At 71.4% G+C, this 56,680-nt stretch carries 54 protein-coding genes and 2 riboswitches (2 of these 56 cut by a window edge); of the genes, 32 read left to right on the top strand and 22 right to left on the bottom strand.

Annotated features, from left to right (window positions below; translation table 11 throughout):
- Together ACFYW3_RS21430 and ACFYW3_RS21425 are read right to left on the bottom strand one after the other, a co-directional pair.
- Positions 1-1,037, bottom strand: partial view of a lipopolysaccharide biosynthesis protein gene (locus ACFYW3_RS21430; RefSeq protein WP_351750608.1) — the 5' portion only. 706 nt of this gene lie to the left of the window's left edge; the window shows 1,037 of its 1,743 coding nt (coding positions 1-1,037); the start codon lies at positions 1,035-1,037; its stop codon lies off the left edge, out of view.
- Positions 1,034-2,239, bottom strand: a complete 1,206-nt coding sequence (locus ACFYW3_RS21425) for a glycosyltransferase family 4 protein (RefSeq protein ID WP_351750626.1) — start codon at positions 2,237-2,239, stop codon at positions 1,034-1,036. Before ACFYW3_RS21425 ends, ACFYW3_RS21430 begins: the two co-directional genes overlap by 4 nt.
- A gap of 172 nt (positions 2,240-2,411) precedes the next feature.
- Between ACFYW3_RS21425 and ACFYW3_RS21420 the strand changes: the two genes are divergently transcribed.
- Positions 2,412-2,921 carry an adenylyltransferase/cytidyltransferase family protein gene (locus ACFYW3_RS21420; RefSeq protein ID WP_351750607.1) on the top strand — a complete coding sequence of 170 codons (510 nt, stop codon included), beginning with the start codon at positions 2,412-2,414 and terminating at the stop codon, positions 2,919-2,921.
- Here ACFYW3_RS21420 and ACFYW3_RS21415 read toward each other — a convergent pair.
- A complete protein-coding gene (locus ACFYW3_RS21415) occupies positions 2,902-3,624 on the bottom strand; it encodes a CDP-alcohol phosphatidyltransferase family protein (RefSeq protein WP_351750605.1) in 723 nt (240 codons plus the stop codon). The two genes, ACFYW3_RS21420 and ACFYW3_RS21415, sit on opposite strands and share 20 nt — an antisense overlap.
- Positions 3,625-3,666: 42 nt before the next feature.
- Positions 3,667-4,866 (bottom strand): MFS transporter, encoded by a 1,200-nt coding sequence (locus tag ACFYW3_RS21410; RefSeq protein ID WP_351750603.1) that lies wholly within the window; start codon positions 4,864-4,866, stop codon positions 3,667-3,669.
- Positions 4,867-4,938: 72 nt separating this feature from the next.
- On the opposite strand from ACFYW3_RS21410, the gene ACFYW3_RS21405 reads away from it, so the two are divergent.
- Entirely contained in the window at positions 4,939-5,433 is a 495-nt protein-coding gene (locus ACFYW3_RS21405; RefSeq protein ID WP_351750602.1) for a MarR family transcriptional regulator, read from the top strand.
- Positions 5,434-5,477: 44 nt separating this feature from the next.
- Here the strand turns inward: ACFYW3_RS21405 and glgX are convergent, their stop codons facing one another.
- Entirely contained in the window at positions 5,478-7,640 is a 2,163-nt protein-coding gene (gene glgX / locus ACFYW3_RS21400) for a glycogen debranching protein GlgX (RefSeq protein WP_389387015.1), read from the bottom strand.
- A gap of 339 nt (positions 7,641-7,979) precedes the next feature.
- On the opposite strand from glgX, the gene ACFYW3_RS21395 reads away from it, so the two are divergent.
- From ACFYW3_RS21395 to ACFYW3_RS21360, 8 genes are all read left to right on the top strand, one after another.
- Positions 7,980-9,200, top strand: coding sequence for an Ig-like domain-containing protein (locus tag ACFYW3_RS21395; protein WP_351750624.1), 1,221 nt, complete (start codon positions 7,980-7,982; stop codon positions 9,198-9,200).
- A gap of 136 nt (positions 9,201-9,336) precedes the next feature.
- Entirely contained in the window at positions 9,337-11,454 is a 2,118-nt protein-coding gene (locus ACFYW3_RS21390) for a choice-of-anchor A family protein (RefSeq protein WP_389386984.1), read from the top strand.
- Positions 11,455-11,588: 134 nt separating this feature from the next.
- On the top strand, positions 11,589-12,341 hold the full coding sequence (locus ACFYW3_RS21385; protein ID WP_351750597.1) for a L,D-transpeptidase: 753 nt from the start codon (positions 11,589-11,591) through the stop codon (positions 12,339-12,341).
- A 112-nt stretch (positions 12,342-12,453) separates the two neighbouring features.
- Complete coding sequence (locus ACFYW3_RS21380) at positions 12,454-13,695, top strand: Ig-like domain-containing protein (protein ID WP_389386983.1); 1,242 nt, start codon at positions 12,454-12,456, stop codon at positions 13,693-13,695.
- 85 nt (positions 13,696-13,780) lie between these two features.
- Positions 13,781-14,548: an enoyl-CoA hydratase/isomerase family protein gene (locus ACFYW3_RS21375; RefSeq protein WP_389386982.1), complete on the top strand. Its 768-nt coding sequence runs from the start codon at positions 13,781-13,783 to the stop codon at positions 14,546-14,548.
- Positions 14,549-14,811: 263 nt separating this feature from the next.
- Complete coding sequence (locus ACFYW3_RS21370; RefSeq protein WP_351750594.1) at positions 14,812-15,315, top strand: ATP-binding protein; 504 nt, start codon at positions 14,812-14,814, stop codon at positions 15,313-15,315.
- A gap of 398 nt (positions 15,316-15,713) precedes the next feature.
- Complete coding sequence (locus ACFYW3_RS21365) at positions 15,714-16,508, top strand: polysaccharide deacetylase family protein (RefSeq protein WP_351750592.1); 795 nt, start codon at positions 15,714-15,716, stop codon at positions 16,506-16,508.
- Positions 16,505-17,692 (top strand): YncE family protein, encoded by a 1,188-nt coding sequence (locus tag ACFYW3_RS21360; protein ID WP_351750590.1) that lies wholly within the window; start codon positions 16,505-16,507, stop codon positions 17,690-17,692. The genes ACFYW3_RS21365 and ACFYW3_RS21360 overlap by 4 nt, the downstream gene beginning before the upstream one ends.
- 261 nt (positions 17,693-17,953) lie before the next feature.
- On the opposite strand, the gene ACFYW3_RS21355 is transcribed toward ACFYW3_RS21360, so the two are convergent.
- Together ACFYW3_RS21355 and ACFYW3_RS21350 are read right to left on the bottom strand one after the other, a co-directional pair.
- Positions 17,954-19,198, bottom strand: a complete 1,245-nt coding sequence (locus tag ACFYW3_RS21355) for a cytochrome P450 (protein ID WP_351750588.1) — start codon at positions 19,196-19,198, stop codon at positions 17,954-17,956.
- Entirely contained in the window at positions 19,179-19,964 is a 786-nt protein-coding gene (locus ACFYW3_RS21350) for a tRNA-dependent cyclodipeptide synthase (RefSeq protein ID WP_351750587.1), read from the bottom strand. The genes ACFYW3_RS21355 and ACFYW3_RS21350 overlap by 20 nt, the downstream gene beginning before the upstream one ends.
- A 253-nt stretch (positions 19,965-20,217) precedes the next feature.
- Here ACFYW3_RS21350 and ACFYW3_RS21345 point away from each other — a divergent pair, with 253 nt between their 5' ends.
- Positions 20,218-20,430, top strand: a complete 213-nt coding sequence (locus ACFYW3_RS21345) for an EF-hand domain-containing protein (RefSeq protein WP_351750585.1) — start codon at positions 20,218-20,220, stop codon at positions 20,428-20,430.
- A 44-nt stretch (positions 20,431-20,474) separates the two neighbouring features.
- On the opposite strand, the gene ACFYW3_RS21340 is transcribed toward ACFYW3_RS21345, so the two are convergent.
- The 5 genes from ACFYW3_RS21340 to ACFYW3_RS21320 all read right to left on the bottom strand — a co-directional run bounded on the left by ACFYW3_RS21340 (position 20,475) and on the right by ACFYW3_RS21320 (position 23,775).
- Positions 20,475-21,059 carry a PadR family transcriptional regulator gene (locus tag ACFYW3_RS21340; protein WP_351750584.1) on the bottom strand — a complete coding sequence of 195 codons (585 nt, stop codon included), beginning with the start codon at positions 21,057-21,059 and terminating at the stop codon, positions 20,475-20,477.
- Between the two features lie 102 nt (positions 21,060-21,161).
- A complete protein-coding gene (locus ACFYW3_RS21335; RefSeq protein WP_351750583.1) occupies positions 21,162-21,983 on the bottom strand; it encodes an ATP-binding cassette domain-containing protein in 822 nt (273 codons plus the stop codon).
- Entirely contained in the window at positions 21,980-22,729 is a 750-nt protein-coding gene (gene cbiQ / locus ACFYW3_RS21330; protein ID WP_053677580.1) for a cobalt ECF transporter T component CbiQ, read from the bottom strand. The genes ACFYW3_RS21335 and cbiQ overlap by 4 nt, the downstream gene beginning before the upstream one ends.
- A 3-nt stretch (positions 22,730-22,732) precedes the next feature.
- Complete coding sequence (locus ACFYW3_RS21325; RefSeq protein WP_053677582.1) at positions 22,733-23,074, bottom strand: energy-coupling factor ABC transporter substrate-binding protein; 342 nt, start codon at positions 23,072-23,074, stop codon at positions 22,733-22,735.
- On the bottom strand, positions 23,071-23,775 hold the full coding sequence (locus tag ACFYW3_RS21320; RefSeq protein ID WP_351750581.1) for an energy-coupling factor ABC transporter permease: 705 nt from the start codon (positions 23,773-23,775) through the stop codon (positions 23,071-23,073). The genes ACFYW3_RS21325 and ACFYW3_RS21320 overlap by 4 nt, the downstream gene beginning before the upstream one ends.
- Before the next feature lie 28 nt (positions 23,776-23,803).
- A riboswitch (cobalamin riboswitch) is annotated at positions 23,804-24,001 on the bottom strand.
- A gap of 139 nt (positions 24,002-24,140) precedes the next feature.
- Here ACFYW3_RS21320 and ACFYW3_RS21315 point away from each other — a divergent pair.
- Entirely contained in the window at positions 24,141-24,854 is a 714-nt protein-coding gene (locus ACFYW3_RS21315) for a flavodoxin family protein (RefSeq protein ID WP_351750579.1), read from the top strand.
- A gap of 233 nt (positions 24,855-25,087) precedes the next feature.
- Here ACFYW3_RS21315 and ACFYW3_RS21310 read toward each other — a convergent pair whose 3' ends face one another.
- The 8 genes from ACFYW3_RS21310 to gcvT form a co-directional block, all read right to left on the bottom strand.
- Positions 25,088-25,591, bottom strand: a complete 504-nt coding sequence (locus ACFYW3_RS21310; RefSeq protein WP_351750577.1) for a hypothetical protein — start codon at positions 25,589-25,591, stop codon at positions 25,088-25,090.
- Between the two features lie 130 nt (positions 25,592-25,721).
- Entirely contained in the window at positions 25,722-26,129 is a 408-nt protein-coding gene (locus ACFYW3_RS21305; RefSeq protein ID WP_351750575.1) for an SsgA family sporulation/cell division regulator, read from the bottom strand.
- A gap of 372 nt (positions 26,130-26,501) precedes the next feature.
- Positions 26,502-26,894, bottom strand: coding sequence for a PIN domain-containing protein (locus ACFYW3_RS21300; protein ID WP_351750573.1), 393 nt, complete (start codon positions 26,892-26,894; stop codon positions 26,502-26,504).
- Complete coding sequence (locus ACFYW3_RS21295; RefSeq protein ID WP_073911286.1) at positions 26,891-27,163, bottom strand: hypothetical protein; 273 nt, start codon at positions 27,161-27,163, stop codon at positions 26,891-26,893. Before ACFYW3_RS21295 ends, ACFYW3_RS21300 begins: the two co-directional genes overlap by 4 nt.
- A gap of 250 nt (positions 27,164-27,413) precedes the next feature.
- On the bottom strand, positions 27,414-28,796 hold the full coding sequence (locus ACFYW3_RS21290) for an L-serine ammonia-lyase (protein WP_267800482.1): 1,383 nt from the start codon (positions 28,794-28,796) through the stop codon (positions 27,414-27,416).
- 471 nt (positions 28,797-29,267) lie between these two features.
- A complete protein-coding gene (glyA, locus tag ACFYW3_RS21285; RefSeq protein WP_351750570.1) occupies positions 29,268-30,539 on the bottom strand; it encodes a serine hydroxymethyltransferase in 1,272 nt (423 codons plus the stop codon).
- A 17-nt stretch (positions 30,540-30,556) separates the two neighbouring features.
- On the bottom strand, positions 30,557-30,940 hold the full coding sequence (gene gcvH / locus ACFYW3_RS21280; protein WP_351384807.1) for a glycine cleavage system protein GcvH: 384 nt from the start codon (positions 30,938-30,940) through the stop codon (positions 30,557-30,559).
- A 111-nt stretch (positions 30,941-31,051) separates the two neighbouring features.
- Positions 31,052-32,167, bottom strand: coding sequence for a glycine cleavage system aminomethyltransferase GcvT (gcvT, locus tag ACFYW3_RS21275; RefSeq protein ID WP_351750569.1), 1,116 nt, complete (start codon positions 32,165-32,167; stop codon positions 31,052-31,054).
- 182 nt (positions 32,168-32,349) lie between these two features.
- Positions 32,350-32,453, bottom strand: a riboswitch (glycine riboswitch).
- 220 nt (positions 32,454-32,673) lie between these two features.
- Between gcvT and ACFYW3_RS21270 the strand changes: the two genes are divergently transcribed.
- The 11 genes from ACFYW3_RS21270 to ACFYW3_RS21220 all read left to right on the top strand — a co-directional run bounded on the left by ACFYW3_RS21270 (position 32,674) and on the right by ACFYW3_RS21220 (position 45,026).
- A complete protein-coding gene (locus ACFYW3_RS21270) occupies positions 32,674-33,339 on the top strand; it encodes an AAA family ATPase (RefSeq protein WP_389386981.1) in 666 nt (221 codons plus the stop codon).
- 63 nt (positions 33,340-33,402) lie between these two features.
- Positions 33,403-34,155 carry an enhanced serine sensitivity protein SseB gene (locus ACFYW3_RS21265; RefSeq protein ID WP_389387014.1) on the top strand — a complete coding sequence of 251 codons (753 nt, stop codon included), beginning with the start codon at positions 33,403-33,405 and terminating at the stop codon, positions 34,153-34,155.
- 84 nt (positions 34,156-34,239) lie between these two features.
- On the top strand, positions 34,240-34,980 hold the full coding sequence (locus ACFYW3_RS21260; RefSeq protein WP_351750567.1) for an enhanced serine sensitivity protein SseB C-terminal domain-containing protein: 741 nt from the start codon (positions 34,240-34,242) through the stop codon (positions 34,978-34,980).
- Between the two features lie 647 nt (positions 34,981-35,627).
- On the top strand, positions 35,628-36,620 hold the full coding sequence (locus tag ACFYW3_RS21255) for an ABC transporter permease (RefSeq protein WP_053677608.1): 993 nt from the start codon (positions 35,628-35,630) through the stop codon (positions 36,618-36,620).
- Between the two features lie 94 nt (positions 36,621-36,714).
- Complete coding sequence (locus ACFYW3_RS21250; protein ID WP_351750618.1) at positions 36,715-38,421, top strand: ABC transporter substrate-binding protein; 1,707 nt, start codon at positions 36,715-36,717, stop codon at positions 38,419-38,421.
- Positions 38,422-38,599: 178 nt separating this feature from the next.
- Positions 38,600-39,601: an ABC transporter permease gene (locus ACFYW3_RS21245; RefSeq protein WP_053677612.1), complete on the top strand. Its 1,002-nt coding sequence runs from the start codon at positions 38,600-38,602 to the stop codon at positions 39,599-39,601.
- Positions 39,598-40,716, top strand: a complete 1,119-nt coding sequence (locus ACFYW3_RS21240; RefSeq protein ID WP_389386980.1) for an ABC transporter ATP-binding protein — start codon at positions 39,598-39,600, stop codon at positions 40,714-40,716. The genes ACFYW3_RS21245 and ACFYW3_RS21240 overlap by 4 nt, the downstream gene beginning before the upstream one ends.
- Positions 40,717-40,721: 5 nt before the next feature.
- A complete protein-coding gene (locus ACFYW3_RS21235; protein ID WP_351750566.1) occupies positions 40,722-41,825 on the top strand; it encodes a dipeptide ABC transporter ATP-binding protein in 1,104 nt (367 codons plus the stop codon).
- Between the two features lie 275 nt (positions 41,826-42,100).
- Positions 42,101-42,757, top strand: coding sequence for a trimeric intracellular cation channel family protein (locus ACFYW3_RS21230; protein ID WP_389386979.1), 657 nt, complete (start codon positions 42,101-42,103; stop codon positions 42,755-42,757).
- Positions 42,758-42,815: 58 nt separating this feature from the next.
- Positions 42,816-43,676: a thioesterase family protein gene (locus tag ACFYW3_RS21225; protein WP_351750564.1), complete on the top strand. Its 861-nt coding sequence runs from the start codon at positions 42,816-42,818 to the stop codon at positions 43,674-43,676.
- A 186-nt stretch (positions 43,677-43,862) separates the two neighbouring features.
- On the top strand, positions 43,863-45,026 hold the full coding sequence (locus tag ACFYW3_RS21220; protein ID WP_351750563.1) for a cysteine desulfurase family protein: 1,164 nt from the start codon (positions 43,863-43,865) through the stop codon (positions 45,024-45,026).
- Positions 45,027-45,118: 92 nt separating this feature from the next.
- Here ACFYW3_RS21220 and ACFYW3_RS21215 read toward each other — a convergent pair whose 3' ends face one another.
- Positions 45,119-45,820, bottom strand: a complete 702-nt coding sequence (locus ACFYW3_RS21215; protein ID WP_351750561.1) for an N-acetylmuramoyl-L-alanine amidase — start codon at positions 45,818-45,820, stop codon at positions 45,119-45,121.
- A 68-nt stretch (positions 45,821-45,888) separates the two neighbouring features.
- Here ACFYW3_RS21215 and mnmA point away from each other — a divergent pair, with 68 nt between their 5' ends.
- Positions 45,889-47,019 carry a tRNA 2-thiouridine(34) synthase MnmA gene (mnmA, locus tag ACFYW3_RS21210; protein ID WP_351750559.1) on the top strand — a complete coding sequence of 377 codons (1,131 nt, stop codon included), beginning with the start codon at positions 45,889-45,891 and terminating at the stop codon, positions 47,017-47,019.
- A gap of 16 nt (positions 47,020-47,035) precedes the next feature.
- Here the strand turns inward: mnmA and ACFYW3_RS21205 are convergent, their stop codons facing one another.
- Positions 47,036-47,959 carry an NADP-dependent oxidoreductase gene (locus ACFYW3_RS21205; RefSeq protein ID WP_351750557.1) on the bottom strand — a complete coding sequence of 308 codons (924 nt, stop codon included), beginning with the start codon at positions 47,957-47,959 and terminating at the stop codon, positions 47,036-47,038.
- 124 nt (positions 47,960-48,083) lie between these two features.
- On the opposite strand from ACFYW3_RS21205, the gene ACFYW3_RS21200 reads away from it, so the two are divergent.
- The 8 genes from ACFYW3_RS21200 to gatA form a co-directional block, all read left to right on the top strand.
- Positions 48,084-49,055: a helix-turn-helix domain-containing protein gene (locus tag ACFYW3_RS21200; RefSeq protein ID WP_329442247.1), complete on the top strand. Its 972-nt coding sequence runs from the start codon at positions 48,084-48,086 to the stop codon at positions 49,053-49,055.
- Between the two features lie 149 nt (positions 49,056-49,204).
- Positions 49,205-49,549, top strand: coding sequence for a DUF1330 domain-containing protein (locus ACFYW3_RS21195; protein WP_351750554.1), 345 nt, complete (start codon positions 49,205-49,207; stop codon positions 49,547-49,549).
- A 48-nt stretch (positions 49,550-49,597) separates the two neighbouring features.
- Complete coding sequence (locus ACFYW3_RS21190; RefSeq protein WP_351750552.1) at positions 49,598-50,287, top strand: SDR family oxidoreductase; 690 nt, start codon at positions 49,598-49,600, stop codon at positions 50,285-50,287.
- The gene (locus tag ACFYW3_RS21185; RefSeq protein ID WP_389386978.1) at positions 50,284-51,267 is read left to right on the top strand and encodes a methionine synthase; all 984 of its coding nucleotides are present in this window, start codon (positions 50,284-50,286) and stop codon (positions 51,265-51,267) included. The genes ACFYW3_RS21190 and ACFYW3_RS21185 overlap by 4 nt, the downstream gene beginning before the upstream one ends.
- Before the next feature lie 30 nt (positions 51,268-51,297).
- Positions 51,298-53,511, top strand: coding sequence for an NAD-dependent DNA ligase LigA (gene ligA, locus ACFYW3_RS21180; protein WP_351750549.1), 2,214 nt, complete (start codon positions 51,298-51,300; stop codon positions 53,509-53,511).
- 468 nt (positions 53,512-53,979) lie between these two features.
- Positions 53,980-56,109, top strand: coding sequence for a putative bifunctional diguanylate cyclase/phosphodiesterase (locus ACFYW3_RS21175; RefSeq protein ID WP_389387013.1), 2,130 nt, complete (start codon positions 53,980-53,982; stop codon positions 56,107-56,109).
- Between the two features lie 130 nt (positions 56,110-56,239).
- Complete coding sequence (gene gatC / locus ACFYW3_RS21170; RefSeq protein ID WP_007266718.1) at positions 56,240-56,536, top strand: Asp-tRNA(Asn)/Glu-tRNA(Gln) amidotransferase subunit GatC; 297 nt, start codon at positions 56,240-56,242, stop codon at positions 56,534-56,536.
- 5 nt (positions 56,537-56,541) lie between these two features.
- On the top strand, positions 56,542-56,680 hold the start of the coding sequence (gatA, locus tag ACFYW3_RS21165) for an Asp-tRNA(Asn)/Glu-tRNA(Gln) amidotransferase subunit GatA (protein WP_351750548.1). It continues 1,355 nt past the right edge of the window; 139 of the gene's 1,494 nt are visible here — the first part of the coding sequence; the start codon lies at positions 56,542-56,544; its stop codon lies off the right edge, out of view.

Raw genomic sequence — 56,680 nt, 5'->3', positions numbered from 1 at the left:
TCGCTGGAGCCGCGCGGGGCGACGACCAACAGGCGGCGCCGGTCGGCGAACCGGGCGTCGTAGGCGAGTCGGAACGCCACCGAGCGGAACTCCTCGGCCAGCCGCGGATCCTCCTCGCCGGCCGCGAGCAGCGGACCGCCGCCGGTCTTGTCCCGCGGCAGGGAGCCCAGTACGGGGGCGCGCAGGGCCCGGGCGACATCGCCCTCGGAGCGCGGAGCCGGGTCGAAGACGAGCCGGACCCAGGCGGCGAGCAGGCCGAGCGCGAGGCCCACGGCCGCGCCGATCGCCAGCGACATCGGGATGCCGGGGCCGTCGGGCTCGGACGGCGGGGTCGCGGGGCTGGTGACGCGCCCCGGGGTCATGTCGAGGGCTTCGAGCTTGGTGATGCTGTTGTTGTAGCGGCCGACCTCGCTCTGGAGGTCGGTCTTGCTGGAGGTGGCCGCGTCCCGGGTGGCGCCCGCCGGCATCCGGGAGATGTCCTTGGCCAGCTCGTCCAACTGCTTGGCGACCGGGTCGCGCTGGTCCTGGTAGCCCTTGACCATCTTGTCGCGGGTGACGTCGAGGGCCTCCTGCCGCTTGAGCAGGTAGGCGCCGGTCATCGCGTTGGCGCGCTTGGCGGCCTCCTGGGGGGAGGACGAGGTGTAGGTGAAGCGCAGCACCATCGTCTGCGGCGGGTTGGTGACCTGGAGACCCGAGCGCAGACCGGCGAGGCCGGACGCGTTGACGCCGAGCTTCTTCGCGGCCTCGTTGGCGATGGAGCTGGAGAGCGCGACCTGACGCTCGGAGCCGATGTTGATCGCCTTGTCGGGCGCGAGGCTCGGGTTGAACGGGTCGTCGGTGGGTGCGCGCAGCACGACGTCGGCGGTGGCGACGTACGTGTCGGCCGTGGATATGCCGAGGTAGACACCACCCAGCAGGCCGACGCCGACGCCCGCCAGGAGAAGTCGGCGGTAGCGCAGGAGCTGCTTGAACTGGTCCCGGAGGAGGTCGGGTTCGTCCTCTGCCGGAGCCGCTGCCGGGCGGTTCGTCTCGATCACGGCCGGGGACCCCCAAGTGCTTCGTCTATCAGTGCGTCGATGCGGGCGAGGCCCGCTTCCCTGCTCAGGTGGGCCGCCACGTGGGCGGGCCCGGCGGCCCCCAGCGCGTTCGCGCCTTCGGGATCCTCGGCCAGGGCCCGGACGGCCTTCAACAGGGCGTCGGGGTCCTCCGGCGGTACGAGCACCCCCGCGCCCGAGCGTTCCACTTCCTGGGCCGTTCCGCCCTGTGCCGCGACGGACGCGAGGACGGGCCGGCCCGCCTGGAAGTACGAGGTGAGCTTGGACGGCACGCTCATGTCCATCACGGCCGCGTGCTGCGTGACCGCGAGCACGTCCGCCGCCGCGAGGATATCCGGGAACTCGCCGTCAGCGGCAGGGGGGATGATGTCAAGGTTCGGCACATCGGCGGCGAGGTCGGCGAGAGTGGAGCGCTGGCTTCCGTCGCCCATGAGGACAAAGCGGACGTTCGGATCCAGCCGCGCGGCGCCGACGAGCACTTCCAGACCCTGCTTGAGGCCCATGTTCCCGGAGTGCAGAACCACCGTCTGACCAGGGGCCCAGCCCAGGTGCCGGCGGGTCTCGCCGCGCGGCTTCGTGGGGACCGACACGTGGGACCAGTTGGGCACCAGGCGGATCCTCTTCGGGTCCACGCCCATGCCGACGACCCGGTCCACGAACGTCTCGTGAATCACACCGACCAGGGTGGCGCGCTTGAGGGCGTACGCCTCGGCGCGACCGGCGACGGCGGCCGCCTTGTCGCCGCCGCTGATTCCGCTCTGCGCGGCGGCGGCGCCCATCAGGTCCTGGACCACCGGGACGTAGGGGACCTTCCACTTGGCCGCGAGTCGCGCGGCGAGGACCCCGCCGGCCAGGCTGGGCATCTGGGCCATGACCGCGTCCGGCTTCGGCATCCGCGGCGGGGCCGCGGCCCCGTGCAGCAGAATCGATCCCTCGAAGAGGGCCCGCTTGACGGCGGTCTGGCGCTGCGGAACGGTGTGCGCGCGCCGGTGCACGGTCACCCCGGCGCGCTGTTCCGTGCGCCGTAGCGCCCCCTTGTACTCCGGCTCGAGAGACCAGGCCGGGTAGTGCGGCATACCTGCCAGTACATGGGTCTCGTGGCCGAGATCCGCCCAGTGCTCGGCGATCTGGGTGGCGTACGGCCCGATCCCCGCGTGCTCAGGAGCGTAATTGGTGGAAACCAGCAGCAGGCGCCGGTGACCGGATCTGGACACTGAAGGTCCCCTTCTCCCCTGGATGATGCGCACGTCACCCTATTCGTTCACCGACGTGACGCGGTACGTGCACGCTATTGTCTGCTAATCCGCCACACCCGGGGGTGTGGCTCATGGGGGGTAACCGATGACGGAGCAGGACATGGCAGACCTTGGTGCGCCCGCGCGCAGGCCGTATCGAGTGGGCTATGCGCCGGGTGCGTACGATCTGTTCCATATCGGACATCTCAATATCCTTCGCCACGCCCGGAGTCAGTGCGACTACCTGGTCGCCGGCGTGGTGTCGGACGAGATGGCCGAACTCGCCAAGGGCCGCCGTCCGATGATCCCGCTGGTGGAGCGGCTGGAGATCGTCCGCAGCGTCAAGTACGTCGACGCCGCCTTCGTCGAGACGGTCCCGGACAAGGTGGAGACCTGGAAGCAGGTCCGCTTCGACGTCATCTTCAAGGGCGACGACTGGCGCGGCACCCCCAAGGGCGACCGGCTGGAGAAGGACTTCGCCGAGCACGGCGTCGACGTCGTCTACTTCCCCTACACGGTCCACACCTCCAGCACCCAGCTCCGTCGGGCCCTGGACGCCCTGTCGCAGCCGGCCGTTCCGCCCCAGGCCACCCACCTCGCCGGCGAGGGCATCACCGCGGAACGGCGCTGAGCTCCCGGTACCACTTCGCGAGGAACGCCAGCAGGAACAGCGCGGCGACCGCGCCCAGTCCCGCGTACGCCCAGCGGAACAGCTCCCCGCCGCCGAGCAGCAGGAACACCAGACAGAACACCCCGTAGTCCACGGGCAGCAACGCCACCGCGCGCACGGTCGACGGCGCGGCGGCGGCGCTCCCCGGCGCCGGCCTGGGCTTGAGCTTCTCGGTGAGCAGCCCGCCGAAGAAGGTGACGATCGCGGCGAACTGGAAGCCGAGCGGCACCAGCAACCAGCCGTCCCCGCCCGTCCCGTACGCGTCGGGGAAGCGGTAGAAGGCGATCAGCACACAGGTGTGCAGGGCCGTCAGCTTGGCGCAGTCCACGACGTGGTCCAGCCATTCGCCCGAGGCGCTGCCGCCCCCGCGCAGCCGCGCGAGCTGGCCGTCGGCGGAGTCGAAGGCGAAGCCGACCGCGAGCGCGGCCCACACGACGATCCCGAGCCCCCACGAGGGCGCGGCCAGCGCGACGACGGCGACGGCGGCGAAGCTGAAGGCGGCGCTGATCAGGGTGACCTGGTTCGGGGTGAGGCCGAGGGCGTACGACCCGGCGGCCAGGTACCGCCCGGCGGGACGGTTGACGTACCGGGAGTAGAGCGACACGCCCTTCGCCGACTTCTGCGCCCCGCGCAGCTCCCGCAACGCGGTCCCGAATCTCGCCATCCGGCCAAGCCCCTTTGAACGTGTGTACGTATGAAGGGCACATCATCGCAGGACCGGTGCGGCCTTCCGTCCGGGATGTGCCCGGACGTCCTGAAGCAGCAGTACGGACAGGTTCGCGGCGGCGGTGAGCACGGCCGCCACCAGCAGCGGGACCGTCGTCCCCGCGACCGCCGCGAGCGGAGCCGCCGTCGCGAGGCCCAACGGCCGGGCGCCGAAAGAGATCAGGGTGTCGAAGGAACCGACCCGCCCCAGGGTCTCCGGCGGGACACGGCGCTGGATCTCCGTCTCCCACAGGGGGCTCAGCAGCCCCACGCCGAACATGGCGACGAAGAGGGCCGCGGCCGTGACCGCGAGCGGCGACCGCAGGGCGAAGGCCGTCAACGGCAGGGCCTGGAGCGAGGACGCGACCGCCACCCAGACCAGCGGCCGTCCCACGCGCAGCCGACCGGCGAGCCAGACCCCGACGAGCATCCCGGCCGTGCCCAGTTGCGCGATGACCACCCAGGCGCCCTCGCCGCCCAGGCTCCGCACGGCGATCAGCGGGCCCAGGGTGAGCAGCAGGCCGGCCGCGAGGTGCCAGACGCCGTGGGCCACGACATTGGCCAGAAACCACGGGTGCCGCCGGGTCTCCGCCCAGCCCGCCCGCAGCTCCGTGAGGAAGTGGGCGCGCGCCTCGCTCCGGGCGGGCGGCGCGGTGCGCAGCCCGCCGAGGGTGAGCGCGGAGCAGACGAACAGGGCACTGGTGAGCAGGGAGGACCAGCCCGCGCCGACGAGCAGCACCATCGCGCCGGCGGCGGCGGGCCCGGCCATCAGGGCGAGGGCGTTGGCCACCCCCAGCCGGGCGTTGACCCGCAGTCGGCCCTCCTCGGGGACGACGGCCGCCACCAGCGTCCGGGCGGAGGGGTTGCCGAAGGCCACGGCGATCCCGGTCACGCCGGCCAGCGCCGCGAGCTCGGGGATCCGCACGGGGCCGGACAGCAGCAGCGCTCCGATGCCCAGTTGCGCGGCGGCGCGTGCGAGGTCGGCCACGAGCACCACCCGTCGGGCGGGGTGGCGGTCGGCCACCACGCCCGCGAGGGGCAGGAGGAGCAGCATCGGGAGCAGTTCGGCGGCGAGCACCAGGCCGAGGTCGCCGGCCGAACCGGTGCGCACCACCGCGAGGGTGAGGGTGGTGGGGATCAGGGCCGTGGCGAAGGCGGCGAAGGCGCGCCCGGTGAGCAGTCGCCAGATCGTCGGGGTCATGACACCGGACACTATTTCGCCAGCGAATGATTCGTCAACGAAATACTTCGTGCGGGTGCGATACTGCCGCCCATGGACACCGAGGACTCCGTCGACCGGCACATCGCCCGCTGGAGCGGCAAGGTCCCCTTCGACGTGCCCACCGAGGAGGTCATCACCCGCATCCAGCTCCTCGCCAAACACGTGAAGCACGGCAAGGAACGGGCGATGGCCGAGACCGGCCTGCAGGGGTTCGAGTTCGAGACCCTCCACCGGATCGCCTCCCGGGGCGCCCCCTGGCGGGCCCCCTCCTCCGAGCTGGCCGCCGAGATGCTGCTCTCCCCGGCCGGGATGACCGGCCGCCTGGACACCCTGGAGAAGTCCGGTCTGATCCGGCGCATCCGCGCCGCCGGGGACCGCCGCCGCGTCGACGTCGAGCTCACCGACGAGGGACACCGCCGCTGGACCGAGGCCATGCGCTGGCGCGGCATCGCCGAGGCACGGTTGATCGACCCGCTCGACGACGCCGAACGGGCCGCGCTCGCCGCCCTCCTCAAGCGGATGCTCCTCCACGCCGAAACGGGCTGACCCGGCCGCCGCCCCCGGCCACCACCACCCTCAACCCACCATCCTCAACCCACCACCCTCAGCAGCAGCACCGACCTCGCCGGAACCGACAGCGCCTCCCCGCCCCGGTGTCGGGTCGCGGGCGCCGTGCCCTGCTCCTCCCGCGAGGTGTCCAGCACCAGTTCGTACGTCGTCGCCCACGGCGCGCCCGGCAGCATCCACTCCACCGGCCGGTCCCCGGCGTGCAGCAGCGCCAGGAAACTGTCGTCCGTCACCTGGCGACCCCGCTCGTCGCGACCCGGGATGTCGCGCCCCGACAGGTACAGACCCAGCGCGGCGGCCGGCGCGTACCAGTCCCGCTCCGTCATCTCCTTGCCGCCGGGGGTGAACCAGGCCAGGTCCCGCAGCCCGTCCGCGCCCTGTGCCCGACCCGAGAAGAACGCCCGCCGGCGCAGCACGGGATGCTCGCGGCGCAGCGCCAGCACCCGTGTGGCCAGGGCGAACAGCTCCCGCCACACCGGGTCCTCCAGCAGCGACCAGTCCACCCAGCTCGTCTCGTTGTCCTGGCAGTACGCGTTGTTGTTGCCGCCCTGCGTGCGGCCGAACTCGTCGCCGGCCACCAGCATCGGCACGCCCGTCGACAGCAGCAGCGTGGTCAGCAGGTTCCGCAACTGCCGGCGCCGCAGCGCGCCGATCCGGGGGTCGTCGGACTCGCCCTCCGCCCCGCAGTTCCACGACCGGTTGTCGTTGGTGCCGTCCCGGCCGTCCTCGCCGTTGGCTCCGTTGTGCTTGCGCTCGTGGCTCACCAGGTCGCGCAGGGTGAACCCGTCGTGCGCGGTCACGAAGTTCACCGAGGCGTACGGCCGCCGCCCGCCCCACGCGTACAGGTCGCTGGACCCCGACAGCCGGTACCCGAGGTCCCGCACGTCGGGCAGCGCGCCCCGCCAGAAGTCCCGGACGGCGTCCCGGTAGCGGTCGTTCCACTCCGTCCACAGCGGCGGGAACGCGCCCACCTGGTAGCCGCCGGACCCGACGTCCCACGGTTCCGCGATCAGCTTGACCCGCCGCAGCACCGGATCCTGGGCGATCACCGCGAGGAACGGCGAGAGCATGTCCACGTCGTGCATCGAGCGGGCCAGCGCCGCCGCCAGGTCGAAGCGGAAGCCGTCCACGCCCATCTCCGTCACCCAGTACCGCAGCGAGTCGGTGATCAGCCGCAGCACGTGCGGGCGCCCGGCGTGCAGGGTGTTCCCGCAGCCCGTGTAGTCGGCGTACCGGCGCTGGTCGGACTGGAGCCGGTAGTAGCCCCGGTTGTCGATCCCGCGCAGGGACAGCGTCGGGCCCAGCTCGCCCGCCTCCGCCGTGTGGTTGTAGACCACGTCGAGGATGACCTCGATGCCGGCCGCGTGCAGCGCCTTCACCATCCGTTTGAACTCGCCGACCTGCTGTCCGGTCGTCCCGCTCGACGAGTAGCCCGCGTGCGGGGCGAAGTAGCCGATCGAGTTGTAGCCCCAGTAGTTGCGCAGGTTCCGGCGCAGCAGGTGGTCCTCGTGCGCGAACTGGTGCACCGGCAGCAGCTCCACCGCCGTCACCCCGAGCCGGGTCAGGTGCTCGATCGCGGCCGGATGGGCCAGGCCGGCGTAGGTGCCGCGCAGCTCCTCGGGAATGCCCGGATGGCGCATCGTGAAGCCGCGCACGTGCAACTCGTAGATCACCGAATCGGCCCAGGGGGTCTTGGGCCGGACGTCGTCCGCCCAGTCGTCGTCGTCGTGGACGACGACCCCCTTCGGCACGGACTGCGCCGAGTCCCGGTCGTCGCGCACGGTGTCCGCGATGTACTGCTGCGGCCAGTCCCGCACGTGGCCGTACACCTCGGGCGGCAGCCCGAAGTCGCCGTCCACGGCCCGCGCGTACGGGTCCAGGAGCAGCTTCGCCGGGTTGTACCGGGCGCCCGTCCAGGGGTCCCAGCGCCCGTGCACCCGGAATCCGTACCGCTGTCCGGGGCGCACGCCCGGCACGAAGCCGTGCCAGATCTCGTGCGTGAGCTCCGTCAGGGCGCACCGGGTCTCGGTGCCGGACCCGTCGAACAGGCACAGCTCCACCGCCTCCGCGCCCTGCGCCCACAGCGCGAAGTTGGTCCCCGCGACCCCGTCCGGCCCGGTCCGGAACCGCGCCCCCAGGGGGTGCGAGGACCCGGGCCACACCGCCGGCCCCGGGCGCGCGGACACCCGTGACGCGGGGCCGGGACGTGGTGTGACCTGGCCGTTCGTCCGGCCGTTCACCTGACCGTTCGACTGCCCGTCGAGGTGCGGTACGGGCGCGGTCCCGCCGCGCCGTACGTCACCCTCGACGGCTTCCACCGCCTCTTGCTCGGCTGCGCTCGACACTGCCCGCCTCCACGGCTCTCGGTACCTGCGGGGGTGGGGAGTGCGCGGTCCCGGCGTCCCGGCCGGATCCGCCCCCGTCTGGTCCTTCCCACTGTTCTGCCCGTACTGCCCCGCCCGGAACGTGGGCCGCCCCCACGTTTCCCCCGGAGGGGGCCGGTCGTTGGACAGTCCGTGACTCATCTGACGAGGCGGGCAGGGGCGGGCTTGGCCGCCGTGGCGGCATGGGCGGGCCTGCTGGGCGGGCTCACCGGCTGCACCAAGGACGGCGGATCCCCGGTCGAGATCCAACTGCCCGGCAAACCCCGGTCGCCGGACGAGGCCATCCGGATCAGCCCCGGGGACAACGCCAAGGGGGTCCCGGCCGACGGGCCGCTGGTCGTGAACGTCCCCGAAGGACGGCTGGAGCGGGTCGTCGTCACCAAGGTGGAGGACGCCCAACAGGAACAGGTCCCCGGCACCATCGCCGCCGACGGGCTCAGCTGGAGCCCCGACCCGGCGGCCGGACGGCTCTCGCTGGCCGCCAAGTACACCGTGGACGCGGTCGCCCTCGACGGGCACAACCGCCGCCAGGCCCGGCACACCACCTTCACCACCTACGTTCCCGAGGAGCGGTTCATCGGCTACTTCAAGCCCGAGAACCGCTCCACCGTGGGCACCGGCATGATCGTCTCCTTCAACTTCAACCGCGCCATCAAGCAGCGCGCCGAGGTGGAACGGGCCATCACCGTCACCTCCAGGCCCGCCGTGGAGGTCGTCGGCCACTGGTTCGGGGACGGCCGCCTCGACTTCCGGCCCAAGGAGTACTGGAAGCCGGGGACGGAGGTCACCGTGAAGATGAACCTGCGCGACGTCGAGGGCGCGCCCGGTTCGTACGGGATCCAGGACAAGACCGTCACCTTCACGGTCGGTCGCTCGCAGATCTCCACCGTGGACGCGGCCGCGCACACCATGGAGGTCCGCCGGGGCGGGGAGCTGGTGTCCACCGTCCCGATCACCGCGGGCGCCCCGAAGAACACCACCTACAACGGCAAGATGGTGGTGATGGAGATGTTCGACGTGACCCGGATGAACGGTCAGACCGTCGGCTTCGGCGGCGAGTACGACATCCCCGACGTGCCCCACGCCATGCGGCTCACCAACTCCGGCACCTTCCTGCACGGCAACTACTGGGCCAGCCCCGACACCTTCGGCAGCACCAACGTCAGCCACGGCTGCGTGGGCCTGCGCGACGACAAGGGCGGCGGTTCGGACACCCCGGCGGGCTGGTTCTTCGACCGGACCCTGGTCGGGGACGTGGTGGTCGTCGAGAACTCGCAGGACAAGACGGTCTCCCCCAGCAACGGGCTGGGCGGCTGGAACATGACCTGGGCCGACTGGATCGCCGGCTCGGCCGCCCGCTGAGCGGCCGCCCCCCGGTCGCACCAATCGAGTGATTGTCGGACCGGATGGCCGTAGTGGGATCGTGTCGCCGATCCGGCACACCGGAGCCTGCCGTCAGCCTGTCAGGGCCAACAGCGCAGGCAACGGACGGAGTGTCATGTCAGCAAGGAACTGGACCCTCGGCCTCGCGATCGGGGCCGTGCTCACCACCGGCGCCCCCGCGGCCCTCGCCGCGGGCCCCGGCGGCGAGCAGCCGGCACGGGTCCTGCGGGCCCCTCTGCCGGGCGGGCTCGGTCCCTGCGTCCCGGGCACCTGCCCGAACCCGTTCCCCCCGATCGGCACCGGCACCAGGCCCGTCGGCACCGACAACGCCGTGAACATCTTCGTCGGCGGCGACTTCCTCGTCCGCGAACGCGCCGCGGAGGCCGAGGGCCGGGTCGTGGTCCTCGGCACCTTCGACCAGGACAAGGTGGCCGGGGCGAGCTCCGCCTACAACATCGGGATCGTCGGCGCGGGCTCGCTGGTCCAGCCGCCGCTCGGCTCGAACTTCCTCACCACCGGCCGGAACGTGGACATCGCCGCCGGCGAACGACTGATCTCCGACGGCGGCGTGGTCCGCCACGCGGGCACCGCCCCCGGGGCCGGCACGGTCACCGGCACCCTGCGCGCCGACCCGAACGCCGTCGCCCCCTACGCCGGCCTGCGGGACGGCCTCACCGCCGCCGGCAGGTGCTACGCCCGGGTCGGCGCGGCCCCCCGCCCGGCGACCGGCACGGTGGTCGACCGGAACGGCACCTTCGTCTTCACCGGCGACGACAGCTCCCGGCTCCAGGTCTTCAACCTCGACACCGACCTGGTCGGCCGCAACGGCGGGGCCGTCGGCATCCGCTTCGCCCGGATCCCGGCGAACGCCACGGTCCTGGTCAACGTCCTCGGCACGACCCGGACGATCAACACCTACAGCGGCACCATCGTCGACGGCGCCGACACCTTCAACGCCCTGCGCACCCGACTGCTGTGGAACTTCCCGGACGCCACGACGGTCAACCTGAACGGCAGCGGCCAGTTCCAGGGCAGCGTGCTGATCGGCGAGCCACGTTCCCGGGCCACCGTCACCCTGCCCGGCATGAACGGTCGCTTCTTCACCACCGGCGACCTCACCCACACCGGCGTCCAGGGCGGAGGCGGCGGCCAGGAGTTCCACGCCTACCCCTTCGACGGTGACCTCCCCGACTGCGCCCCGCCGGTGACGACCGGCGCGGTGTCCGTGCTCAAGCGGGACGAGACGGGCCGCCCGCTCGCCGGCGCGCGCTTCGAGCTGTGGCGCGAGACCAACGACACGCCCGGCCTCCAGACCAACGGCGCGGAGGCCGACACCAGGGTCACCGAGTGCACCACGCCCGATAACGGTGTCTGCTCCCACACCACGGACCTCGGCCGGTACTACTGGCGCGAGACCGTCGCCCCCACCGGCTACCGCCCCGCCCCGAACCCGGTCTTCCCGCTGGTGCTGACCGCGGACGGCGCGAGCGCCGGCGTCCGCGTCACCGTCGACAACGAGCGGCTGCCGGTGCCCACCGTCAAGGTCGTGCTCTGGAAGTCCGACCTCGCCACCGGCGCCGCGCTGCCCGGCGGCCGCTTCGACCTGTGGCGCGAGAGCAACGGCCGCACGGGCCTGCAGACCGGCGGAACCGACCCGGACACCAGGCTCCCCGGCGAGTGCGTGACCGACGCCGACGGCAGCTGCACGGTGTACCTGCCCGCCGGCCCGACGTACTACTGGCGCGAGACCGCGGCACCCGACGGCTACAACCCGCCGGAGGACCCGGTGGTGGCCTTCACCCCGGACGCGGACGACGTGACGGAGGGAATCGTCGTCAACGTCCCCAACACCAGGGAGCCCGAGGAGGACCCCGGCACCCTGCGCCTGGTGAAGAAGGACGCCAAGACCGGGCGACCGCTGCGCGGCGCCGTGTTCGAGGTCTGGAAGGAGACCAACAACACCGAGGGGCTCCAGACCCGCGGCATCAACGCCGACCGCAGGGTCAAGCCGGGCTGCGCCACCGACCGCGAGGGGATCTGCGACTTCGACCGGCTCTCCGAGGGCTCGTACTACCTGGTCGAGACGGACGTCCCCGAGGGCTACGTCCTGCCGACGAACCGGGTCACCGGTCCGCTGAAGCTCGACGGGACGACCCCGAACCACCGACTCGTGGTCACCCTGCGCAACAAGCGGGACGACCACGGCAAGGACCCGAAGGGCCCGCGCGCCTGAACCCGGGCGACCCCGGCCCGGGTACGCCGGCGGAGTGACCTCCTCACCCCGCCGGCGCACCCGGGCGGCCGCACCGGGCGGGACCGGGTTGGCTGGGCGCCGAGTGCCCGACCGGCGGGCGCGAGGAGGTCCACATGCCCGCAGGGGACACCATCGGCGCGACGGGCCGCCCGGCCCGCGGGACGTCCGCGATACGCGGGGCGCTCGCCCTGGCCGCGGCCCTGACCCTGGGCGCCCTCGCCGCCCCGACCGCAGCCGCGGCCCCCGCGCGGCGCGCCCCGGAGCCCGAACCCGCCTGCACCGCCGGTACCGGCCCCTACCAGCGCGAGTTGGAGGCCGGACTGGGCCAAGCGGTCGACGGGGTGCAGTCCACCGCCGACTGCGTCGCCGTCCGCTCCTTCCAGCGGACCCACCGCGTCACCCCCGCCGACGGCTACGCCGGCCTCGTCACGCACCGCACGATGGTCGCCGCGAACGCGCGCCGGAACCCCAACGCCGACGGCTCCTGCCCGGTCCGTGAGCACCGGGTGACCTGTGTGGACCTGGAACGCCAACTCCTGTGGGTACAGCGCGGGGAGCGGATCGTCTTCGCGCCCGTGCCCGTCCGTACCGGCCGCGACGAGCAGGAGACCCGGCCCGGTTGGCACGAGGTGTACTGGCGCAGCGAGGACCACGAGTCCACGTTGTACGACAACGCGCCCATGCCGTACGCCCAGTTCTTCGACGGGGGTCAGGCCCTGCACGGCCGCCCCGGCGACCTCTACGCGCACGGCGGTTCGGCGGGCTGCGTCAACCTCTCGGTGCCCGACGCCGAACGCCTGTGGAACCTGCTGGCCGAGGGAGACGCGGTCTACGTCTGGGGTACCAAACCCGGTACGGACGACTGAGTACGCGACCGCCCCGTGGCTTGGGACCGAACGGTGACAAGACCGTATCTTTTCGTGTTCTTCCCGTGTGATTTCCTGTCGACAAGCGCGCGACTGTCCGTGCGCGGGGGACATGGGGAGAACACGAGTGAACCTGCAGCCGATTCGCGGTCGAGTCCGCACCGGCCTGCCGGCCCTCCTGCTGGGAGCGGCCCTGCTGCTCACCACCGCGTGCAGCGGTGGCGGCAACGGCGGGGGCAGTGGCGGAGACGACAACGCCGGGGGCGGCGCCGGGAAGACCGGCACCGAGGCGTCGAAGGCGGTCGTCAACGTCAAGCCCGACGACGGGGCCAAGGAGGTCGCCACCAGCGGCATCCTGAAGATATCCAGCACCGGTGGCAAGCTCACGACGGTGACGGTCGCCGACACCAAGGGCAACGCGGTGGCCGGCAAACTCACCGCGGACGGCGCGACCTGGGAGCCCGAGCGCCATCTGGCCTCGGCCACCGAGTACAAGGTGCACGCGGTGGCCAAGGACACGGCCGGCCGGGAGTCGGTCAAGGACACCACCTTCACCACCCTGACCCCGGAGAACACCTTCGTGGGCCACTACACCCCCGAGGACGGTTCCACGGTCGGCGTGGGCATGCCCGTCTCCATCAACTTCACCCGCGGCATCACCAACCCGGAGGCCGTCGAGAAGGCCGTCACGGTCACCGCCGAGCCCTCCGTCCCGATCGAGGGCCACTGGTTCGGCAACGACCGCCTCGACTTCCGCCCCGAGAAGTACTGGGCGGCGGGTACCAAGGTCACGGTGAAGCTCGCCCTCGACGGCGTCGAGGGCCGGGAGAACGTCTACGGCAAGCAGACCCGCACCTTCTCCTTCACCATCGGCCGCTCCCAGGTCTCCACGGTCGACGCGAGCGCGCACACCATGGAGGTCGTCCGTGACGGCCAGGTCCTGAAGAACCTCCCGATCACCGCGGGCGCCCCGTCGACGACCACCTACAACGGACAGATGGTCATCAGCGAGAAGTACAAGGTGACCCGGATGAACGGCGCCACCGTCGGCTTCGGCGGCGAGTACGACATCTCGGACGTGCCGCACGCGATGCGCCTGTCGAACTCGGGCACCTTCGTCCACGGCAACTACTGGGCCTCCTCCTCCACCTTCGGCTCGGAGAACGTCAGCCACGGTTGCGTCGGCCTGCGCGACGCGCGCGGCGCCGGCGACCCCGACCAGCCCGCCGCCTGGTTCTTCGACCAGTCGCTCATCGGTGACGTGGTCGTCGTGAAGAACTCCAAGGACAAGGAGATCGCCCCGGAGAACGGCCTCAACGGCTGGAACATGGACTGGGCGGAGTGGGTCAAGTAATCCCACCCCGTAGGTGATCGAGTGGCCCGGCGCTGTGACCCACGGCACCGGGCCACTCGCTGTTAACCGGTACTAACCTTCCCGCATGACCCTCTCTCTCGAAGTCTCCGAAGGCGTCGGCACCCTCCGCCTGGACCGGCCGCCCATGAACGCCCTGGACATCGCCACCCAGGACCGGCTGCGCGAGCTCGCGGTGGAAGCCGGCGACCGGGCCGACGTCCGCGCGGTCGTCATCTACGGCGGCGAGAAGGTGTTCGCCGCCGGCGCGGACATCAAGGAGATGCAGACCATGGACCACGCGGCGATGGTCGCCCGGTCCCGCGGTCTGCAGGACGCGTTCACGGCCGTGGCCCGGATCCCCAAGCCCGTCGTCGCGGCCATCACCGGCTACGCCCTGGGCGGCGGTTGTGAGCTCGCGCTCTGCGCCGACTACCGGATCGCCGCCGACAACGCGAAGCTCGGGCAGCCCGAGATCCTGCTGGGCCTGATCCCGGGCGCGGGCGGCACCCAGCGACTGTCCCGTCTGATCGGCCCGTCCAAGGCCAAGGACCTCATCTTCACCGGCCGGATGGTCAGGGCCGAGGAGGCGCTCACCCTCGGTCTGGTCGACCGGATCGTGCCGGCCGCCGAGGTGTACGAGCAGGCGCACGCCTGGGCCGCGAAGTTGGCGCAGGGCCCCGCGCTCGCCCTGCGGGCCGCCAAGGAGTGCGTCGACGCCGGCCTGGAGGCGGACATCGACACCGGGCTGACCATCGAACGCAACTGGTTCGCGGGCCTCTTCGCCACCGAGGACCGCGAGCGCGGCATGCGCAGCTTCGTGGAGGAGGGCCCCGGGAAGGCCAAGTTTCTCTAGCCGCAAGGGAAGTCCACGAGGGAGCCTTCGGGGAGTCCTCCCTGTGAGTGGATTAGCCAGGCCTTAAGACAGGCTTAAGGGGACCTCATGGCCCACCGAGGGTGATCGGCTCCGGGCGCTGCGTCATCGCAGGTCACCTCGGTGTCGAGGCCCCTCCCTTGCCCGTCGCATATGCCGGGACACCCCTTCGGAATCAATCATTCCGGGGGGTGTTTTCCCGCGGAACGGCCCGGAGCGGCGGTCGTGCCGTCCATGATGGGTTCATGGCGGGCCTGGAGGGTGTGGAACAGCCGCGGCAGCGCAGCAGCGCTTCCGCCGTACGGCTCACGGTGGCTCTTGAGGATGAACAGGGCCTCAAGACACCGGAGTTGTTCGAAAATCCGGCGGAGGCGGAGGTGACGTTGCCGTCCATGCCCGAGTCCGCGAGAACCGCTCGCCGGCTCACGCAGTCGGTGGTGATCCGCTACTGGGGTCTCTCGCCGCAGATCGCCGAACACGCGGTCCTGCTGGTCTCCGAACTCGTCGGCAACGCCGTGCGCCACACCGGGGCCCGCTCCTTCGGCTTACGGATGTTGCGTCGCCGCGGGTGGATCCGGATCGAGGTGCGTGACCCCTCGCGCGGACTGCCCTGTCTGATGCCGGTCCACGAGATGGACACCACGGGGCGAGGGCTCTTCCTCGTCGACAAGCTGTCCGACCGCTGGGGCGCCGATCTGCTGCCCCGCGGCAAGATCACCTGGTTCGAGATGCGGGTGGCCGACCGCTAGGACCCGCTTTCCCCACACTTCGGCCCGGAACGCCAGAAACCCCCTGTCGCCGTGATGTGGCGCTGCGGGGGCTTCATGGGTGCGCCGAGGATCGAAGGGGGTGTGATCCTCGGCGGGACTTCGCTCGGGTCAAAGGGAAGTCGTGGTTCCGACTATGGCAGACGAGCGACCGAATGCCAAAAGTCCCAACACGGGCATAAGTGTGCATATCCTAAGAGTTTCCACCTAAATCTTAGGTGAGGTGAGCCACTCACCTCGTAATCAACGAACAAGCATCGACCGCTCTGAGTGAATCCTTGATCACATAGCGGACGGAACCCCGGATGGCGTCCTGATGGCCGACGTCGCGAATTGGGTCAATCATTACCATCACGGTCATCCACCCCTTAAATGGGCAAGTGCTCTGCTATCCGGACCGTCGATCCGCCCTTCGCGCCGGTGTGGCGGGCGCCGTCGGCGCCCTCGCCACCGCCTGCGGGACCGCGTCCCCGACCCGCGCGACCGCCCCCGACAAGGCCGCCGCCTCCGCCACCGTGCCCGCCAAGGCCCCCGCCGCCGCGGTAGCGCCGGCACCCCGCCGGTTCGCCGGCATGCCCGTCGAGATCGCCCACGGCCCCCGCGACCGCCCCCGGGTCGCCCTCACCTTCCACGGCAACGGAGACCCGGCCGTCGCACGCGCCGTGCTCGCCGAGGCCGAGAAGGGCGGGGCGCGCGTCACCGTACTGGCGATCGGCGCCTGGCTCGACGAGCACCCGGACATGGCCCGCCGGATCCTCGACGGCGGCCACGAACTCGGCAACCACACCCAACGCCACCTCGCGATCAACGACATGTCCGAAGCCGACGCCCACGCCGAGATCGTCGGTTGCGCCCAGCGCCTCAAACGCCTCACCGGCTCGATCGGCACCTGGTTCCGCCCCTCGCAGACCCAGTACGCGAGCCCGCTCGTCCGGACCCTCGCCGGGCGGGCGGGCTACCCGCACGTCCTGTCGTACGACGTGGACTCCCTCGACTTCACCTCGCCCGGCGCCGCGGCCGTCATCCGCAACGTCACCGGGACGATCCACGGCGGATCGGTGGTGAGCCTGCACTTCGGCTACGCGGACACGGTCGACGCGATGCCGCCCCTCCTCGAAGAACTCGCGCGCCGCAAGCTGCGCGCGGTGACCACCACGGAGCTGCTGACCCCATGACCACGAACCGCCTTCCCCGGAAGGCCACCGCGCTGCTCGCCGGACTGGTTCTCGCTGCCCTGGCCGGCTGCGGTTCCGGCGGAGGGGGCGCGACCGAGGCGCTCGGCTCCGAAGGGCCCGCCCGGCCGGTCAAGGCCGTGCCGGCGGCGCCGCCCGGACTGCAGGGCATGCCACCGGTGCTCGATCCGAAGGACGTGTACGCGGCGGACCGCCCGAACCGGCTCTCCCCGGTGGTCAAGGACTTCCCGTCCCGGGTCTACGTGCCGAACACCAACTCCAACACGGTGTCCGTCATCGACCCGGCGACGTACAAGGTCATCGACACCATCCCCGTCGGCGCCCAACCCCAACACGTGGTGCCCTCCTGGGATATGAAGACCCTGTGGGTCAACAACAACCGGGGCCACACGCTCACCCCCATCAACCCGGCCACCGGCGAGGCCGGCGAACCGGTCGAGGTGCACGACCCGTACAACCTCTACTTCACGCCCAACGGGAAGTACGCGATCGTGATGGCGTCGATGGACCGTGAACTGGTCTTCCGCGACCCGCACACCATGAACCGGGTGAAGACGGTGCCCGTGACCTGCTTCGGCGTCAACCACGCGGACTTCTCGGCCGACGGCCGGTACTTCATCGTGAGCTGCGAGTTCTCCGGCGAACTCCTCAAGGTGGACACCGAGAGGATGGAGGTCGTCGGCCAGCAGAAGCTGCCGTTCGAGGGCGCGATGCCGCAGGACGTGAAGATCTCCCCGGACGGGAAGACCTTCTACGTCGCGGACATGATGGCGCACGGCATGTGGGTGCTCAGCGGGGACAAGTTCGACGTCCCCAAGCTGCTGCCCACCGGAAAGGGATGCCACGGCCTGTACGTCAGCCGCGACTCCAAGGAGATGTACGTCTCCAACCGAGGCGAGGGCACCATCTCCGTCTTCGACTTCCCGCAGAACAAGCTGACGAAGAAGTGGGAACTTCCGGACGGCGGCAGCCCCGACATGGGCGGGGTCTCCGCCGACGGCAAGGTGCTGTGGTTGTCGGGCCGCTACAACTCCGAGGTCTACGCCATCGACACCACCAGCGGCAAGGAACTGGCCCGGATCCCGGTCGGCGGCGGCCCGCACGGCCTCGCCGTCTACCCCCAGCCCGGCCGCTACTCGCTCGGCCACACGGGGATCTTCCGCTAGGCCGTCTCTTTCGGATCTTGCCTGACCCGCGCCGCCCGGCACCGCGCCTCGCCGCGTTGTCGAGGCACCCGAGGACGTCCGGTACTCGGGAGCCTCTCCGCCTTGCGATGCACGGCACCGGACGACGCGGGCCTGACCGGCAAGATCCGAAAGAGGCGGCCCAGGCCCTGTCGGCCGGCGTACGGGACGACGGCGCCCCGGGAGCTCGCAGGGCTCCCGGGACACCGCCGTCCACCCGGCCGGGCAGGACCCGACCGGGGCCTACCAGGCGACGGGAAGCCGTTCCGGCAGGCGCTTGATGAAGCCCGTGCGCCAGACGAGGTTCTCGGCCGGGACCGCGAGGCGCAGTTCGGGCAACCGGTCGACCAGCACCTCCAACGCGATCTCGGCGTGGGCCCGACCCAGGGCGGAGGCCGGGCAGAAGTGCCGGCCGGCGCCGAACGCCAGGTGGGGCCGGGGGCTCTCGCGCTCCAGGTCCAACACGTCCGGGTCCTCGAAAGCCTGCGGGTCGAAGTTGGCCCCCTCCAAGAGGACCAGGACCAGCTCGCCCCTCTTGACCAGCACGTCACCGACCCGCACGTCCTCCAGGGCGATCCGAGGCAGGCCGTCACCCACGGACAGGTTCCAGCGCAGGAGTTCGTCCACCGCCTTGCCCATTCGCTCGGGGTGCGCGCGCAGGTACCCGATGAGCTCCGGCTTCTGGAGCAGCGCGAGGACCGCGAGCACCAGGAACGCGGACGTGGACACCGCGCCCGCCCCGAAGAGCGAGACGGCGACCGTCGCGAACATGTCGTCGGTCAGGTGCGCCGACCCGGGGTCGGTCTCCTTCAACCCCGCGAAACTGCCGAGGAGCCCCGTTCGCTCCTCGGCGGGCAGGGCGAGCTGCGCGTCCAGGTGCTCGACGAAGTAGTCGACGTCCTTGTACCAGTTGAGCGCCGAGTCCGCGAAGGGCTCCCGCGCCGTCATGAACGCCACGTCCAAGCCCGACATCAGCCGGCGCCAGTCCTCGAAGGGCACGCCCAGCACCCGGCAGTGCAGTGCCGCCGAGAACGGGTCGGCGAACCCCGCCCGGAAGTCCGCCGGTCCGCCCTCGGCCACCATCCGGTCGACGAGCTCCTCGGCCGTGGCGCGCAGCCGACCCCGGAGTCCTTCCCGGCGCGGGTTGAGCGCCTTCATCACCGCGTCGCGCAGCCCGGCGCCGTTGATGTTGCCCATGGTGTTCACGACCTCGGGCGGGATCGTCAGCGCGTACTGGCGGGGGACACCGGCGTTCGCCGTGTCCTTGAGGCTGAAGCGCTCGTCCTCCAGCACCCGCTTGGCCAACGCGTAACCGCTCACCAGCCAGGCCGGGTCCCCGGTGAGGGTGCGGACCCTGGCGACCGGGGCCTTCTCGCGCAGCCAGGCGCACTCCCGCGGGAGCACGTCACCGCGCCGTGAGAGCGGGAAGTCGAGGAGGGCGTCCCCCGCGCCCGCGGTCTCACGACCCTCAAGCTGCTCGACGGTCATCGACGGTCCCTCCGGTCGGTACGTGGTTCGAGGTGGTGTCCGGCGTCCCGGCCGGCGCGTGGATCGAGGCCGCCGCGGCCTCGGGGCGCACGACGGCGTACGCCTGGTTGCGGGTGGCGCGCAGGCCCCCGCCCCGTGCGAAGAGGACATCGGTCAGGGGCATCCTGACGTGGTAGGCCGCCACCGAGGACGGGACGTCGAGAATGCTCGGGGTGTCCACGAAGAACGGCAGTTCGGCTGCCATGTAGTCGAAACAGACCCGCAACTGTGCGTCGGTGATCGATTCACCTTCCGGCAACTTCGAGCCGACAAAGTGAAGGGCCATTTCCTCGCAGCCCTTTCGGAATTCGTCGTCGGTCTCCAGGAAATGGAGCACGCGCCGGTGCAAGAGTTGGTAGACGGGGTTCGATTGGAACTCGGAAAGTGCCCGCACGCGAATCTCGGCGACTGGAGGTCCTGATTCCTCCACGCCTTTGAGTATGCGTCGCCGGACCGCCTTGATCTCCTTCGTCGCCCGCTTCCCCGCGTGCTCCGGGGAGTGTCCGAAGGCGGCGAACATCCGGTCGACGTGGAGGTCCGCGTAGACGAAGTCGACTTGGGCGAAGCGGGTCGTGGCCCACCGGGCGAGGTCGCCGATGCGCTCGGAGCTGAAGTAGCTGTTTCCGGGACTCACTCCGATGAGCACATGGTCGCCGTCTTCCCAGATATGGCGGCAGGTGCGGGTGAAGGGCAGAACTTCGAATGATGCGTCAGCTGTGATCGTCACCTGTGTGATCGCCCTTGTTGCCGCTTGTCCCTGGGAGCCCTGCGCTCCTGGTGTGGCGGCAATGTCGGTACGTTATGCCGCGATGCCGGAGCGTGACAAGTGTGGGCCGGAATTATTGGCCGGAATTATTGATTCCGCCTTACCGGGCGGTAATTGGCTTTCTTTCTGCCGGCCGAACGGGACCCGGGGGCGGCGCCCACCCGGGCGGGCGCTACCCTGAGCCGTCAACAAGCACCAAGAAGGGGTGGACCCAGTGGCGGACATCGAGAGCGCGCGGGCGACGTTCCGTAAGTTCGACGCGGACGGCGACGGCTTCGTCACGGCCGACGAGTACAGCGCGGCCATGAAGGCCATGGGTGACGCGTTCGTCACCGGCGCGGTCGCGGACGCCGTGGTCGCAGCCAAGGACAGCAACGGCGACGGCCTGCTGAGCTTCGACGAGTTCTGGGCCGCCCTGAACAAGTAGTCCCCGTCCGGGCCGCCTCCGTCCCCCTGCCGGGACGGAGGCGGTCAGGTCGTGCCCCCGGGCTCCTCGGGCGCCCCTGGTCCGCCCTGCGGGGGAGCCATGTCCTCGACCTCGGTCAGGGCCTCCTCCAGCCAACGCAGCCAGAACGTCTCCAGACCGATCCCGCCGCGCAGCACCAGCCGGCGCAGCCGGTCCTCGTCGGAGTCCCGTTCCGGCGGGAAGTCCCGCGCCTCGATGGCCTCGTACTCCGCCAACTGCCCCCGGTGCAGCTCCACGTGCCGGCGCAGTTCCGCCCCGAGCCCCCGCGCCCCCACCACGCCCGCCGCCCGCACCCGCAGCAGCAGGGGGTCCCGGATGGCCTTCGGGTCCTGGCTCTCGCCGACCCACCGGGCCAGTTCCGCACTGCCGGCGGGCAACACCTCGTACTCCTTGCGCTGCCCGCGCACCGGAACCTCGCCGGGCAACGCCCTGATCAACCCGGCCTCCTCCAGCCGGCCCAGCTCCCGGTAGATCTGCTGGTGCGTGGCGGACCAGAAGTATCCGATCGACCTGTCGAACCGCCGGGTCAGCTCCAGCCCCGACGAAGGCTTCTCCAGCAGGGCGGTGAGGATGGCGTGCGGCAGCGACATGCGGCCATCCTAGGTTCGGGGTCGATCCCGACGCCGCGATCCCGCCGACGCGATCCCGGCGCCGCCGGTCGCCGCGCCGGCGCGGTCGCGGCGCCCGTGCCGTCACCGCAGGGCGGCCAGGGCCTCCGGGGTCCTCGGGCCGGGAACGTCCGGAGCCAGCAGGCCGTGGGCGCGCAGGAGGGCCGTGACCGCCGGGGACCAGGCCTGACGCAGCCCGGCCGAGGCCAACAACGCGGGGTCCGAGAGGAGTTCCCCCGCCGGACCCACGCGGACTCCCGTCGGGGTGAGGACCGCCGCCTCGTCGGCCCAGCGAACCGCCAGATCGACGTCGTGCGTGGCCATCACCACCGTGGTCCCGGCCGCGCGCAGCCCCGCCAGGACGTCCAACAGCCGCTCCTGCCCGTCCGGGTCCAGCCCGGCCGTCGGTTCGTCCAGGATCAGCACGCGCGGGGCCATCGCCACCGCGCCCGCGATGGCCGCGCGCTTGCGCTGCCCGTACGAGAGCAGGTGCGTCGGCCGGTCCCGCAGCGCCGTGATGTCCAGGGCGGCGAGCGCCGAGTCCACCCGGCCCCGCACCTCGCCGGGCTCCAGACCCATGTTCATCGGGCCGAAGGAGACGTCCTGCTCCACCGAGGCGGCGAACAACTGGTCGTCCGGGTCCTGGACGACCAACTGCACCGCCCGCCGCAGCCGGGTCAGCCCGGCCCGGTCGTGCGTCACCGCCGCGCCGTCGAGCCGCAACGTGCCCGAACCCGGCCGCAGCCCCCCGCTGAGCAGCCGCATCAGGGTGGTCTTGCCGCTGCCGTTGCGGCCCAGCAGGACCAGCGCCCGGCCCTCGACGATGCCGAAGTCCACGCCGGAGAGGACCGCGGGCCCGTCCTCGTACGCGTAGCCCGCGCCGGCCAGTTCCACCAACGGGTTCACAGGTACAGCCCCTTCAGGGTGAGAGTCACGGTGATCAGGGCCGCCAGCAGCGCCCCGGACGCGGCCAGGAACCGCCACGACAGCGTGGCCGGCGGCACCAGCACCCGCAGGGCGCCGTCGTAACCACGCCCCGCCAGCCCCTCCTGGAGCCGCGCGGCGCGGTCGAAGGCCCGTACGAACGAGGTCGCCGCCAGCCCGGCCAGCGAACGCCACACCGCCGCCCGGCCCGTGTGTCCGAGCCGGGCCGCCTGGGCGCGGCGGACCTGGGCCATCGAGTCCAGCAGCAGGAAGCCGATCCGGTACATGACCAGGGCCACGTCCACCACCGGCGCCGGCACCCCGGCCCGCACGAGCCGGGGCAGCACGTCCGACACCGGGGTGGTGAAGGCGAACAGCAGCACCCCGAGGGAGGCCGCGGAGGTGCGCAACAGCAGCTCGGCCGCGTGCCGGGGCCCGTCGGGGGCCCACGACACCAGCCCCGCCGGACCGCCCACCGCGAACAGCAGCGGAAGCGCCCCGGTGAAGCAGAAACCGAGCGGGATCCGGAAGGCCCGCCACAGTTGGCGCCCGGCCACCCCGGCGGGCCCGAGCAGCACCACCAGGGTGGCCGCCGCGACGAGCGGGCCCCCGGGCCAGGGCGGCAGGGCCACGGCCGTGACCGTCAGCCCGAGCCCCAACAGGGCCTTCTCCAGCGGATGGCGGCGGCGCCAGCGACTGCCGTGCGCCGCCACGTCGATCGGCAGCACCGCCTACGACTCCGCGGGGCCGGCCGGGCCACCGGTCGCGCCCGCTTGGGCGAGGCCCTGACGCCGACCCTTGCGGACGCCGAAGTAGTACGCGAGCACGCCCGCGCCCAGCGCCGCCTGAAGGGCGAACAGGGCCGACTCGATCTCCCCGGACGGGGGCTCGTACAGCGGCGAGAACCACGGCTCGTAGTCCGGCTTCAGCTCGGTGATGGCCGCCTCCGCCTGCGCGTCGGCGCCCGCGAACGGCTCCTCCTTGCCCTCGCCCAGACCCAGCGCGAGCGGGAGCACGGCCAGCGCCGCCACCAGGAGCAGCAGCACCGTGTTGATCTTCGCGTTCCTGGTCATCGGACCGCCGCCTCCTCCTGCTTGGTCCCGGTACGGGCCGTCAGCCTCGCGACGCCCAGCCGGACCAGGTCCGACTTGCTCGACTGCATCAGCAGCCGCATGACGAGGACGGTCAGCAGGCCCTCGCTGACGGCCAGCGGGATCTGGGTGACGGCGAAGATGCCGCCGAACTTGGCGAGCGCCCCGAGGAAGCCGGTGCCCGGGTCGGGGAAGGCCAGCGCCAACTGGACACTGGTCACGCAGTAGGTGACGAGGTCGGCGAAGAACGCGCCGAAGAAGACGGTCACCATCAGCGGCAGATCGAACCTCTTGAGCAGCCGGTAGACCCCGTAGCCCGCCCAGGGCCCGGCGATGGCCATGGAGAAGACGTTCGCGCCGAGCGTGGTCAGGCCGCCGTGCGCCAGCAGCAGCGCCTGGAAGAGCAGGGTGATCGTGCCGAGCACCGCCATGATCGGCGGGCGGAACAGGATCGCCCCGAGCCCGGTGCCGGTGGGGTGGGAACAACTGCCCGTCACCGAAGGGATCTTCAGGGCGGACAGTACGAAGGTGAACGCACCGGACGCGCCGAGCAGCAGCGTGCTCTCGGGGTTGGCCTTCACCTCGCGGGTGAGGGCGCGCACACCGTGCACGACAAAGGGAGCGGACGCGGCGCCCCAGGCGACCGCGTGCAAGGGGGGCAGAAACCCCTCGGCTATATGCATGAGTAAGGAGACCTCTCCAGCACCTCGTGGATGGACGACGTGCCCTGGCCGGTCTCCTGGCTCACGGGTACTGATGCCCTGACTCCGCCTTCCCGGGGCCGTGCGGTCTCCCGCGCGGGCCCAGTGGCTTCCCGCAGGGGAGTGGAGCCGGACTTCCCGATCACAGTGGCGAGGGCCGCACCGGTTTTCCACCGGTTTCCCGAACACCAAGGCCCGCTGACCCTAGTCGGCCGCGCGGACCCGTAACAACCCGGCCCCACCCCCGAGGCCCCCGCCCACCCGCTCCGACCAGGGCCGATCCGGGCGGCCCCCCGGACGGGCGCGGCCCGCTGGCGCACCCGTCCCGGCCCGCGCAGGGTGGGGGAGTGGCCGACGAACACGACTACTCAGACCTCAGCGCCGTCTACGTCAACTGCACGCTCAAGCGCTCGCCGGAGACCAGCAACACCGAGGGGCTGATCTCCAGGAGCCGTGCGGTGATGGAGGCGGCCGGCGCCCGGACCTCACTGATCCGGGCGGTCGACCACGACATCGCCACCGGTGTCTGGCCCGACATGACCGAGCACGGCTGGGAGAGCGACCAGTGGCCCGTCCTCTACAGCCAGATCATGGACGCCGACGTCCTCGTGCTGTGCGGGCCGATCTGGCTCGGCGACAACAGCTCCGTGATGAAGCGGGTCATCGAGCGGCTCTACGCCTGCTCCTCGATCCTGAACGACCGGGGCCAGTACGCCTACTACGGCAGGGTCGGCGGCGCGCTGATCACCGGCAACGAGGACGGCGTCAAACACTGCGCCATGAACGTCCTCTACAGCCTCCAGCACCTCGGCTACGCGATCCCGCCACAGGCCGACGCGGGCTGGATCGGCGAGGCCGGGCCCGGACCCTCGTACCTCGACCCGGGTTCGGGCGGCCCGGAGAACGACTTCACCAACCGGAACACCACGTTCATGACCTGGAACCTGATGCACCTGGCCGCCCTGCTCAAGCGGGCCGGCGGCATCCCCGCACACGGGAACCAACGCTCGGAGTGGGACGCCGGCTGTCGCTTCGACTTCCCCAATCCAGAGCACCGCTAGTGCTGTGACCGGAAAGGTTCACCGTGTCACGGCGCCCGGCACGGCACCTCGCCGCGTTGTCGGACCGCTCAGGTACGTCCAGTACGAGAGGCGGTCCTCCGCCTTGCGATGCACCGCACCGGACACCGCGACCCGGCAAACCATTCCGGTCACAGCACTAGGCAGGCGGACGCGAGGGGCCCGGGGCGGCGCACGCCCCGGGCCCCTCGACCGATCGATCCGGGTGTCGGGGTTCAGCAGGTCGCCGGGTGCGGGAAGTCGACGACGAGCCGCTCCGGCGCGTGCAGCACGCTGGTCTTGTAGGTGGGCTTGGTGTCGAAGGCGGCGCCGAAGGTCACGTACCCCTCGTAGTCGCCCGTGTAGGCCACGCCCTTGAGCCTGCTCAGGTTGATCTTCTGCAGGCGGGGCCCCTGGTAGACGTTCTGGCCGGCGTCGGTGTGCCCGGCCGCCGGATGCAGCCGGATCTCCAGGAAGAACTTCCCGGGCAGCGGCACGGGCTTGCCGGACCCGTCGTAGACCAGTCGGGAAACGGGTGTGACGGTGACCGGGGGAGCGGATCCCCGGAGGTCGACGACGAGCCGGTCGAAGGTGCAGTGACCGCCGAAACGGGCATTGGTGACCAGCGTGGTGGACAGGGTGCGGGTGGCGGCCGAGGCCGGTGCGGCGAGGCCGATTCCGGCGGCGAGCAGCGTGCCCGTGACGAGTGCGGTGACCTGACGGCGACGTGGCGGACGCATGACGTCCCCCCGATTCTTCAGAGACGGGGACAGCGGTGTCACCACTGAAGACACTCCCGGGGCGCCCATGGTTGCACCGGATCGGGCACGAGCCGCGAGGGGCCGCGCGGCGTGGCCGCGAGCCGCGCCGTCAGCCGGGCAGCAGCGCGCTCAGCTCCGCGTCCAGGTCGTAGTGGCGTCGTTCCTGCCCGCGCGGCACCAGCTCCACGAGCCGGCGGCACAGGGCCCGTACGTCCTTCGCCCGGACGGACACCACACACCCCTGCTCGCCGTTGCTGAACGCCAGGAAGATCCGCGGTTCGGTGGCCTTCCAGCGCGGCCACACCTGTATGTCGCCCTCGCCCGTGGCGTGGGTCTGCCCGTCGAGCAGCAGATCGCGGGAGAACACCCAGCGAGCGATGTGCACCCCGGCCCCCTCGAAGTCGAGCGCGATCTCGTAGGGCCGGTCGGTGCGGTACACGAACGTCCCCCGCACCGGGATGAGGGTGGGCGCGGCCTCCAGGCGGAGGGGGAGGACGCGGTGCTCCGTGATCGTCATGGCGGGGTGCGCCTCTCTGTCGGCGGGGGAGTTTCCTGCCCCTCCGGCAAGCTAACCCCACGCACTCCCCGCATCCGCGGGTCCAAGGTCCCGACCCGGACGGGCCGCTCGGCCCGTCTTGCGCGGGCGCCGGGCTTCCCCCGCCCCCTCCGGACGCGCGGAAGCCCGCCCTCCGGGGAGGACGGGCTCGACGGGCCCGCCGCGCGCGCGGCGGGCGGCGGACGCTCAGGTCAGCATTCGATGACGTTGACCGCGAGACCGCCGCGAGCGGTCTCGAGCCAGTGCCTGGCCGGCCGAAGAGGGCTACCGCCCGAGGCTTTCCGCACAGCGCCCCGATCCGTGCAAGGGGTGGGTCGAGGCGAGGCCTCGAGGTCAGACCTTGACGATGCGGACGCTGGGACCGCAGAGCATCAGGAGGTCTTCGGGGTCCGATGTCAGGACGGTCACTGGGGCCGGGGAGGTGAGCGCGGTGGCGGCCACGATGGCGTCAAGGGCGTACTTGTGGCCGTGCAGTCCGGCTGCGGCCAGGAGCTTGCTCGCGTGGCGGGCGATGGCTTCGTTGGGCGGGATGATGTTCACGCGGGAGACGGCGTAGTCGAAGCGTGCCTGGCCGGCCTTGGGGTCACGTGCTTCGACGAGGGTGACGGAGCTGGTGACGACGCGGATGTCTTCGGCTTCGGCTGCCGTCAGCCACTCGGTGATCTCAGGTGTGCGTCGTACCAGCTTTGACAGGCCTTCGCAGTCCAGGACGAGCGTGCCGCTCACGCGGCGTCCGCCGAGCCGGCCGTCTCGCCGCGGAGGATCGCGCGTTTGGCGTCGACGGCCGACTGGTCGACCGGGCCATGCTCGGCTTCCGCATCCTCGATGAGTTCGCGCAGTCGGTCCCGTTCCAGTTGGCGCTGGATGAGGGACTCGACATAGGCGGACATGCCTCGTTTGCCCGTACGCGCCTTGAGGGCAGCGATGGTGCCTTCGTGGAGCGAGACCGATACGGGCCGGACGGGTCCTTCGCCGGGCAACGGGGAGGTAGGCATGGGGCCGAGTTTAACAAGATTCTTATTATTGGGTGGGGTGGTTCTTTGATCTGTGGCGCCCGAGGGACACACATCGCTGCGCGGGTGCCGCGAACCCCCAGGTCACACGCCCATCAGCGGGGAATCCACCAGGGACTTTTCAGGGACTTTCACGTCTGTCCCAGGGGGATGCCAGGGATTTCCGCCGTGCAAGCAGGGAAGGCCCTGACAGCGCCGAAAGACAGAAATGCGCTGGTCAGGGCCTACGGCCTCAGCACTCGATGACGTTGACCGCGAGACCGCCGCGAGCGGTCTCCTTGTACTTCACCTTCATGTCGGCGCCGGTCTCCTTCATGGTCTTGATGACCTTGTCGAGGGAGACCTTGTGGGTGCCGTCGCCGCGCATCGCCATCTTGGCGGCGGTGACCGCCTTGACGGCCGCCATGCCGTTGCGCTCGATGCACGGGATCTGCACCAGCCCGCCGACCGGGTCACAGGTGAGGCCGAGGTTGTGCTCCATGCCGATCTCGGCGGCGTTCTCCACCTGCTCGGGAGTGCCGCCCAGGACCTCGGCGAGGGCGCCGGCCGCCATGGAGCAGGCCGAGCCGACCTCGCCCTGGCAGCCGACCTCGGCGCCGGAGATCGAGGCGTTCTCCTTGAAGAGCATGCCGATCGCGCCCGCCGCGAGGAGGAAGCGGACCACGCCGTCCTCGTCGGCCCCCGGCACGAAGTTCATGTAGTAGTGCAGGACCGCCGGGATGATGCCCGCGGCGCCGTTGGTGGGGGCGGTGACGACCCGGCCGCCCGCCGCGTTCTCCTCGTTGACGGCCATCGCGTACAGCGTCGCCCACTCCATGGCGTGCGCCTGCGGGTCGCCCTCGGCGCGCAACTGACGGGCGGTGCCGGCGGCGCGGCGCTTGACGCGCAGACCGCCCGGCAGGATGCCCTCGCGGGACATGCCGCGCGAGACGCAGGCCTGCATGACCCGCCAGATCTCCAGGAGGCCCGCGCGGATCTCCTCCTCGGTGCGCCAGGCCTTCTCGTTCTCCAGCATCAGGGAGGAGATCGACAGGCCGTTCTCGTTCGCCAACCGCAGCATCTCGTCACCGGAGCGGAAAGAGTACTTCAGCACCGTGTCGTCGAGCTTGATCCGGTCCTCGCCGACCGCGTCCTCGTCCACCACGAAGCCGCCGCCCACCGAGTAGTACGTCTTCTCCAGCAGCGGGGTGCCGGAGGCGTCGTACGCGAAGAGCGTCATCCCGTTCGCGTGGTACGGCAGCGAGCGCCGACGGTGCAGGATCAGCTGGTTCGGCTCGTCGAAGGCGATCTCGTGCGCCTCGCCTATCTCGGCGCCGAGCAGCCGCAGCCGGCCGCTCTGGCGGATGCGCTCCACCTCGGCGTCCGCCGTCTCGACGTTCACCGTGCGCGGGGAGTGCCCCTCCAGTCCCAGCAGGACGGCCTTGGGCGTGCCGTGGCCGTGGCCGGTGGCGCCGAGGGAGCCGAAGAGTTCCGCGCGGACGGACGCGGTCTGGGCGAGGACACCGTCCTTCTTCAGGCGGGTCACGAACATGCGCGCCGCCCGCATCGGGCCGACCGTGTGGGAGGAGGAGGGACCGATGCCGATGGAGAAGAGATCGAAGACGGAGATGGCCACGGTGACGGACTCCCTTGTCTGCTCGTGGGGTGGGAGGGGGCAGGAGAGGCGGATTGGTCGGATTTTGTCCGGCAGCCGAGCTTAACGCGAGGACGTGAACAAGCCGGCGGGCGGACGGGGCGCGCGGGTGACGGTCGGGTGCGGCTCGGTTCGCGCTCCGCCGCGACGTTCCCGCCCCCGGGCCGGTCAGGGGCCGGGTCCCGGCCGAGCGGACGCGCGTGGCGGACCCCGGCGCCCGGGCGACGGGCCGGACGGACGTGAGCAAGGCCATGCCTGCCGGCGGTGCGGTGCGCTCGTGGCCGTCCCGGGCGAGGGGGCGCCGCCGCTTTCGACCTTCCCCGGTCCCTTCCTCGACGGACGGGTCGGACGGGGTCGGACACCGGCCGCGGCCGGCCGGGTCCGCGGTCATGAGAAGGGCCCGGTGCCTGCGGAAACAGCCACCGGGCCCGACCCGTGGGGTTGCAGACCCCGTCAGAGCGTGGGGTACAGCGGGAACTTCGCGGCGAGCGCCGAGACGCGCGCCTTGAGGGCCTCGGCGTCGGCCTCCGCGAAGGGAGAGGGCGCCTTCAGCGCCTCCGCGATGATCTCGGCGACCTCGGTGAAGGCCTCCGCGTCGAAACCGCGGGTGGCGAGGGCCGGCGTGCCGATCCGCAGACCCGAGGTGACCATCGGCGGCCGCGGGTCGTTCGGGATGGCGTTCCGGTTGACCGTGATGCCGACCTCGTGGAGGCGGTCCTCGGCCTGCTGACCGTCCAGCTCCGAGTCGCGCAGGTCCACCAGGACCAGGTGCACGTCGGTGCCGCCGGTGAGGACGTCCACGCCCACGGCCTTGACGTCGTCCTGGACCAGACGGGCGGCGAGGATCTTCGCGCCCTCCAGGGTGCGCTCCTGGCGCTCCTTGAACTCGGGCGAGGCGGCGACCTTGAACGAGACCGCCTTGGCCGCGATCACGTGCTCCAGCGGACCACCCTGCTGGCCGGGGAAGACCGCGGAGTTGATCTTCTTGGCCAGTTCCTGCGTCGACAGGATGACACCGCCGCGCGGACCGCCGAGGGTCTTGTGCGTGGTGGTGGTCACGACGTGGGCGTGGGGCACCGGGTTCGGGTGCAGACCCGCGGCGACCAGGCCGGCGAAGTGCGCCATGTCGACCATCAGGTACGCGCCGACCTCGTCCGCGATGCGGCGGAAGGCGGCGAAGTCCAACTGACGCGGGTAGGCGGACCAGCCCGCGACGATCAGCTGCGGCTTGGACTCCTTGGCGAGGCGCTCGACCTCGGCCATGTCGACCTCGCCCGAAGCGTCCACGTGGTACGGGACCACGTTGTAGAGCTTGCCGGAGAAGTTGATCTTCATGCCGTGGGTCAGGTGACCACCGTGGGCGAGGTTCAGGCCCATGATCGTGTCGCCCGGCTTGAGCAGCGCGAACATGGCGGCGGCGTTCGCCTGCGCACCGGAGTGCGGCTGCACGTTCGCGGCCTCGGCGCCGAACAGCGCCTTGATGCGGTCGATCGCGATCTGCTCGACCACGTCGACGTGCTCGCAGCCGCCGTAGTAGCGGCGGCCGGGGTAGCCCTCGGCGTACTTGTTGGTCAGGACCGAGCCCTGGGCCTCCATGACGGCGACCGGAGCGAAGTTCTCCGACGCGATCATTTCCAGGGTCGACTGCTGGCGTACGAGCTCGGCGTCGACGGCGGCGGCGACGTCCGGGTCGAGCTCGTGGAGCGGGGTGTTCAGTGCGGACATCAAGATCCCCTGAGGTGTCAGTTGTCGGAGTGGGTGAGCGCGGCGTACTCGTCGGCGCTGAGCAGGTCGCCCGGCTCCTCCGCGACGCGCACCTTGAACAGCCAGCCACCCTCGAACGGAGCCGAGTTCACCAGCGACGGGTCGTCCACGACGTCCTGGTTGGCCTCGACGACCTCACCGGTGACGGGGGAGTACAGGTCGCTGACCGACTTGGTCGACTCCAGCTCGCCACAGGTCTCGCCCGCGGTCACCGTGTCGCCGACCTCGGGGAGCTGGGCGTAGACGACGTCACCGAGCGCGTTGGCCGCGAACTCCGTGATGCCGACCGTCGAAACGCCGTCCACGGCGGCCGTCAGCCACTCGTGCTCCTTGCTGAAACGCAGCTGCTGGGGGTTGCTCATGGCCTGATTCTCCTGGATGCGGGGGAGTGGATGTGAACCGGTGGTCTTGAATGCCGAGACGGCGCCGCACGGACCTCCGGACGGCGACGACGCGCTTGGGAAGGGGCGGAACTACTTCTGCCGCTTGTAGAACGGCAGCGCCACGACCTCGTACGGCTCATGCGTACCGCGAATGTCCACGCCGACACCGGAGGTGCCGGGCGCGGCGTGCGCCGCGTCCACGTACGCCATCGCGATCGGCTTGCCCAGCGTCGGCGACGGGGCGCCCGAGGTGACCTCTCCGACGACCTGCCCGTCCACGACGACCGGGAACCCGGCGCGCGGGACGCGGCGACCCTCGGCGATCAGGCCGACCAGCTTGCGCGGCGGGTTGTCGGCGGCGCGCTCGGCGGCGGCCTCCAGCGCCTTGCGGCCGACGAAGTCCACCTCCTTCTCGAACTTCACGACCCGGCCCAGACCCGCGTCGAACGGGGTGAGGGAGGTGGTCAGCTCGTGCCCGTACAGCGGCATGCCCGCCTCCAGGCGCAGGGTGTCGCGGCAGGACAGACCGGCCGGGACCAGGCCGACGCCCGCGCCCGCCCCGGTCAGCGCCTGCCACAGCTCCACCGCGTGCTCCGGGGAGACGAACAGCTCGAAGCCGTCCTCGCCGGTGTAGCCCGTCCGAGCGATCAGCGCGGGCACCCCGGCGACCGTGCCCGGCAGGCCGGCGTAGTACTTCAGGCCGTCCAGGTCGGCGTCGGTCAGCGACTTCAGGATGCCGGGGGACTCCGGGCCCTGCACGGCGATCAGCGCGTAGGCGTCGCGGTCGTCACGGACCTCGGCGTCGAAGCCGGCGGCCCGCTCGGTGATCGCGTCCAGGACGACCTGGGCGTTGGAGGCGTTGGCGACGACCATGTACTCGGTCTCGCCCAGGCGGTAGACGATCAGGTCGTCCAGGATCCCGCCGTCCTCCTGACAGATGTGCGTGTAGCGGGCGCGGCCGACGCCGACGGTCGAGATGTTGCCGACCAGCGCGTAGTCGAGGACCTTCACGGCCTCGGGGCCGGTCAGGGTGATCTCGCCCATGTGGGAGAGATCGAAGAGGCCGGCCTTGGTGCGCACGGCGTTGTGCTCGTCGCGCTCACTGGCGTAACGCAGCGGCATGTCCCAGCCCGCGAAGTCGGTCATGGTCGCACCGAGCGAGCGGTGCAGCGCGTCGAGGGCGGTCAGACGGGGGGCAGTGCTCATGGGTGTGGCTCCCGGGTCCCAGGGCATGACATGACGAGGACGATCCTCCCCATCTGTCATCGGAACCTGAGAGGTTCGCCGAGAGTTCCCGCGCGAACGGGGCGCGTCGTCGACTTGCACCTTGGGTGGAGCACACGCCGATGCCGTCGGGGACGGCGGCGCGGCTCGCTTTTCAGATCTGCCTCATCCACGCGGTACGGGGCCTGAGAGATTCAAGGGAGGGACTTGCTCCTTCGGCGCCCGGGCACGGCCTCACGGCCTGCCGGGACTCTCCCGCGCGGATTCAAGCGGCCGGTATGCAGTTGGTGTCCAGATGGCGCACATCATTGCACGCGACGGCCCGCGGCGGGTGTGCGGGCTCGAAAGACCGTGCGTGACCGTGACCGGGCCCGGGTGGGCCACCGGAACCGGGCATGCCGTATTACCGTCTCTTTACACTCACTGGGCAAGGGTCCTCGCGACCCGATTCGGGGGAGGCGATCACTGTGGCGGTGCGGAGATTCGGAGTGCTGACGACGACGGGGACCGTGGCGGGAGTGCCGGCGCAGCGGGCCGCCCGGGAGCGACCCGCCCTGGCCGGGGGCACCGCCGTGCGCGACCTGCGCGGCGGGGGCGCGCACGGACCGCGCGGGCTCGACTTCGCCGACGGGGACATCGTCGTGGTGTCCGGCCTGCCGGGCGGCGGCAAGAGCACCCTGATCAAGCGGGCCGCGACCGGCGGCATCGACTCCCAGGACACCCGCGAACGCTGGGAGCGGCGGATGCCCGGCGCGTTGCCCTACGCGGCCTACCGGCCGCTGGTCCGCGTCGCGCACTACTGGGGCCTGTGGCGGGCCCTGCGCTCCGGGGCCTCGGTCGTGGTCCACGACTGCGGCACCCAGACCTGGGTGAGGGGACTGCTCGCCGGGTTCGCCCGACGCCGGAACCGGTCCCTGCACCTGCTGCTCCTCGACACCACCCCGCAGGAGGCCCTGGCCGGACAGGACGCGCGGGGCCGGCGGGTGTCGGCGTACGCCTTCTCCCGCCACCGCGGCGCGGCCGAGCGGCTCCTGCGCGCCGCCGAGTCGGGCAGCATCCCGCGCGGCTGCGCGTCGGCGGTCCTCCTGGACCGCGCCGCCGCCTCGGGCATCACCCGCATCACCTTCGCCGCCGCGCCCATCCCCGGCGCCTGACGCGCCGGCCCGGGCGAGGGGGATCCCCGTCGACCCACTAACCTCGGCACGGCAACGGTGGCGATGGCAGCGGAGGCGTGGATGCACGGCGGCGGGTGGCCCGACAACGAGCTGGAGCAGGTGCTCGGGGCGGCGCTGGGAGCGACGGACGCGGGAGCGCGGATCCTGGAAGTCCTCGGCCGCAGCCGGCTCTGGGTGCCGCTCCCGGCCGGTGGCGCGCCCGACGCCGCCGACCTGACCCTCCCGACGATGGCGATCGGCGGGCAGGTGTACGTCCCCGTCTACAGCTCCGAGGCCCAGTTCCGGTTCTGCGTCGGCCCCGGCATGGACTTCGCCGTGGCCCCCGCCGTGGAGTTCGCCCGCGGCCTGCCGCCGCAGATCGGCCTCGCCGTGAACCCCGAGGGAGCCGTCGGCGTCCCGCTGCCCCCGGCCGCCGTCGCGGAACTGTGCCGCACGGGCCGGACCCCGCTCGACGGCCCGGCGACCGGCGGTCGCGTCCGGCTCTTCGAGCCCGACTGGCAGGACGACCCGGTGGACTTCCTCACGGCGGCGGGCGAGGAGTTCCGTGCCACCGGGGTGGTGGCCTCGGCGCACCGCTGCCTGGCCAGCGTGGAGGGCGGGGCGCCCGAGTTGTACATCGGTGTCCGACTGGTGGGATGGGATCCCGAGTCGCGGAACGCGCCGATGGAGGCGCTCGGCAGGGCGCTGGCCCGGGTACCGGCGCCCTGGCCGGTGCAGTTGATCCTCCTGGACGCCGTCGAGGACCCGGTCACGGAGTGGATTCGTGAGCGTGTGCGCCCCTTCTACCTTCCGTAGGGCCGCTTAAGCTGATGACATCTCCTGGCCGCTCGCGCGGCCTGGGTGACGGGTGGACGACGGGCGGACGAAGAGGGGTACCGGGTGAGTGCGTCAGGCACGGCCGCGGCCGGGCAGGTCGAGCACATGCTGCGCCAGGTGACTCCCGGGCGCTATGAGAGCTACGAGTCGCTTCTGCACGCCCTGGCCGAGGGCCGGCTGTGGATGTTGTTGTGGCAGGGGCAGCCGGGTTCCCCGGACGCCCAGTACGGGGGGATGGAGGTCGACGGGCTCGGATACGCGCCCTGCGTGACCTCCCCGCAGGAACTGGCCGCCAGCGGTTGGAACCGCGGATACGAGGTGGTCACCGGCCGGGACATCGCCCGCGCCCTCTACCCGGACCGCTGGGGGCTGTGGCTCAACCCGCACGCCCAGGGCGGCGGCCTCGGACTGCCCTGGGCCGACCTCCGCCGGATCGCGACGGGCCTCGACCGGATGCCCGCCGGGCCGCTGCGCCTGTCGGAGCCCTCCCTGGAGCTCCCGCAGTTCTACGGTCTGCTCACCCAGCACGCGCACCGCACGCCCGCCGTGCGGTCGCTGCGCAGGGCCTGGGTGCAGCCGTCGCTCGGATCGGCGTACCTCGCCGTCGGCCTCGACCTGTACGACGCCTCCGCGCCCGCGCTGGAGTCCGTCCGGGAGATGATGCGGCAGTCGGTGGGGGCGGTCCCCGAGGGCGTTCCCGTGTGCACCGTCGCGCTGGCCGACGAGCACGACCCGGTCGCGATGTGGCTGCGTTCGCAGACGCGCCCCTTCTACGACCGCGAGGGCCAGGCGCCCTCGTACTGAGGCGTCCCCTCCCGGGCCTCCGTCGGAACTCCGGCGGGGGCCTTTCGCATGCCCCCTCCCCGTTCTCGTGCGGACGGCCCGATCGGCCCTTCCGGGCCTCCCGTCAGGCCGTCCTCGTCCGCCGGGGCCCGCGGACGGCCCGCGCGTCGCCGCCGTCCGGACGGCGGGCGGGCGCCCGGGGAACACCTCGGGCCACCGCCGGCCACCGCCCCCGGGCGGCCTTCGTCTTGTCCTGATTTCTTCGGTCTTGTGGGGTCAAAAGGCATGCGAGTCTTGCGAGTTGGGCGCCATGTCCGGTTCCGTACCGAACAGGCGGTCTTGCTCCGCTGAGACGCGAGTGAAGTCCGGATAACGGGTACCGGGACGTCAGATCACGTTTGCGCATCCATTCATCTGCGGGTCTGGCGGCTGGTCGAGCGCCCGATGAAGACTCCCCACCCAAGAGCCGATCAGTCCTTCGGGACGCGGTTCGGTTCGTTGACTGCACCTGTTGTTTCGCACGGCACTTTCGCAGCACTTCCCGCACTTCCCGCACCTCAACACGCGTTCCGCGTGTCCACGCACTCCGAGCGCCACTCCGCACCAACGCCGCCACAGCGGCGGGCATGGGCCGGCACACCCGTCGGCCGAGAGGGGTCCCCACCACGATGACGGCACCACTGCATGACACGGACGCGGAAACACCCGCACCCGTGTCCGTAGCCGACGTCCCTGCCAAGGCCATCGAAGGCCGCTCGCCCGGCCGCATCGCCTGGATGCGGCTCAAGCGCGACAAGGTCGCGCTGACCGGCGGCGTGGTCGTGATCCTCCTGATCCTGGTGGCCGTCTTCGCGCCGCTGATCGTGAGCCTGCTGGGCCATCCGCCCAACGAGTTCCACGAAGACATGCTCGACCCGGACTTCGGGACGCCGCTCGGTTCGTTCGGCGGCATGAGCTCCGACTTCCTGCTGGGCGTCGAACCCACCAACGGGCGCGACGTGTTCAGCCGGATCGTCTACGGCGCCCGCATCTCCCTGGTCGTCGCCTTCCTGGCGGCCTTCGTCTCGGTGATCCTCGGCAGCCTGCTCGGCGCGCTCGCCGGATTCCTCGGCGGCTGGGTCGACGGCGTCATCAGTCGCACCATGGACCTGCTGCTGGCCTTCCCGCAGTTGCTGTTCACCATCGCCCTCGTGTCCGTGGTCCCCAACTCCCTCTGGGGGTTCGAGGGTTCGGGCGTCCGAATGGGCGTGCTGATCGTCGTCATCGGCTTCTTCGGCTGGCCGTACATCGGCCGCATCGTCCGAGGGCAGACGATCTCCCTGCGTGAACGCGAATACGTCGAGGCCGCGCGCAGCCTCGGGGCGGGCCGCGGCTACATCCTGATCAAGGAGCTGCTGCCCAACCTGGTCGCGCCGATCCTCGTCTACTCGACGCTGATCATCCCGACCAACATCCTGACAGAGGCGGCCCTCAGCTTCCTCGGTGCCGGCGTCAAGCCGCCCACCGCCTCCTGGGGCAAGATGCTGTCCGACGCCGTCCCCATCTACCAGGACGACCCCATGTACATGGTGGTCCCGGGCCTCACGATCTTCATCACCGTCCTGGCGTTCAACCTCTTCGGGGACGGGCTGCGCGACGCACTCGACCCCAAGGGCAGCTGAACCGCTTCTTCGATTCACCACCTATGGAGGTTGGACAACCGTGATCCGCAGAAAGCAGGCACTCGCGATCACCGCCGTGGTCGCCGCCCTGTCGATGACCGCCGCGTGCGGCGGTGGCAAGGACGAGGGCAAGAAGTCCGAGGGCGCGAACGACAAGGGCTACAGCGGTGCCTCCACGGCCCTGGTGAACGCCTCGGACAAGAAGGGCGGCGAGCTGAAGCTCTGGTCGCCGCAGGACGTCGACTACCTCGACCCGGCGCGCGCCTACTACGGTTTCGTGTGGAACCTGCAGCGCCTCTACATCCGCCAGCTCTACGCGTACGACAGCAAGCCGGGCGCCGCGGGCACCAAGCTGGTCCCGGACCTCGCCGAGGCCGCGCCGGTCCTGAGCAACGACGGCAAGACGTACACCGTCAAGATCAAGGACGGCGTGAAGTTCGAGGACGGCACGCCGATCACCTCGAAGGACTTCAAGTACGGCATCGAGCGCGTCTTCGCGCAGGACGTGCTGTCCGGCGGCCCGACCTACCTGGTCGACCTGCTCGACCAGGGCCAGAAGTACCCGGGCCCGTACAAGGACACCGACGCGGACAAGATGGGTCTGAAGTCGGTCCAGACGCCGGACGACAAGACGATCGTCTTCAACCTGGCCACCGCCAACTCGGACTTCAACTACCTGCTGGCGATGCCGTCCTCCTCGCCGGTCCCGGCGGCGAAGGACCAGGGCGCGGGCTACACCAACAAGCCCGTCTCCACCGGCCCTTACAAGGTCGAGAGCTTCACCGCGGGCAAGGGCGCCACCTTCGTCCGCAACGAGAACTGGGACCCGAAGACGGACACGATCCGCAAGGGTCTGCCCGACAAGGTCAGCTTCACGGTCACGACCAACCCGGACGACATGGACCAGCGCCTGCTCTCCGGCGACATCGACCTCGCCGTCGACGGCACCGGTGTCCAGCAGGCCGCGAAGAACAAGATCCTCAAGGACGCGAACCTCAAGAAGAACGCGGACAACCCCTTCACGGGCTACATCCGCTACTTCGCCTTCCCGCAGACGGTCGCGCCGTTCGAGAACATCGAGTGCCGCAAGGCCGTCATCTACGCGGCCGACCCGAAGTCGCTGCAGAACGCCCGCGGTGGCCCGACCAGTGGTGACCTCGGCGCGAACATGCTGCCGCCCGGCATCCCCGGCTCGGACAAGTCCTTCGACCCGTGGGGCCTGACCGCCGGCAAGCCGCAGGAGCAGAAGGCCAAGGACGCGCTCAAGGCCTGTGGCAAGCCCGACGGGTTCGAGACCACGATCGCGGTCCGCAACAACCGCGCCCCCGAGGTCAAGACCGCCGAGTCCCTCCAGGCCTCGCTCGCCAAGGTCGGCATCAAGGCCACGATCGACCAGTACGACGGCAAGCTCTCCTCCTCCACGATCGGTTCGCCCGAGAACGTGAAGAAGAAGAACTACGGCATCATCGTCATGGGCTGGGGCGCCGACTACAACTCCGGTTCGGGCTTCCTCCAGCCGCTGGTCGACGGCTCGTTCATCCTGCCGAACGGCAACAACAACTACACGATGCTGGACGACCCCGAGGTCAACGGCCTGTTCGACAAGGCCGCGAGCGCCGCCACCCCGGACGCCGCCGCTCCGTTCTACACGGACATCAACAAGAAGATCATGGAGAAGGCTCTCTACCTCCCGATCAACTTCGACAAGGCGCTCATCTACCACAACCCGCGCCTGACGAACGTCTACTTCAACGACTCGATGGGCCGCATCGACCTCGCTGTCCTGGGCGTCGCCAAGTAGTCGTCCCACCGTCCGGCGGCCGCTCCACCGCGGCCGCCGGGCATCAGCAGGCCAGAGCAATTCGCAAGTAAGTGCCTTCACCGCACATGCGCTAGTCCGAAGGGCAGGTGAAGGCCGCAGGCGGCGGCTGTCGTCCCCACGAGGGGCGGCAGCCGCCCGCCCCGGGCGGCCGACTGCAGTGCTCGTCTACCTCATACGGCGGCTGTTCAACGTCGCCGCCACGCTGCTGGTGGTCTCCGTGGTCACCTTCGGCATCTTCTTCGCGGTCCCGAAGCTGACCGGCAGCGATCCCGCGCTCATGTACGCCGGTCGAGAGACCAACGAGACCGCCCTGGCGGGCATCCGCGTGAAGATGGGCTTCGACAAGCCCATCTCCGAGCAGTACTGGGTGTTCCTCAAGGGCATCTTCGTCGGCCGCGACTACGACGGCGGCACCGAGGTCACGCACTGCGCCGCTCCGTGCTTCGGCTACTCCTTCAAGAGCGAGGCCCCCGTCTGGGAGACCATGCTCGACCGCATGCCGGTCACCCTCTCGCTCGCCGTCGGCGCAGCCTTGATCTGGGTGCTCGCGGGTGTGGCCACCGGAGTGGTCTCGGCGCTGAAACGGCGTACGGCCATCGACCGGACCGTCATGATCGGAGCGCTCGCCGGCGTCTCCCTGCCGATCTTCTTCACCGGCATGGTGGCCCCCGCGGTCTTCGTCTACGGCCTCGGCTGGCTGGACGTGTCCAACTACAAACCCCTGACCGAGGATCCACTGGCCTGGCTCAACAGCCTGATCCTGCCCTGGGTCACCCTCGCCTTCCTCTTCGCGGCCACCTACGCCCGCATCACCCGCGCGACCATGCTGGAGGTCCTCGGCGAGGACTACATCCGCACCGCCCGCGCCAAGGGACTCAAGGAGGGCGTGGTCATCCGCAAGCACGCCCTGCGCTCCACCCTCACCCCGATCGTCACGATGTTCGGCCTCGACCTCGGCGGACTCCTCGGCGGCGCGGTGCTCACCGAGACGACCTTCAACTTCCAGGGTCTGGGAACGGCGGCCGTCGCCGCCATCGGCCAGGGCGACCTCCCCGTGATCATGGGTGTCACCCTCCTCGCCGCGCTCTTCGTGGTGATGGCCAACCTGATCGTGGACCTGCTGTACGCCGTCATCGACCCGCGCGTGAGGCTGACGTGACCGAGAACCCCGCCGTTTCGACCGGCACCTCCGGCGAGCCCGCGTTCGTCCCCGAGCAGGCGAAGGGGGAGACCCGCGCCAGCGACTCCTTCCTCTCCGTACGCGACCTCAAGGTCCACTTCCCGACCGACGACGGCCTCGTCAAGTCCGTCGACGGGCTCTCCTTCGACCTGGAGCGCGGCAAGACGCTCGGCATCGTCGGCGAGTCCGGCTCGGGCAAGTCGGTGACCTCGCTGGCCATCATGGGCCTGCACCGCACCGGCAACGCCCGCAGCCGTCCGCACATCTCCGGGCAGGTCGTGCTCGACGGCGAGGACCTGATCCAGGCCGACGCCGACCACGTGCGCAAGCTGCGCGGGCACAAGATGGCGATGGTCTTCCAGGACCCGCTGTCCGCGATGCACCCGTACTACTCGGTGGGCAAGCAGATCATCGAGGCCTACCGGACCCACCACGACGTCGACAAGAAGACGGCCCGCAAGCGCGCCGTCGAGATGCTCGACCGGGTCGGCATCCCCGAGCCCCACCGGCGCGTGGACGCGTACCCCCACGAGTTCTCCGGCGGCATGCGCCAGCGCGCCATGATCGCCATGTCGCTGGTCAACAACCCCGAACTGCTCATCGCGGACGAGCCCACGACCGCCCTGGACGTCACCGTCCAGGCGCAGATCCTGGACCTCATCCGCGACCTGCAGAAGGAGTTCGGCTCCGCGGTCATCATGATCACGCACGACCTCGGCGTGGTCGCCGAGATGGCCGACGACATCCTCGTGATGTACGGAGGCCGGTGCGTCGAGCGCGGCACCGCCGAGAAGGTCTTCTACGGCCCCCGGCACCCCTACACCTGGGGCCTGCTCGGCTCGATGCCGCGCATCGACCGCGACCAGACCGAGCGGCTGATCCCGGTGAAGGGCTCGCCCCCCAGCCTCATCAACATCCCGAGCGGCTGCGCGTTCAACCCCCGGTGCCCCTACGCCGACGTACCCAAGGGCGGCATCACCCGCACCCAGCGCCCCGAGCTGACCGAGGACGACAGCCGGCACTGGTCCGCCTGCCACATGTCGCAGGAGGAGCGGACCCGGATCTGGACCGAAGAGATTGCGCCGAAGCTGTGACCGACATGAACGAGACGGGCGCGGCGGAGGCCTCCTCCGCGCAGGCCGCGGCGGACACCGCCGAGGAGCCGCTGCTGAAGGTGACCGGGCTGGTCAAGCACTTCCCCATCAACAAGGGGCTGTTGCGCCGCCAGGCCGGCGCCGTCAAGGCCGTGGACGGCATCGACTTCGACGTCCGGCGGGGTGAGACCCTCGGCATCGTCGGCGAGTCCGGCTGCGGCAAGTCCACCATGGGCCGGCTGATCACCCGACTGCTCGAACCGACCGGCGGCAAGGTCGAGTTCGAGGGCCGGGACATCACGCACCTGGGCGTCGCGGGCATGCGCCCGCTGCGCCGCGACGTGCAGATGATCTTCCAGGACCCGTACGGCTCGCTGAACCCCCGCCACACGGTGGGCACGATCGTCGGGGCACCCTTCAAGCTCCAGAAGGTCACCCCCGAGGGCGGTGTGAAGGCCGAGGTCCAGCGGCTGCTGTCGCTGGTGGGCCTCAACCCCGAGCACTACAACCGCTACCCGCACGAGTTCTCCGGCGGCCAGCGCCAGCGCATCGGCATCGCGCGGGCCCTGGCCCTCAAGCCGAAGCTGGTCGTCGCCGACGAGCCGGTGTCGGCGCTGGACGTCTCGATCCAGGCCCAGGTGGTGAACCTGCTGGACGACCTCCAGGAGGAACTCGGCCTGACGTACGTGATCATCGCGCACGACCTGTCGGTCATCCGGCACGTCTCGGACCGCATCGCGGTGATGTACCTCGGCAAGATCGTGGAGCTGGCCGACCGCAAGTCGCTGTACGAGGCGCCCATGCACCCCTACACGACCGCGCTCATGTCGGCGGTGCCGGTGCCGGACCCGAGGCGGCGCGGCGCGAAGAGCGGGCGCATCCTGCTCAAGGGCGACGTCCCGTCGCCGATCTCGCCGCCGAGCGGCTGCCGGTTCCACACCCGGTGCTGGAAGGCCACCGAGCTGTGCACGACGCAGGAGCCGCCGCTGGTGGCCCTGAAGACGGGGCACCAGGTCGCCTGTCACCACCCGGAGAACGCGCCGGACCAGGCGCCGGGCGACAAGGCCCTGCCGGGCGCCGCCGAAGCGGTGGACACCCCGACGGTGTAGCGGGTCGCGTCGACGGTCCGGCGGGTCGTGACGACGGCCCGGCGGGTCGTGACGACCCGGAGGTGTCCGACCCCGGAGTAGCGGCCGGGGTCGGGTGTGGTGCCGGGGTCCCCGGGCGTACGCGTCCGTGAACCCCGGCACCACTGTGCGTTCCCCGGGCCGTGTGCCCCTGGCGTTCCGCTGCCGTTCCGTTGGCCGCTGGTCGCCGCTGGTCCGCCGGCCCCCGCTGCCCGCCGCCGTCCGTCCGCCCGGCGGGCTGACGGCACAATGGGGACGTGCTCCACGATCTCTTCCCGCCCGGCATCCAGCACGCCCTGGACCTCGCGGGCATTTTTGTCTTCGCCACCGCGGGCGCGCTGCTCGCCGTGCGCAAGAACTTCGACATCTTCGGCATCGCCGTGCTCGCCCTCGTCACCGCCCTCGGCGGCGGTCTCTTCCGCGACCTCGTGATCGGCGCCGTCCCGCCCGCCGCCTTCGGGGAGCTCAGCTTTTTCGTGACTCCGCTGGTCGCCGCCGGGCTGGTCTTCTTCCTGCACCCCGAGGTCCAGCGGATCAACCGCGCCATCAACGTCTTCGACGCGGCCGGCCTCGGCCTGTTCTGTGTGACGGGCACGACCAAGGCGTACGAGTACGGCCTCGGCCTGACCGCGTCCGCCTCGCTGGGGCTGGCCACGGCGGTCGGGGGAGGCGTACTGCGCGACGTGCTGGTCAACGAGGTGCCCTCGCTGCTGCGCGACCGCGAGATGTACGCGGTGCCCGCGGTCGTCGGCGCCTCGATGGTGGCCCTCTTCATCGCCTTCGACACGCTCAACGCGCTCACCACCGCCGCCGCGATCATGACCACGTTCGTGCTGCGACTGCTCGCGATCCGCTACCACTGGCGGGCGCCGCTGGCCTGGAACCGCCGGTCCGCCGTGGCCGAAGAGCCGTAACGCGCACGTAGCAATAGAAAGCTACCGCTTAGTAGCTTGCCGGTGTACCGTCGTTTGCATGTCACATGCAGCGGCCCAGGCATCCATCGGCGACAGCGAGTTCGACCGCGACACCACCCTCTCCGCCCGCGCGGACGAGCCCGGGGTGTACGACGCTGAACTCAGCGCCGGCTGGACGATCATCACCGCCGTCAACGGCGGATATCTGTTGGCACTGGTCGGTCGGGCCCTGTCGGCGGCCCTGCCGCACCCCGACCCCTTCACCGTCTCCGCCCACTACCTGACCTCCTCCGTGCCCGGCCCCGCCGTGATCCGCACGCAGGTCGTCCGTATCGGGCGCACGCTGTCGACCGGCCAGGCGTCCCTCTTCCAGTACGACGAGAACGGCGCCGAGATCGAGCGGATCCGCGTGCTCGCCTCGTACGGGGAGCTGTCCGCCCTGCCCGACTCCGTGCACACCACCGCCCTGCCGCCGGTCATGCCCGCGTACGAGGACTGCCTCGGCGCGGAGGCCGGCCCCGCGCCGATTCCCGGCAGCTCCGCCATCGTGGACCGGCTCCGGCTGCGGCTGGACCCGGCGACGGCGGGCTGGGCGGTCGGGGCGCCGTCGGGCAAGGGCGAGATGCGGGCCTGGTTCGAGCTGGCCGACGGCCGTGACGCCGACCCGCTGTCGCTGTTGCTGGCGGTGGACGCGCTGCCGCCGACCGCCTTCGACCTCGGCCTGATCGGCTGGGCCCCGACGGTCGAGCTCACCACCCACATCCGCCACCGCCCCGCGCCGGGCCCGCTGCGGGTGGCCATCACCACGCGCAACCTGGCCGGGGGCTTCCTGGAGGAGGACGCCGAGGTCTGGGACTCGAAGGATCGGCTCGTGGCCCAGTCCCGCCAACTGGCCCGCGCCCCGCGCCAGACGTCCTGACCCGGACGTCCTGACCCGGAGGGCCGAAACCGGGTGTCGGGCGCCGGGGCCGGCGCCGGGGCCGGGCCCGGCGCCTCGGGCCCGGCGGCGGCGGTGCCCCGTCACCGCCCCGCCCCGCCGGGGATCGCGCCGGTGGGGGACCGCATGGGGTTCGGCGCGTCGGGGGGCTCGTAGAATCGGGGGATCATGGCCTACCTCGACCACGCCGCAACCACCCCGATGCTGCCGGAGGCCGCTGCGGCGATGACCGCGCAGTTCGCCGCCACGGGTAACGCGTCCTCCCTCCACGCCGCCGGCCGCCGCGCCCGCCGCACCGTCGAGGAGGCCCGCGAGGCCCTCGCCGAAGCCCTCGGCGCGCGCCCGAGCGAGGTGGTCTTCACCGCCGGCGGCACGGAGGCCGACAACCTCGCCGTCAAGGGCCTCTACTGGGCCCGCCGCGACCAGGACCCGACCCGCACCCGCGTGCTGACCAGCCCCGTCGAGCACCACGCCGTCCTCGACGCCGTCCACTGGCTCGCCGAGCACGAGGGCGCCCGGGTCGAGTACCTCCCGGTGGACCACCACGGGCGCGTGCACCCCGACGCCTTCCGGGAGGCGATCGAGCGGAACCCCTCCGACGTCGCCCTGGCCACCGTGATGTGGGCCAACAACGAGATCGGCACGGTCTTCCCCGTACGCGAGCTCGCCGACATCGCGGGGGAGTTCGGGATCCCGCTGCACTCCGACGCCGTCCAGGCCGTCGGTCAGCTCGACGTCCGCTTCGGTGACAGCGGCCTCGCCGCCATGACCGTCAGCGGCCACAAGGTGGGCGGCCCGTACGGCATCGGCGCCCTGCTGCTCGGCCGGGACCAGACCCCCGTCCCCGTCCTGCACGGAGGCGGCCAGGAGCGGCACGTGCGGTCAGGGACCCTCGACGTGCCGGCCATCGCGGCCTTCGCGGTGGCCGCCGTCCTCGCCGCCGAGCGGCGCGAACGGTTCGCCGTCGAGATCGGCGCCCTGCGCGACGAGCTGATCGCCGCCGTCCTGCGGGAGGTGCCCGACGCCGTGCTCGGCGGAGACCCCGTGAACCGGCTGCCCGCCAACGCCCACTTCAGCTTCCCCGGCTGCGAGGGCGACTCCCTGCTGTTGCTTCTCGACGCCCAGGGCATCGAGTGCTCCACCGGTTCCGCCTGCACCGCCGGCGTGGCCCAGCCCAGTCACGTGCTGCTCGCCACCGGCACCGATCCGCTGCTGGCCCGGGGCACGCTGCGGTTCTCCCTCGGCCACACCTCCACCAAGGAGGACGTCGCCGCGGTGGCCGCCGCCATCGGCCCCGCCGTCGCCCGCGCCCGCACGGCCGGACTCAGCTGAACCCTGTCGCAAGCAGCGCCCCGCCCGGCCCGCCCCGTCCGGGCCCAGGGCGGGCCGGGCGGCCCGGGGCCCGGGCCGCCCGGCTCCCCGGCTCAGCCGGTCGCGGGCTTGCGCGCCAGGGCTTCCCCGACCATGCGGACGTAGCGGTTCCAGTCCCAGTGGCGACCGGGGTCCGTGTGATCGGCTCCCGGTACCTCGGAGTGGCCCACGATGTGCTCGCGGTCGGCGGGTATGTCGTACCTCCGGCAGACATCGGCGGCCAGCTCGGCCGAGGCCGCGTACATCGCGTCCGTGAAGTCCTGCGGCCGATCCACGAAGCCCACGTGCTCGATGCCGACACTGCGCTCGTTCATGGACCGGTTCCCGGCGTGGAAGGCCACGTCCAGCTCGCGCACCATCTGCTCGACATGGCCGTCCTGGCGGACTATGTAGTGCGCCGACGCCTTGTGCCACGGGTTCTTGAACGCGTCCACCGAGGACTCGAACCCGCCCTGTGTGACATGCACGACAATCCGGTCCACGCGGTAGTCGTCGGGCCGGTCCGCCAGCCGCCAGTTCGCCGGTGAGGCCGCCGTCCAGCTCGCGGCCGCGTAGTCCAGCTCCCCCTCCTTGCGCGGCTTGGACACCCCGGGCAGCAGCCACCAGGCGCGTCTGAGCTCGTCCTGCCCGAGGACGGCGGCGGTCGCGATCACCCCGAGCCCTCCGAACAGCACGGCCCTGCGGGTCCGGCCCGACCCCTTGCCGGTCGCCTTGCCCGGAGCCGCGTCCCGCGTCTTCCCACCCTCACGCACCATGCGATCCACCCCCCGACCCCGACAACGCGCCGTGGCCGCGCGCGGTTCCCCGTACCCTGGACGGTGCCATGACTGAGAACCTGCCGCGCACCGCCCGCCCCCTCCGCGTCCTCGCCGCCATGTCCGGCGGGGTGGACTCCGCCGTCGCCGCCGCCCGCGCGGTGGAAGCCGGGCACGACGTCACGGGCGTCCACCTGGCGCTCTCCGCGAACCCCCAGTCCTTCCGGACCGGCGCCCGCGGCTGTTGCACCATCGAGGACTCCCGCGACGCCCGTCGCGCCGCCGACGTCATCGGCATCCCCTTCTACGTCTGGGACCTCGCCGAGCGCTTCCGCGAGGACGTCGTCGAGGACTTCATCTCCGAGTACGAGGCCGGGCGCACCCCGAACCCCTGCCTGCGCTGCAACGAGAAGATCAAGTTCGCGGCGCTGCTCGACAAGGCCCTCGCCCTCGGGTTCGACGCCGTCTGCACGGGCCACTACGCCACCGTCGTCCTCAACGACGACGGCACGCGCGAACTCCACCGCGCCTCCGACATGGCCAAGGACCAGTCGTACGTGCTCGGCGTCCTCGACGAGAAGCAGCTCGCCCACGCCCTCTTCCCGCTCGGCGACACCCTCACCACCAAGGAAGAGATCCGCGCCGAGGCCGAGCGGCGCGGCCTCGCCGTCGCGAAGAAGCCCGACAGCCACGACATCTGCTTCATCGCCGACGGCGACACCCAGGGCTTCCTCGCGAACCGCCTGGGCAAGGCCGAGGGCGACATCGTCGACGAGAGCGGCGAGAAGGTCGGCACCCACGAGGGCGCCTTCGGCTTCACCATCGGCCAGCGCAAGGGCCTGCGCATCGGCCACCCCGCCGCCGACGGCAAGCCGCGCTACGTCCTCGACATCTCCCCGGTGAACAACACCGTCACCGTCGGCCCCGTCGAGGCCCTCGACGTCGGCGCCCTCACCGCGATCCGCCCCCGCTGGTGCGGAGCCGTGGCCGCCGCCCCCGGCACGTACACCGCGCAGTTGCGCGCCCACGGCGGCGAGACCGAGGTCTTCGCCGAACTCGTGGACGGCGAGCTGCGCGTCTCCTTCACCGAGCCGGTCCGCGGTGTGGCCCCCGGCCAGGCGATCGTGCTGTACGACGGCACCCGCGTGGTCGGTTCCGCCACCATCGCCACCACCGAGCGGACCTCCGCCGCCGTGTGAGCCCGGCGGCCGGGGCTCAGGCCACCGTCAGGACGATCTTGCCGGTGGTGCGGCCCCGCTCGCCGATCTCGTGGGCCTTCGCGGCCTGCTCCAGCGGCAGCACCGTGTCGATCAGCGGCTTCAGCAGGCCCTGCTCGACCAGGGCGGCGATGCCCTCCAGGCCCTTGAGGTCCGGCTCCACCAGCAGCCAGGTGGCGTGCACGCCCTCCGCGTCGGCCGGCAGGCCGTCGGGGCCCGGCAGGGTCACCAGGTGGCCGCCCGGCTTGAGGACCTTCAGCGAACGCCGCCCGTGGTCCCCGCCCATCGCGTCGATCACCACGTCGATGTCGGAGACGACGTCCTCGAAGTCCGCGGTGCGGTAGTCGATCACCTCGTCGGCGCCCAGGTCGCGCAGCAGCGCGTGCTTGGCGGCGCTCGCGGTGCCGATCACGTACGCGCCGCGGGCCTTGGCGATCTGCACGGCCAGGTGGCCGACGCCGCCGGCCGCCGCGTGCACCAGCACCCGCTGTCCGGCCGAGACCCCGGCCGTGTCGACCAGCGCCTGCCAGGCGGTCAGGGCCGCCAGCGGCAGCGCGGCCGCCTCCACGTGGTCCAGCGAGGCGGGCTTGCGGGCGAGGTGCCGGGCGGGGGCGGTCACGTACTCGGCGTACGCGCCGGCCTGCTGCGGGAAGCGGGGCATCCCGTACACCTCGTCGCCCACCCGGTACAGGGTCACGCCCGGTCCGACGGCCTCCACGGTGCCCGACACGTCCCAGCCGACGGCCGGCACCGGCCCCCAGGGGATCAGGCCGCCGCTCTCGCGGGTCTTCCAGTCCACCGGGTTCACGCCGGCGGCGCGGACCCGTACGAGCACCTCGCCCATGCCGGGCTCCGGGCGCTCGATCTCCCTCTCGACGAGAACCTCGGGTCCGCCCCACTGGCTGACGACGACGGCGCGCATGGATGTCTCCTTTGGTGTTACTTCTGCGGGTATCGGCTGGTTTCCCCGGCCGACGCATCCAGCTTGGCGGCCGTCACGCCCGTATGGTGCTGGCCGTACGGCCACCATGTGACAGAATCTGGCCATGCATCGAATCGCCGTACTCGCACTCGAAGGCGTCCCCCCGTTCGAGCTCGGGATCCCCTCCCGCGTCTTCGGCAACGCCCACGACGACGACGGCGCCCCGCTCTACGAGGTGACCGTCTGCACCGCCGACGGCCTGCCCGTGACCAGCGACGCGGGCTTCACGGTCGGTGTCGCCGCCGGCCCCGAGGCGCTCGCCGCCGCCGACACCGTGGTCATCCCGCCCACCCACGCCATGGACGACCTCGCGCACGGCGCGCCCCTGTCGCCCGCGCTCGCCGCCGCCATCGCCGGGATCCGGCCCGGTACCCGGCTGGTGTCGATCTGTACCGGCTCCTACGTCCTTGCCGCCGCCGGGCTGCTCGACGGCCGGCCCGCCACCACGCACTGGCTGCACGCCCCCGAGTTCCAGCGGGCCTTCCCGCGGGTCCGGCTCGACGAGGAGGTGCTCTTCGTCGACGACGGAGACGTCCTCACCTCCGCCGGCGTGGCCGCCGGCGTCGACCTCTGCCTCTACCTGATCCGGCAGGACCACGGCACCGCCGTCGCCAACCGCGCCGCCCGCCTGTGCGTCGTCCCGCCCTGGCGCGACGGGGGACAGGCCCAGTACATCGACCGGCCCGTCCCCGAACCGACCGTCGCCACCACCACCGCCACCCGCGCGTGGGCCCTGGAGCGGCTGTCCGAACCGATCGCCCTCGCCGAACTCGCCGACCACGCCCGGATGAGCCTGCGCACCTTCACCCGACGGTTCCGCGACGAGGTGGGCATGACGCCGGTGCAGTGGCTCACCGTCCAGCGCCTCGAACTCGCCCGCCACCTGCTGGAGTCCAGCGACCTGTCGGTGGACCTGGTCGCGCACCGGGCCGGCTTCGGCTCGGGCAACTCGCTGCGCCAGCACATGAGGACCGCGCTCGGCATCTCGCCGATCGCCTACCGACGCACCTTCCGCCCCGCCCTCGCGCAGGCATGACCCCCGGGGTAATCGCGCTCCCGACCGGCGCTTGCCAGGATCGACCCCACGGAACGGTTCGACCCGCGGACCGGCCCGTACCGGACCGACACCGTGCACCGGACCGACACCCCGCACCGGTCCGACACGGCACGGCAGAGGAGAACACGATGACCGCGTACGCCCTGGCCCACCTGCGCCCCGTCCCGATGAACGACGAGATCCTGCGCTACATCGAGGAGATCCAGGCCACGATGGACCCCTTCGGCGGTCGCTTCCTCGTCCACGGCCGAGAGGTCGAGGTCAAGGAGGGCCCCTTCCCCGGGACGGTGGTCCTGATCTCCTTCCCCGACATGGACCGCGCCCGCGCCTGGTACGACTCGCCCGCCTACCAGGCGATCCTTCCGCTGCGGGCCGACCACGTCCCCTGCGAGATCATCCTGGTGGACGGAGTCGCCCCCGACTACGACGCCCGCCTGACGGCCGCCCACTGGCGCGAGGCCCTCGGCCTCTGAGAGCGGACGGGCGCGATCAGGGCGCGATCAGGATGCGAGCATGGCCACATGGCTACTCACCTGATCACCGGTGCCGGATCCGGCATCGGCGCCGCCGTCGCGAACCGCCTGCACGCGCGCGGCGACGACCTCGTCCTCCTGGCCCGCGACGCCGCGCGCGGCAAGCAGCTCGTCGAACGTTTCCCCGGCGCGGGCGTGCTCGTGGGCGATCTCGCGGACCCCGACCGGCTCTCGTGGGCCTTCTCCAAGCAGGCCATTCCCGAGCGGATCGACTCCCTGCTGCACATCGCGGGGATCGTCGACCTCGGACCGGTGGGCGAACTGCGCCCCAAGACCTGGCACCAGCAGCTCAACGTCAACCTGATCGCCCCCGCCGAGGTCACCCGGCTGCTGCTCCCCACCCTGCGCGCCTCGCACGCGACGATCGTCTTCGTGAACTCCGGCGCCGGACTGCAGGCCCACGCCGACTGGAGCGCGTACGCCGCCTCCAAGCACGGCCTGAAGGCCCTCGCCGACTCCCTGCGCGAGGAGGAGAGGCCCAACGGCATCCGCGTCACCTCGGTCTACCCGGGCCGCACCGCGAGCCCCATGCAGGCCAAGGTGCACTCCCAGGAGGGCAAGGAGTACGACGCCGCAGCCTGGATCGACCCCGAGTCCGTGGCGACGACCGTCGTCATGGCCGTCGACCTGCCCCGCGACGCCGAGGTCAAGGACCTGAGCGTCAGGCCCGGCCGATGAGCGCGAACGCCACCGGCGTCGGCTCGCTCCCGGGCGGCGACGCCCGCGAGGCCGCCAAGACCGTCACCGGCTCCTTCGAGGAGTTCCCGTACCTCGCCGAGCTGCCCGCACGCGGACCGGGCGCCGACATGATCGGCCGCTCCCTCGGGCTGCTCGTCGACATGTACGCGCACGTCGAGCCCAGCGGCTGGCGGATCAGCGACCGCCCCGGCCGCGACAGCAAGCGCGCCCGCTCCTGGCTCGGCGAGGACCTCGATGCCCTGGAGGAGTTCACCCAGGGCTACACCGGCAAGCTGAAGATCCAGGCCGTCGGGCCGTGGACCCTGGCCACCGCGCTGGAACTGCACGGCGGGGAGGCGGTCCTCCAGGACGCCGGGGCCTGTCGGGACCTGGCCGGATCGCTCGCGGAGGGGCTGCGCGAGCACGTGGCCGACGTGCGCAAGCGCATCCCCGGCGCCGAGGTGGTCCTCCAGTTCGACGAGCCCTCGCTGACCTCCGTGCTCCTGGGCCGGGTGCGTTCCGCCAGCGGGTACCGGACCTACCGCGCCGTCGACCGACAGGTCGTCGAGGGCACCCTGCGCGAGCTGTTCGCCGTCCACGACGGGGAGGTCGTCGTCCACTCCTGCGCCCCCGAAGTCCCCTTCGGACTGCTCCGGCGCGCCGGCGCCACGGGCGTGTCGTTCGATTTCTCCCTGCTCACCGAGCGCGAGGACGACGCCATCGGGGAGGCCGTCGAGGACGGTGCGAAACTCTTCGTCGGAGTGGTGCCCGGCACCGACGCCCCGTTGTCGGACCCGGGGGGTAGCGTCATGGGTGTCAGGAAGCTTTGGCGCAGGCTGGGACTGGCCCCGGGGACCCTCGCGGACTCCGTCGTGGTCACTCCGTCGTGCGGTCTGGCGGGCGCCTCGCCCGCCTACGCCCGCGCGGTGCAGGCCCACTGCGTCAGGGCGGCGAGGTCGCTCGCCGACAACCCTGAGTGACGGATCAGACGGGCCACGGGAGGACACGGCATGGCAGCCGAACAGAAGCAGGCCGGCGGCGAGTCGGCGGTGCCGGCGGCGGTGCGCGAACAGCACGCGCTGCTCGCCGAGCAGGTCGAGGAGCACCGCTTCCGGTACTACGTGAACGACCAGCCGGTCGTCAGCGACGCCGAGTTCGACACGCTGCTGCGCTCGCTGGAGGCACTCGAGGAGGAGTACGCGGAGCTGCGCACCCCCGACTCGCCGACCCAGAAGGTCGCCGGGGCGTACGAGACGGACTTCGCGTCCGTCGTCCACCGGGAACGGATGCTCTCCCTCGACAACGCCTTCGACGACGAGGAACTCGCGGCCTGGGCCGAGCGGGTGGCCCGGGACGCGAACACCTCCGACTACCACTACCTGTGCGAGTTGAAGGTGGACGGCCTCGCCGTCAACCTCACCTACGAGAACGGCCGGCTGACCCGCGCCGCCACCCGCGGCGACGGCCGCACCGGTGAGGACATCACACCCAACGTGCGCACCATCGCCGAGATCCCCGACCGGCTGAGCGGCGACCGCATCCCGGCCCTCGTGGAGATCCGCGGCGAGGTCTACTTCCCGATGGACAAGTTCGAGGAGCTCAACGCCCGGCTCGTCGAGACCGAGGGCAAGCCCTTCGCCAACCCGCGCAACGCGGCGGCCGGTTCGCTCCGCCAGAAGGACCCGAAGATCACCGCCACCCGGCCGCTGCACATGGTCGTGCACGGCATCGGCGCGCGCGAGGGCTTCGACATCGACAACCTCTCGCACGCCTACGGTCTGCTCCGCGAGTGGGGCCTGCCGACCGCCGAGCACAACAAGGTGGTCTCCACCCTGGAGGAAGTGCGGGAGTTCATCGCCCACTTCGGCGAGAACCGGCACTCCGTCGCGCACGAGATCGACGGCGTGGTCGTCAAGCTCGACGAGATCCCGCTCCAGGGCCGGCTCGGGTCCACGGCACGCGCGCCGCGCTGGGCCATCGCCTGGAAGTACGCCCCCGAAGAGGTCAACACCAAGCTCATCGACATCAAGGTCGGCGTCGGCCGCACGGGGCGCGTGACCCCGTACGCGCAGGTGGAGCCGGTGACGGTGGCCGGGTCGGAGGTCGAGTTCGCGACCCTGCACAACCAGGAGGTCGTCAAGGCCAAGGGCGTGTTCATCGGCGACACCGTGGTCCTGCGCAAGGCCGGCGACGTCATCCCCGAGATCCTCGGCCCGGTGGTCGACCTGCGGGACGGCAGCGAGCGGGAGTTCGTGATGCCGGGCGAGTGCCCCGAGTGCGGGACCCCGCTGCGGCCCATGAAGGAGGGGGACATCGACCTCCGCTGCCCCAACGGGCAGACCTGCCCGGCCCAGTTGCGCGAGCGGCTCTTCTACCTCGGCGGCCGGCAGTGCCTGGACATCGAGAACTTCGGCGCGGTGGCCGCCGCCGCGCTCACCAACCCGCTGGAGCCGGCCGAGCCGCCCGTGCGCGACGAGGGCGACCTGTTCGGCCTCACCATCGAGGACCTGCTGCCCATCAAGGCGTACGTCCTCGACCAGGACAGCGGACTGCCCAAGCGGGATCCGAAGACCGGCGAGGAGAAGATCGTCACGGTCTTCGCCAACCAGAAGGGCGAGCCGAAGAAGAACGCCCTGGCCATGCTGGAGAACATCGCCGCCGCCAAGGACCGCCCGCTGGCCCGCGTCATCAACGGCCTGTCGATCCGTCACGTCGGGCCCGTCGCCGCCGAGGCGCTGGCCCGGGAGTTCCGTTCGATCGAGCGCATCGAGCAGGCCACCGAGGAGGAGCTGGCCGCCACCGACGGGGTCGGCGCCATCATCGCGGCGTCCCTCAAGGAATGGTTCGCCGTCGACTGGCACCAGGAGATCCTGCGCAAGTGGCGCGAGGCCGGCGTCCGGATGGAGGAGGAGGGTTCCGGCGAGGAGGAGGGCCCCAGACCCCTGGAGGGCCTGACCGTCGTCGTCACCGGCACCCTGGCGAACCACACCCGGGACGGCGCCAAGGAAGCCCTGCAGAGCAGGGGAGCCAAGGTCACCGGATCCGTGTCGAAGAAGACCTCCTTCGTCGTGGTCGGCGAGAACCCCGGCTCCAAGTACGACAACGCGGTGAAATTGAAGCTCGCGATCCTCGACGACGCCGGGTTCGAGGTGCTCCTGGAGCGGGGGCCGGACGCCGCGCGCGAGGTGGCGCTCCCGGTGGACGGGGCCACGGAAACGGAGTAACGAACGAAGGGAAGTCCTTCCGGGGGACGGGCGAAGGCGAACGGATGCGTGGTGTGCGGCTGTCCGGGCGGGCGCACGCCGGGCGTGGTCGTCGGTGCCAATCGGCCGGTACGGGGCCGGCGGCAGGGCGGTGACCTGTCGGATCATCGGATCGAGGACCGGAAGAGCCTGGTCCAAACTCACCCGTTCGGCGGATACCGTACTGATGAGGATGGCTGGGTCGCATTCGGGCAACCACCGCCGACCGCTGCCCCTGGGGGCCTCCGGCGTCCTACTGTTGTGGGGTGCGCCAGTCGTGCACGGCCACGTGACGTGCTGCCGGCCGTGACGGCACGACTTCGGGGCCACCGCGTGACATCGGCATCGCCGGCTGTGAGAGGGACGGGCATGAAACCCACCGAAAGCGCCGATCCGTCACCTGAATTCGGCGGGGAACTCCCGCCCGAGCGGACGGGACGGTTCGGACTCCTGGGTGCCAGGACGCCGGACACCCGCCCGCTCGACACCGGGGCGGGCGGCAAAGGGCAGGACGGCAAGGGGCGACCCGTCCGCACGACCCTGCCGCTCTTCCTCGTGGGCCTGTCCGTCGTGGTCCTCGCCGCCGGCATCACCTCCGCCCTGATCGACCGTCAGGCGCTGTTCCCCGGCGGCACGGTGGGCTGGGCGCTCGCCCTGCTCACCGGCATCATCGTCGGCCACCTCGTCGCACTGGGCCGCGACCGCTGGTGGGGCGGCACCGGCTCGGGCGCCGCGCTCACCCTCGGCGTCCTCGTCCTCTACGGATGGGTGCCCGCCGGCCTCGTCTCCCTGGCCGTGGTCTCGCTGGTCGGGGCCGCGCGCCGGCACCGCTGGCGGCAGGGCCTGCTCCACGGCTCCGTCGACATCCTCGGCATCGGCGCCGGAGCCCTCGTCCTCGGCGCCTTCGGTGACCATCCGACGGTCGAGATCCCCTGGCAGCCCACCACCTGGGGACCCGGGGCCATCCCGGAGGTCATCCTGGTCGCCCTCGCCTACCTGGCGGTCACCCGTCTCCTGCTGTGGGCCTCCCTCTCCCCGCGCGGCGGGGGACTGCCCACCGTCGCCCGCACCGCCCTGCTCCGGCAGGCGCTCGTCGTCGCCGCCCTGCTGGGGATCGCCCCGCTGATCTGCGTCGTCGCCGTCTCCCAGCCGGTGCTGCTGCCGTTGTTCGCCGTACCGCTCATCGCACTGGACTCCACGCTATGGATCGCCCGCGCCCGCGCCGAGGAGCAACTGCGCGACCCGCTGACGGGGCTGCCCAACCGGCAGTGGCTGCTGGAGCGCGCCTGGTCGGCGCTGGACGAGGCCGAACGGCTGGGCACCCGGGCCGCCCTCGTGCTGATCGACCTCGACCGTTTCCGGGCCGTCAACGACACCCTCGGCCACCTCGCCGGCGACCGGCTGCTCCTCCAGATCGCCGACCGACTGCGCCAGGCCCTGCCCCAGGACGCCGAGGTCGCCCGACTCGGAGGGGACGAGTTCGCCGTACTGCTGCCCGTCGCCGACTCCACCACCAGCGCCCAGCGGGTCGCCCGGCACCTGGTCGCCGAGCTCGGCTCCCCCCTCGACCTGGACGGGCTCACGCTCGTCCTGGAGGCCAGCGCCGGCCTCGCCGTCTTCCCCGACCACGCGCTGGACGCGGAAGGACTGCTGCGCCGCGCCGACGTCGCCATGTACCAGGCCAAGCGGGACCGCACGGGCGTCGAGGTCTACGAGTCCAAGCGCGACAGCAACACGCCCGACCGGCTCGGCCTCCTCGGCGACCTTCGGCGCGCCCTCGACGCGGGCGAGGTGGAGCTGCACTACCAGCCGAAGGTCCGCTTCGACGGACAGGTGGCCGGGCTGGAGGCACTCGTGCGCTGGGTGCACCCGGAACGCGGTCGGGTCTCGCCCGACGAGTTCATCGCCATCGCCGAGACCTCCGGGCTGATGCCGCACCTCACCGAGTACGTCCTGGAGACCGCCCTCGCGCAGGTGGCGCGGTGGCGGGCGCAGGGCCTGAAGGTGCCGGTCGCCGTCAACGTCTCGCCCCGCGACGTCCACACGCCCGGCTTCGCGGGAGCGGTGGCCGCCCGGCTGGCGCGGCACGGGGTCCCGGCGAGCGGTCTCCAGTTGGAGATAACGGAACACGTGCTGCTGGAGGACCCCCAGCGGGCCGCGGACACCATGGCCGGCCTGACCGGGCACGGGGTGAAGATGTCGCTGGACGACTTCGGCACCGGGTACTCCTCGCTCGTGCACCTGAGACGACTGCCGGTCAGCGAGCTGAAGATCGACCGTTCGTTCGTGGCCCGGCTCGCCGTCGACGCGCAGGACGCGGAGATCGTCCGGTGCACCGTCGACCTGGCCCACTCGCTGGGGCTGCTCGTCGTCGCCGAGGGCGTGGAGGACGACGAGACCTGGGAGCGGCTGCGGGACCTCGGCTGCGACGCGGTCCAGGGGTGGCTGGTCGCGGCCGCGATGCCGCCACAGGAAGCCACCGCCTGGCTGCTGGCCCGCGGCGAGCGCGGCTGGCGACGCCCGGCGGACATCACCGCCGAACTCGCGGCCGCCGCGGCGGCGGAGACCCAGGCCTCCTGAGGCCGGCCGGGCGGGCCCCCGGCAGGGGCCCGGGCGACCGGCGGGGCAAACCGTTTAGTGGGTCAGGGGGCGGGCCCCATAGGATTGGGCCTGAAAACCCACACGCTCACCACCCCCAGAGGATCGCCGCATGCCTGGCATCACGCGCGAGGAGGTCGCCCACCTCGCTCGGCTGGCACGTCTGGAGCTGAAAAGCGAAGAGCTCGACCACTTCGCCGGACAGCTCGACGACATCATCGGCGCGGTCGCCCGCGTCTCCGAGGTCGCCGACCAAGACGTCCCGCCGACCTCCCACCCGCTGCCGCTGACGAACGTCATGCGCGCGGACGAGGTCCGTCCGTCGCTCACCCCCGAGCAGGCGCTTTCCGGCGCTCCCGCCCAGGAGCAGCAGCGTTTCAAGGTGCCGCAGATCCTGGGGGAGGACTAACAACCATGACTGAGATCATCAAGCTCACGGCCGCCGAGACCGCCGAGAAGATCGCCTCCGGCGAACTCACGGCCGTCGAGGTCACCGAGGCCCACCTGGCCCGCATCGAGGCCGTCGACGAGAAGGTCCACGCCTTCCTGCACG

It is taken from the genome of Streptomyces sp. NPDC002602, assembly GCF_042889445.1.
GTDB lineage: Bacteria > Actinomycetota > Actinomycetes > Streptomycetales > Streptomycetaceae > Streptomyces.
This window is presented reverse-complemented; position numbering and strand designations above follow the sequence as displayed.

Bases quoted from the DNA above. Each gene is read 5' to 3' on its own strand.
- ACFYW3_RS21420 (WP_351750607.1), top strand. From the start codon at position 2,412: ATGGCAGACCTTGGTGCGCCCGCGCGCAGGCCGTATCGAGTGGGCTAT.
- ACFYW3_RS21415 (WP_351750605.1), bottom strand. From the start codon at position 3,624: ATGGCGAGATTCGGGACCGCGTTGCGGGAGCTGCGCGGGGCGCAGAAG.
- ACFYW3_RS21410 (WP_351750603.1), bottom strand. From the start codon at position 4,866: ATGACCCCGACGATCTGGCGACTGCTCACCGGGCGCGCCTTCGCCGCC.
- ACFYW3_RS21405 (WP_351750602.1), top strand. From the start codon at position 4,939: ATGGACACCGAGGACTCCGTCGACCGGCACATCGCCCGCTGGAGCGGC.
- ACFYW3_RS21390 (WP_389386984.1), top strand. From the start codon at position 9,337: ATGTCAGCAAGGAACTGGACCCTCGGCCTCGCGATCGGGGCCGTGCTC.
- ACFYW3_RS21385 (WP_351750597.1), top strand. From the start codon at position 11,589: ATGCCCGCAGGGGACACCATCGGCGCGACGGGCCGCCCGGCCCGCGGG.
- ACFYW3_RS21380 (WP_389386983.1), top strand. From the start codon at position 12,454: ATGGGGAGAACACGAGTGAACCTGCAGCCGATTCGCGGTCGAGTCCGC.
- ACFYW3_RS21375 (WP_389386982.1), top strand. From the start codon at position 13,781: ATGACCCTCTCTCTCGAAGTCTCCGAAGGCGTCGGCACCCTCCGCCTG.
- ACFYW3_RS21370 (WP_351750594.1), top strand. From the start codon at position 14,812: ATGGCGGGCCTGGAGGGTGTGGAACAGCCGCGGCAGCGCAGCAGCGCT.
- ACFYW3_RS21360 (WP_351750590.1), top strand. From the start codon at position 16,505: ATGACCACGAACCGCCTTCCCCGGAAGGCCACCGCGCTGCTCGCCGGA.
- ACFYW3_RS21355 (WP_351750588.1), bottom strand. From the start codon at position 19,198: ATGACCGTCGAGCAGCTTGAGGGTCGTGAGACCGCGGGCGCGGGGGAC.
- ACFYW3_RS21340 (WP_351750584.1), bottom strand. From the start codon at position 21,059: ATGTCGCTGCCGCACGCCATCCTCACCGCCCTGCTGGAGAAGCCTTCG.
- ACFYW3_RS21325 (WP_053677582.1), bottom strand. From the start codon at position 23,074: ATGACCAGGAACGCGAAGATCAACACGGTGCTGCTGCTCCTGGTGGCG.
- ACFYW3_RS21320 (WP_351750581.1), bottom strand. From the start codon at position 23,775: ATGCATATAGCCGAGGGGTTTCTGCCCCCCTTGCACGCGGTCGCCTGG.
- ACFYW3_RS21310 (WP_351750577.1), bottom strand. From the start codon at position 25,591: ATGCGTCCGCCACGTCGCCGTCAGGTCACCGCACTCGTCACGGGCACG.
- ACFYW3_RS21305 (WP_351750575.1), bottom strand. From the start codon at position 26,129: ATGACGATCACGGAGCACCGCGTCCTCCCCCTCCGCCTGGAGGCCGCG.
- ACFYW3_RS21295 (WP_073911286.1), bottom strand. From the start codon at position 27,163: ATGCCTACCTCCCCGTTGCCCGGCGAAGGACCCGTCCGGCCCGTATCG.
- glyA (WP_351750570.1), bottom strand. From the start codon at position 30,539: ATGTCCGCACTGAACACCCCGCTCCACGAGCTCGACCCGGACGTCGCC.
- gcvH (WP_351384807.1), bottom strand. From the start codon at position 30,940: ATGAGCAACCCCCAGCAGCTGCGTTTCAGCAAGGAGCACGAGTGGCTG.
- gcvT (WP_351750569.1), bottom strand. From the start codon at position 32,167: ATGAGCACTGCCCCCCGTCTGACCGCCCTCGACGCGCTGCACCGCTCG.
- ACFYW3_RS21265 (WP_389387014.1), top strand. From the start codon at position 33,403: ATGGCAGCGGAGGCGTGGATGCACGGCGGCGGGTGGCCCGACAACGAG.
- ACFYW3_RS21255 (WP_053677608.1), top strand. From the start codon at position 35,628: ATGACGGCACCACTGCATGACACGGACGCGGAAACACCCGCACCCGTG.
- ACFYW3_RS21250 (WP_351750618.1), top strand. From the start codon at position 36,715: ATGACCGCCGCGTGCGGCGGTGGCAAGGACGAGGGCAAGAAGTCCGAG.
- ACFYW3_RS21235 (WP_351750566.1), top strand. From the start codon at position 40,722: ATGAACGAGACGGGCGCGGCGGAGGCCTCCTCCGCGCAGGCCGCGGCG.
- ACFYW3_RS21225 (WP_351750564.1), top strand. From the start codon at position 42,816: ATGTCACATGCAGCGGCCCAGGCATCCATCGGCGACAGCGAGTTCGAC.
- ACFYW3_RS21220 (WP_351750563.1), top strand. From the start codon at position 43,863: ATGGCCTACCTCGACCACGCCGCAACCACCCCGATGCTGCCGGAGGCC.
- ACFYW3_RS21215 (WP_351750561.1), bottom strand. From the start codon at position 45,820: ATGGTGCGTGAGGGTGGGAAGACGCGGGACGCGGCTCCGGGCAAGGCG.
- mnmA (WP_351750559.1), top strand. From the start codon at position 45,889: ATGACTGAGAACCTGCCGCGCACCGCCCGCCCCCTCCGCGTCCTCGCC.
- ACFYW3_RS21205 (WP_351750557.1), bottom strand. From the start codon at position 47,959: ATGCGCGCCGTCGTCGTCAGCCAGTGGGGCGGACCCGAGGTTCTCGTC.
- ACFYW3_RS21200 (WP_329442247.1), top strand. From the start codon at position 48,084: ATGCATCGAATCGCCGTACTCGCACTCGAAGGCGTCCCCCCGTTCGAG.
- ACFYW3_RS21195 (WP_351750554.1), top strand. From the start codon at position 49,205: ATGACCGCGTACGCCCTGGCCCACCTGCGCCCCGTCCCGATGAACGAC.
- ACFYW3_RS21190 (WP_351750552.1), top strand. From the start codon at position 49,598: ATGGCTACTCACCTGATCACCGGTGCCGGATCCGGCATCGGCGCCGCC.
- ACFYW3_RS21185 (WP_389386978.1), top strand. From the start codon at position 50,284: ATGAGCGCGAACGCCACCGGCGTCGGCTCGCTCCCGGGCGGCGACGCC.
- ligA (WP_351750549.1), top strand. From the start codon at position 51,298: ATGGCAGCCGAACAGAAGCAGGCCGGCGGCGAGTCGGCGGTGCCGGCG.
- gatC (WP_007266718.1), top strand. From the start codon at position 56,240: ATGCCTGGCATCACGCGCGAGGAGGTCGCCCACCTCGCTCGGCTGGCA.